The sequence below is a fragment of the Pseudorhodoferax aquiterrae genome, from assembly GCF_014652235.1.
In the GTDB taxonomy this organism is placed as follows: Bacteria; Pseudomonadota; Gammaproteobacteria; order Burkholderiales; family Burkholderiaceae_C; genus Pseudorhodoferax; species Pseudorhodoferax aquiterrae.
Map to the genome: position 1 here is coordinate 1 of NZ_BMYK01000032.1, position 53,693 is coordinate 53,693.

57 protein-coding genes (1 of these 57 running past the window's edge) are annotated in these 53,693 nt (G+C 71.0%); 11 read left to right on the forward strand and 46 right to left on the reverse strand.

Annotation, left to right across the window (positions count from 1 at the left end):
- Positions 1–49: 49 nt before the first annotated feature.
- From IE209_RS28910 to IE209_RS28945, 8 genes are all read right to left on the reverse strand, one after another.
- Positions 50–427, reverse strand: a complete 378-nt coding sequence (locus tag IE209_RS28910; RefSeq protein WP_189690346.1) for a hypothetical protein — start codon at positions 425–427, stop codon at positions 50–52.
- An 18-nt stretch (positions 428–445) separates the two neighbouring features.
- Positions 446–763 (reverse strand): CcdB family protein, encoded by a 318-nt coding sequence (locus IE209_RS28915; protein WP_189690347.1) that lies wholly within the window; start codon positions 761–763, stop codon positions 446–448.
- Between the two features lie 2 nt (positions 764–765).
- Positions 766–1,044, reverse strand: coding sequence for a type II toxin-antitoxin system prevent-host-death family antitoxin (locus IE209_RS28920; RefSeq protein WP_189690348.1), 279 nt, complete (start codon positions 1,042–1,044; stop codon positions 766–768).
- Positions 1,045–1,095: 51 nt separating this feature from the next.
- On the reverse strand, positions 1,096–1,737 hold the full coding sequence (locus IE209_RS28925; protein ID WP_229883113.1) for an ABC-type transport auxiliary lipoprotein family protein: 642 nt from the start codon (positions 1,735–1,737) through the stop codon (positions 1,096–1,098).
- Positions 1,737–2,741: an MlaD family protein gene (locus tag IE209_RS28930; protein WP_189690350.1), complete on the reverse strand. Its 1,005-nt coding sequence runs from the start codon at positions 2,739–2,741 to the stop codon at positions 1,737–1,739. The genes IE209_RS28925 and IE209_RS28930 overlap by 1 nt, the downstream gene beginning before the upstream one ends.
- Position 2,742: 1 nt before the next feature.
- Positions 2,743–3,552 carry an ABC transporter ATP-binding protein gene (locus IE209_RS28935; protein ID WP_189690351.1) on the reverse strand — a complete coding sequence of 270 codons (810 nt, stop codon included), beginning with the start codon at positions 3,550–3,552 and terminating at the stop codon, positions 2,743–2,745.
- The gene (locus IE209_RS28940) at positions 3,549–4,676 is read right to left on the reverse strand and encodes an MlaE family ABC transporter permease (protein ID WP_189690352.1); all 1,128 of its coding nucleotides are present in this window, start codon (positions 4,674–4,676) and stop codon (positions 3,549–3,551) included. Before IE209_RS28940 ends, IE209_RS28935 begins: the two co-directional genes overlap by 4 nt.
- Before the next feature lie 92 nt (positions 4,677–4,768).
- Complete coding sequence (locus IE209_RS28945) at positions 4,769–5,941, reverse strand: GNAT family N-acetyltransferase (RefSeq protein ID WP_189690353.1); 1,173 nt, start codon at positions 5,939–5,941, stop codon at positions 4,769–4,771.
- 155 nt (positions 5,942–6,096) lie between these two features.
- Here IE209_RS28945 and IE209_RS34065 point away from each other — a divergent pair, with 155 nt between their 5' ends.
- Both IE209_RS34065 and IE209_RS34070 read left to right on the forward strand, forming a co-directional pair.
- Positions 6,097–7,338, forward strand: coding sequence for a cyclic nucleotide-binding and patatin-like phospholipase domain-containing protein (locus IE209_RS34065; RefSeq protein ID WP_229883114.1), 1,242 nt, complete (start codon positions 6,097–6,099; stop codon positions 7,336–7,338).
- A complete protein-coding gene (locus tag IE209_RS34070) occupies positions 7,335–8,093 on the forward strand; it encodes a patatin-like phospholipase family protein (protein WP_229883115.1) in 759 nt (252 codons plus the stop codon). The genes IE209_RS34065 and IE209_RS34070 overlap by 4 nt, the downstream gene beginning before the upstream one ends.
- Here the strand turns inward: IE209_RS34070 and IE209_RS28955 are convergent.
- From IE209_RS28955 to IE209_RS28980, 6 genes are all read right to left on the reverse strand, one after another.
- Complete coding sequence (locus IE209_RS28955; RefSeq protein ID WP_189690354.1) at positions 7,995–8,624, reverse strand: LysE family translocator; 630 nt, start codon at positions 8,622–8,624, stop codon at positions 7,995–7,997. The two genes, IE209_RS34070 and IE209_RS28955, sit on opposite strands and share 99 nt — an antisense overlap.
- A gap of 12 nt (positions 8,625–8,636) precedes the next feature.
- Complete coding sequence (locus IE209_RS28960; RefSeq protein WP_189690355.1) at positions 8,637–8,999, reverse strand: YfeK family protein; 363 nt, start codon at positions 8,997–8,999, stop codon at positions 8,637–8,639.
- Position 9,000: 1 nt separating this feature from the next.
- Positions 9,001–9,507: a GNAT family N-acetyltransferase gene (locus IE209_RS28965; RefSeq protein WP_189690356.1), complete on the reverse strand. Its 507-nt coding sequence runs from the start codon at positions 9,505–9,507 to the stop codon at positions 9,001–9,003.
- On the reverse strand, positions 9,504–9,959 hold the full coding sequence (locus tag IE209_RS28970; protein WP_189690357.1) for a metallophosphoesterase family protein: 456 nt from the start codon (positions 9,957–9,959) through the stop codon (positions 9,504–9,506). Before IE209_RS28970 ends, IE209_RS28965 begins: the two co-directional genes overlap by 4 nt.
- A gap of 59 nt (positions 9,960–10,018) precedes the next feature.
- A complete protein-coding gene (locus IE209_RS28975) occupies positions 10,019–10,645 on the reverse strand; it encodes a LysE family translocator (RefSeq protein WP_189690358.1) in 627 nt (208 codons plus the stop codon).
- 348 nt (positions 10,646–10,993) lie between these two features.
- The gene (locus IE209_RS28980) at positions 10,994–11,431 is read right to left on the reverse strand and encodes a YciI family protein (protein WP_189690359.1); all 438 of its coding nucleotides are present in this window, start codon (positions 11,429–11,431) and stop codon (positions 10,994–10,996) included.
- A 146-nt stretch (positions 11,432–11,577) separates the two neighbouring features.
- Here IE209_RS28980 and IE209_RS28985 point away from each other — a divergent pair, with 146 nt between their 5' ends.
- Positions 11,578–12,327: a flagellar hook protein gene (locus IE209_RS28985; RefSeq protein WP_189690360.1), complete on the forward strand. Its 750-nt coding sequence runs from the start codon at positions 11,578–11,580 to the stop codon at positions 12,325–12,327.
- 3 nt (positions 12,328–12,330) lie between these two features.
- Here IE209_RS28985 and IE209_RS28990 read toward each other — a convergent pair whose 3' ends face one another.
- The 7 genes from IE209_RS28990 to IE209_RS29020 form a co-directional block, all read right to left on the reverse strand.
- Complete coding sequence (locus tag IE209_RS28990; protein WP_189690361.1) at positions 12,331–12,999, reverse strand: DUF799 domain-containing protein; 669 nt, start codon at positions 12,997–12,999, stop codon at positions 12,331–12,333.
- A complete protein-coding gene (locus IE209_RS28995; protein ID WP_189690362.1) occupies positions 12,996–13,379 on the reverse strand; it encodes a DUF4810 domain-containing protein in 384 nt (127 codons plus the stop codon). The genes IE209_RS28990 and IE209_RS28995 overlap by 4 nt, the downstream gene beginning before the upstream one ends.
- Entirely contained in the window at positions 13,376–14,050 is a 675-nt protein-coding gene (locus IE209_RS29000; RefSeq protein ID WP_145552629.1) for a CsgG/HfaB family protein, read from the reverse strand. Before IE209_RS29000 ends, IE209_RS28995 begins: the two co-directional genes overlap by 4 nt.
- A 134-nt stretch (positions 14,051–14,184) precedes the next feature.
- Positions 14,185–14,808 carry a hypothetical protein gene (locus IE209_RS29005; protein ID WP_189690363.1) on the reverse strand — a complete coding sequence of 208 codons (624 nt, stop codon included), beginning with the start codon at positions 14,806–14,808 and terminating at the stop codon, positions 14,185–14,187.
- The gene (locus IE209_RS29010) at positions 14,805–15,758 is read right to left on the reverse strand and encodes an MlaD family protein (protein WP_189690364.1); all 954 of its coding nucleotides are present in this window, start codon (positions 15,756–15,758) and stop codon (positions 14,805–14,807) included. The genes IE209_RS29005 and IE209_RS29010 overlap by 4 nt, the downstream gene beginning before the upstream one ends.
- Before the next feature lie 2 nt (positions 15,759–15,760).
- The gene (locus IE209_RS29015) at positions 15,761–16,561 is read right to left on the reverse strand and encodes an ABC transporter permease (RefSeq protein ID WP_229883116.1); all 801 of its coding nucleotides are present in this window, start codon (positions 16,559–16,561) and stop codon (positions 15,761–15,763) included.
- Between the two features lie 70 nt (positions 16,562–16,631).
- Positions 16,632–17,516 (reverse strand): LysR substrate-binding domain-containing protein, encoded by an 885-nt coding sequence (locus IE209_RS29020; RefSeq protein WP_189690365.1) that lies wholly within the window; start codon positions 17,514–17,516, stop codon positions 16,632–16,634.
- A gap of 74 nt (positions 17,517–17,590) precedes the next feature.
- Between IE209_RS29020 and IE209_RS29025 the strand changes: the two genes are divergently transcribed.
- The 3 genes from IE209_RS29025 to IE209_RS29035 are packed head-to-tail and all read left to right on the forward strand — an operon-like array spanning position 17,591 to position 19,517.
- Entirely contained in the window at positions 17,591–18,214 is a 624-nt protein-coding gene (locus IE209_RS29025) for a pyridoxamine 5'-phosphate oxidase family protein (RefSeq protein WP_189690366.1), read from the forward strand.
- A gap of 32 nt (positions 18,215–18,246) precedes the next feature.
- Complete coding sequence (locus tag IE209_RS29030) at positions 18,247–18,834, forward strand: IMPACT family protein (protein WP_189690367.1); 588 nt, start codon at positions 18,247–18,249, stop codon at positions 18,832–18,834.
- A 59-nt stretch (positions 18,835–18,893) separates the two neighbouring features.
- Entirely contained in the window at positions 18,894–19,517 is a 624-nt protein-coding gene (locus IE209_RS29035) for a Crp/Fnr family transcriptional regulator (protein WP_189690368.1), read from the forward strand.
- Positions 19,518–19,520: 3 nt separating this feature from the next.
- Here IE209_RS29035 and IE209_RS29040 read toward each other — a convergent pair whose 3' ends face one another.
- From IE209_RS29040 to IE209_RS29075, 8 genes are all read right to left on the reverse strand, one after another.
- Complete coding sequence (locus IE209_RS29040; protein ID WP_189690369.1) at positions 19,521–21,659, reverse strand: TonB-dependent siderophore receptor; 2,139 nt, start codon at positions 21,657–21,659, stop codon at positions 19,521–19,523.
- 31 nt (positions 21,660–21,690) lie between these two features.
- The gene (locus tag IE209_RS29045) at positions 21,691–23,796 is read right to left on the reverse strand and encodes a TonB-dependent siderophore receptor (RefSeq protein ID WP_189690370.1); all 2,106 of its coding nucleotides are present in this window, start codon (positions 23,794–23,796) and stop codon (positions 21,691–21,693) included.
- 17 nt (positions 23,797–23,813) lie between these two features.
- Entirely contained in the window at positions 23,814–25,919 is a 2,106-nt protein-coding gene (locus tag IE209_RS29050) for a TonB-dependent siderophore receptor (RefSeq protein ID WP_189690371.1), read from the reverse strand.
- An 80-nt stretch (positions 25,920–25,999) separates the two neighbouring features.
- Entirely contained in the window at positions 26,000–26,185 is a 186-nt protein-coding gene (locus IE209_RS29055) for a hypothetical protein (protein WP_189690372.1), read from the reverse strand.
- On the reverse strand, positions 26,185–27,318 hold the full coding sequence (locus tag IE209_RS29060) for a PepSY-associated TM helix domain-containing protein (RefSeq protein WP_189690373.1): 1,134 nt from the start codon (positions 27,316–27,318) through the stop codon (positions 26,185–26,187). The genes IE209_RS29055 and IE209_RS29060 overlap by 1 nt, the downstream gene beginning before the upstream one ends.
- A 12-nt stretch (positions 27,319–27,330) precedes the next feature.
- A complete protein-coding gene (locus IE209_RS29065) occupies positions 27,331–29,553 on the reverse strand; it encodes a TonB-dependent receptor (RefSeq protein ID WP_189690374.1) in 2,223 nt (740 codons plus the stop codon).
- An 87-nt stretch (positions 29,554–29,640) separates the two neighbouring features.
- Positions 29,641–31,692, reverse strand: coding sequence for a TonB-dependent siderophore receptor (locus IE209_RS29070; RefSeq protein ID WP_189690375.1), 2,052 nt, complete (start codon positions 31,690–31,692; stop codon positions 29,641–29,643).
- A 162-nt stretch (positions 31,693–31,854) separates the two neighbouring features.
- The gene (locus IE209_RS29075; RefSeq protein ID WP_189690376.1) at positions 31,855–32,274 is read right to left on the reverse strand and encodes a universal stress protein; all 420 of its coding nucleotides are present in this window, start codon (positions 32,272–32,274) and stop codon (positions 31,855–31,857) included.
- A 118-nt stretch (positions 32,275–32,392) separates the two neighbouring features.
- Between IE209_RS29075 and IE209_RS29080 the strand changes: the two genes are divergently transcribed.
- Together IE209_RS29080 and IE209_RS29085 are read left to right on the forward strand one after the other, a co-directional pair.
- Positions 32,393–32,965: a DNA-3-methyladenine glycosylase I gene (locus IE209_RS29080; protein WP_189690377.1), complete on the forward strand. Its 573-nt coding sequence runs from the start codon at positions 32,393–32,395 to the stop codon at positions 32,963–32,965.
- 173 nt (positions 32,966–33,138) lie between these two features.
- Positions 33,139–33,390 carry a DUF3072 domain-containing protein gene (locus tag IE209_RS29085; RefSeq protein WP_189690378.1) on the forward strand — a complete coding sequence of 84 codons (252 nt, stop codon included), beginning with the start codon at positions 33,139–33,141 and terminating at the stop codon, positions 33,388–33,390.
- A gap of 46 nt (positions 33,391–33,436) precedes the next feature.
- Here the strand turns inward: IE209_RS29085 and IE209_RS29090 are convergent, their stop codons facing one another.
- The 9 genes from IE209_RS29090 to IE209_RS29130 form a co-directional block, all read right to left on the reverse strand.
- Positions 33,437–33,745 carry a UBP-type zinc finger domain-containing protein gene (locus IE209_RS29090; RefSeq protein WP_189690379.1) on the reverse strand — a complete coding sequence of 103 codons (309 nt, stop codon included), beginning with the start codon at positions 33,743–33,745 and terminating at the stop codon, positions 33,437–33,439.
- 131 nt (positions 33,746–33,876) lie between these two features.
- The gene (locus IE209_RS29095) at positions 33,877–35,187 is read right to left on the reverse strand and encodes an MSMEG_0569 family flavin-dependent oxidoreductase (RefSeq protein WP_189690380.1); all 1,311 of its coding nucleotides are present in this window, start codon (positions 35,185–35,187) and stop codon (positions 33,877–33,879) included.
- Positions 35,188–35,207: 20 nt separating this feature from the next.
- Entirely contained in the window at positions 35,208–35,498 is a 291-nt protein-coding gene (locus IE209_RS29100) for an MSMEG_0570 family nitrogen starvation response protein (RefSeq protein ID WP_189690381.1), read from the reverse strand.
- 14 nt (positions 35,499–35,512) lie between these two features.
- The gene (locus tag IE209_RS29105) at positions 35,513–36,679 is read right to left on the reverse strand and encodes an MSMEG_0565 family glycosyltransferase (protein WP_189690382.1); all 1,167 of its coding nucleotides are present in this window, start codon (positions 36,677–36,679) and stop codon (positions 35,513–35,515) included.
- 704 nt (positions 36,680–37,383) lie between these two features.
- Positions 37,384–38,394 (reverse strand): sll0787 family AIR synthase-like protein, encoded by a 1,011-nt coding sequence (locus IE209_RS29110; RefSeq protein ID WP_189690399.1) that lies wholly within the window; start codon positions 38,392–38,394, stop codon positions 37,384–37,386.
- An 83-nt stretch (positions 38,395–38,477) separates the two neighbouring features.
- Entirely contained in the window at positions 38,478–39,047 is a 570-nt protein-coding gene (locus IE209_RS29115; protein WP_189690383.1) for an MSMEG_0567/Sll0786 family nitrogen starvation N-acetyltransferase, read from the reverse strand.
- Between the two features lie 11 nt (positions 39,048–39,058).
- Entirely contained in the window at positions 39,059–40,141 is a 1,083-nt protein-coding gene (locus IE209_RS29120; RefSeq protein WP_189690400.1) for an MSMEG_0568 family radical SAM protein, read from the reverse strand.
- Between the two features lie 73 nt (positions 40,142–40,214).
- Positions 40,215–41,225, reverse strand: a complete 1,011-nt coding sequence (locus IE209_RS29125) for a Nit6803 family nitrilase (RefSeq protein ID WP_189690384.1) — start codon at positions 41,223–41,225, stop codon at positions 40,215–40,217.
- A gap of 161 nt (positions 41,226–41,386) precedes the next feature.
- Positions 41,387–41,869 (reverse strand): MSMEG_0572/Sll0783 family nitrogen starvation response protein, encoded by a 483-nt coding sequence (locus tag IE209_RS29130; protein WP_189690385.1) that lies wholly within the window; start codon positions 41,867–41,869, stop codon positions 41,387–41,389.
- A 280-nt stretch (positions 41,870–42,149) separates the two neighbouring features.
- Between IE209_RS29130 and IE209_RS29135 the strand changes: the two genes are divergently transcribed.
- Positions 42,150–43,514, forward strand: a complete 1,365-nt coding sequence (locus tag IE209_RS29135; protein ID WP_189690386.1) for an aminotransferase-like domain-containing protein — start codon at positions 42,150–42,152, stop codon at positions 43,512–43,514.
- A gap of 54 nt (positions 43,515–43,568) precedes the next feature.
- Here the strand turns inward: IE209_RS29135 and IE209_RS29140 are convergent, their stop codons facing one another.
- The 8 genes from IE209_RS29140 to IE209_RS29175 form a co-directional block, all read right to left on the reverse strand.
- Entirely contained in the window at positions 43,569–44,609 is a 1,041-nt protein-coding gene (locus IE209_RS29140) for a PDDEXK nuclease domain-containing protein (RefSeq protein ID WP_229883117.1), read from the reverse strand.
- Between the two features lie 369 nt (positions 44,610–44,978).
- Positions 44,979–46,001 (reverse strand): Bug family tripartite tricarboxylate transporter substrate binding protein, encoded by a 1,023-nt coding sequence (locus IE209_RS29145; RefSeq protein ID WP_189690387.1) that lies wholly within the window; start codon positions 45,999–46,001, stop codon positions 44,979–44,981.
- 49 nt (positions 46,002–46,050) lie between these two features.
- Complete coding sequence (locus IE209_RS29150; RefSeq protein ID WP_229883118.1) at positions 46,051–46,704, reverse strand: HAD-IA family hydrolase; 654 nt, start codon at positions 46,702–46,704, stop codon at positions 46,051–46,053.
- A 123-nt stretch (positions 46,705–46,827) separates the two neighbouring features.
- Positions 46,828–47,643 carry an SDR family NAD(P)-dependent oxidoreductase gene (locus IE209_RS29155; RefSeq protein WP_189690388.1) on the reverse strand — a complete coding sequence of 272 codons (816 nt, stop codon included), beginning with the start codon at positions 47,641–47,643 and terminating at the stop codon, positions 46,828–46,830.
- A gap of 2 nt (positions 47,644–47,645) precedes the next feature.
- The gene (locus IE209_RS29160; protein ID WP_189690389.1) at positions 47,646–48,620 is read right to left on the reverse strand and encodes a Bug family tripartite tricarboxylate transporter substrate binding protein; all 975 of its coding nucleotides are present in this window, start codon (positions 48,618–48,620) and stop codon (positions 47,646–47,648) included.
- Positions 48,621–48,624: 4 nt separating this feature from the next.
- Positions 48,625–49,602: a Bug family tripartite tricarboxylate transporter substrate binding protein gene (locus IE209_RS29165; protein ID WP_189690390.1), complete on the reverse strand. Its 978-nt coding sequence runs from the start codon at positions 49,600–49,602 to the stop codon at positions 48,625–48,627.
- Positions 49,603–49,684: 82 nt separating this feature from the next.
- Complete coding sequence (iolB, locus tag IE209_RS29170; protein ID WP_189690391.1) at positions 49,685–50,485, reverse strand: 5-deoxy-glucuronate isomerase; 801 nt, start codon at positions 50,483–50,485, stop codon at positions 49,685–49,687.
- On the reverse strand, positions 50,482–52,434 hold the full coding sequence (locus IE209_RS29175; RefSeq protein ID WP_189690392.1) for a bifunctional 5-dehydro-2-deoxygluconokinase/5-dehydro-2-deoxyphosphogluconate aldolase: 1,953 nt from the start codon (positions 52,432–52,434) through the stop codon (positions 50,482–50,484). The genes iolB and IE209_RS29175 overlap by 4 nt, the downstream gene beginning before the upstream one ends.
- A gap of 64 nt (positions 52,435–52,498) precedes the next feature.
- Between IE209_RS29175 and IE209_RS29180 the strand changes: the two genes are divergently transcribed.
- Both IE209_RS29180 and IE209_RS29185 read left to right on the forward strand, forming a co-directional pair.
- Entirely contained in the window at positions 52,499–53,371 is an 873-nt protein-coding gene (locus IE209_RS29180) for a MurR/RpiR family transcriptional regulator (RefSeq protein ID WP_229883119.1), read from the forward strand.
- Between the two features lie 52 nt (positions 53,372–53,423).
- A protein-coding gene (locus tag IE209_RS29185; protein ID WP_189690393.1) for an SLOG cluster 4 domain-containing protein crosses the window boundary here: on the forward strand, positions 53,424–53,693 show its beginning. Its footprint extends 273 nt past the window's final position; the window shows 270 of its 543 coding nt (coding positions 1–270); the start codon lies at positions 53,424–53,426; the stop codon falls past the right edge of the window.

Genomic DNA, 53,693 nt, shown 5'->3' on the forward strand with positions numbered 1-53,693 from the left:
ACGCGCCTCGGCACGAGGCTGCCGACCCCTTCTTCACGAAAGATCCGGGCTAGCGCTTGGAGGGCGGCTTGGTCACGGCTTTCGGGGGCGGCTGGTCTCCCTCGCGCACCTTGACGCAGGACAGCGTGCCCACGCCGCTCGGGTACTGCACGTTGCAGCCCTCGTTGCCGTTGCAGACGGTGTTCGACGGCACGCTCACCGGCACGTAGAAGTAGCAGGCCACTCCGTCCGCGCCGTCCACCAGCTTGACCACCTTGGTGCCGGGGAACGGACCCTGCCATTCGCCGACGATGGACATGGGCGGCGAGGCGGCGGGTGCCGATGCGGCCGAGGCCACGGGGACGGGAACCGGCGCCTGCGCCAGGGCGGGCAAGCCAGCCCACACCATGGCCAGTGCCAACAGGATTCGCTGGTGGCGAAGCAGCATGCCCTGATGCATCGCCATTCAGAAGCCGCTGACAACCGCGTCCATCGCGCCCACGATCTCCGAAGCGAGGTGGGACACGTTGGCGACGGAATCGTTCAGCATCCGCGCCGCGAGCGGTGCCGCCAGATGCGGCATCAACGACAGGGGCTCACCATCGATTTCGATGGTCGGGCACAGGCTGACGGGCAGGCGGGCCTGACCGACGCCGACCCGCGACAGCGGCATGACCAGCCGTGTGTTCAGCGCATCGATCAAAGGACTCTGCACGTCGACCAGGTAGGGCACGCTGTGCCGCGATGCGGCGTGCGGATTGGCATAGACGTCGAACTGCGCCATCGTCAGTCCTGGGGCCAGGCCACCAATCCTTCGCACCACAGGCCGTTGGCCTCGTTGTGCCGGTTCTGCTCGTCGATCCACTGTTTGTACTGCGACCGGAAGGCGCGGCGCTTGGCCTCCATCGAGGTCGTCTGCTCCAGTGCCTGGAGCTCGGCGTAGCGCGCAGCAGACACCAGCACAGCGGCCACGCGCCCGTTCTTCAACACTTCGACCGGCTCGCGCTCGGCATGGCCGAGGTAGTAGCCGAAGCGGTTCTTGCCTTCCGTTGCAGTGATCCTCATCGCGCACCTCCAAGAATGGCTATTTTAGCCATTCGTCGTCGCACGACGGCCTCACCGCCCCACCGTCTCCAGCCACTGCGACAGCTCGGCCGCGGCCGCGTCCGTGGCCTCGGCCAGCGCGCGCACGCCGCCGGCCGCATCGGCCGTGGGCGCGGGACGTTGCACGACCACCTGGCGCTGGGCCAGCACCTGTTCGCCGGCCGGCAGGTTGTCGACCACGGTCGCGCGCAGGCGCACCAGGCCGGCGCTCTGCGCCGGCGCCGTGAACAGCTGGCTGAACTCCAGCAGCTCCACGCGCAGCACCAGCGGCTGGCGGCCGTCGTTGCGCAGCATGGCCGCGCCCTCGCCCGCGCTCACGACCGTGCGGCGCTGGCCCAGCTGCTCGCGCAGGCGCTGGCGCACCAGCTGCGCGGGCGGCATGCTCCAGCGCGCCTGGGCGTAAGGGCGCAGCTGCTGGGCGTCGGCGTAGCCCAGGCGGTACAGCACGGCCGTGCCGGCCTCCAGCGGGCCGCTGGCCTCGACTTCGTCCAGGGCCAAGGGCGCCAGCGGGGCGCGGCGGTCCATCGGCACGTCGGCCACGGGGCCGGGGCCGAAGTCGTACTGCGCCGGGCGCGTGGGCTTGTCGGGCAGGGCCGAACAGCCGGCCAGCAGCGCCGCCAGCAGCAGCGGAGAAAGGAATGCGGTGCGGCCCATCATCTGGCTCCTGCGGCAGCGGGTGGCGCGAAGCCCGGCTCGCCGGGCCCGGGTGGAACATTGCCGCTGCCGAAGATCAGCGACTGCGGGTTGTCGTTGATGCCGTTGACGGTGCGGCTCAACTGGCGCGCGGCGCGCGAAGCGTCCTCGCTCACGCGGTTCACGCGCGGCAGCGTGGCCGCGCCGAAGGTCTCGGCCACGCGCGAGAGCGCGGCCGTGCCTTCGGCCAGGCGGTCCAGCGGGCCGTCCTTCTGGTTCAGGCGGTCGGCGGTCTTGTCAATGTTGGTGGACATGCGCGCGACGTCGTCGGCCGCGGTGCGCACCGATTGCAGGCTGCGCGTGAGCTCCTGCATCAGGGCGGGCACGTTGGCCAGGGCCGGGTCCACGCGCTGGCGCAGCGTGCCGTCCAGCTGGGCGATGAGCTGGTTCACGTTCTGCGCAGCCACGCCGATGCGCTCGGTGGCCTGCGCCGTGTTGTCCAGCACCGCGCCGAGCTTTTTCTGGTTCTGTTCGCCCAGCACCTGGTTGATGCTGTCCAGCGCCTGCTGCACCTTGGCCAGCAGCTCCGGCGCCTGATCGGTCAGTTCGCCCAGGCGCGAGTTCTTGAGCGGCAGGCGCGGCACGCCGCTGGCACCGGCCGGCAGCGGTTGTGCGGCCTCGCCGGAATCGTCCAGCTGCACGAAGGCCAGGCCGGTGATGCCCTGGTAGCTCAGCGTGGCGAAGGTGCTGGGCGACAGCGGCGTGGTGTCGTCCACCGTCAGGCGGATCACGATGTTGCCGGGAACGTCGGGGTCGAAGCCGATAAAGGTGACCTTGCCCACGGCCACGCCCTTGTAGCGCACCGGCGCCTGCGGCTGCAGGCCGGTCACGGTGTCGCTGGTGGACAGCTCGTAGGTGTGGCTGCTGCCGCTCTCGCGGCCGAGCCAGACCGCGAGCGCGATGAGCAGGGCGGAGACCACCAGCACGAAGATGCCGGCGGCCATGGCATGGGCTTTGTTTTCCATCTCAATCCTTTTCGGTGGACACCGGCGCGGGCACGATGCGCTCGATCGGCGTCATGGCGCGGCGGCCGCGTTCGCCCTGGAAGAAGTCGCGCACGAAGGGGTGGTCGTAGGCGGCCACCTCCTGCGGCGTGCCGTGCACGAGCACGCGCTTTTCGGCCAGCACCAGCACGCGGCTGGACAGCGCGAACAAGGTGTCCAGGTCGTGCGTGACCATCACCACGGTCAGGTTCAGCTCGCGGTGCAGCGAGCGAAGCAGCTCGACGAATTCGTCCGAGCCATGCGGGTCCAGCCCGGCCGTGGGCTCGTCCAGCAGCAGCAGCGGCGGGTCCATGGCCAGCGCACGCGCCAGCGCCACGCGCTTGACCATGCCGCCCGAGAGGTCGGCCGGCATCTTGCCGGCGTGCTGTGGTCCCAGGCCCACCATCTGCAGCTTGACCAGCGCGGTGTCGTAGACGAGATCGTCGGGCAGGCGGCGCAGCTCGCGCAGCGGAAACGCGATGTTGTCCAGCACGCTGAAGGCCGAAAACAGCGCGCCCTGCTGGAACAGCATGCCCACGCGGCTGGCGGCGCCGCGCCGGCCCAGCTGCGCGGCCGGCTCGCCCAGCACCGTGACTTCGCCGCGGTAGGGTTTCTCCAGCCCCAGCATCTGGCGCAAGAGCACGGTCTTGCCGGTGCCCGAGCCGCCGACCAGCGAGACCACCTCGCCGGCGCGGATCGACAGTTCCAGGTCCTTGTGGATCACCACCTGGTCGCGGCCCTGGCCGAACGCGGTCCACAGGCCCTGGATGGAGACGACGTCCTCGGAACTCATATGCCGACGCTGCGGAAAGCCACCGCGAACAGCGCGTCGACCAGGATCACGGCCGTGATGGCCGAGACCACCGAGGCCGTCGTGCCCTGGCCCAGGCTCTCGGTGTTGGGCTTGACGCGCAGGCCGTAGTGGCAGCCGATCAGCGCGATCAGGATGCCGAACACGGCCGACTTGCTGACCGCCAGGGACAGGTTGGCCGCGCTCACGGCATCGGGCAACGCGCGCACGAAGTAGGCCGGCGTGATGCCCAGCGCGAGATCGGCCGCGAGCATGCCGCCGGCCATGCCGGCCAGCGTGGTCCAGGTGGCGATCAGAGGCATGGCGATGGCCAGCGCGATGGCGCGCGGCAGCACCAGCCGGAACCCGTGCGCGATGCCCATCACGCGCATGGCGTCCAGTTCCTCGGTCACGCGCATCACGCCGATCTGCGCCGTGATGGCCGAGCCCGAGCGCCCGGCCACGAGGATGGCGGCGAGCATGGGCCCGAGCTCGCGCACCAGCGAGACGCCCAGGATGTTGACGATGAAGGATTCGGCGCCGAACTGGCGCAGCTGCAGCGCCGTGAGGTAGGCCAGCACCACGCCGATCAGCGCACCGACCAGCGCGGTGATGGGCAGCGCCATGGCGCCCATCTGGTACAGGTGGCCGGAGATGTCGCGCCAGGGGCCGTACTGCGGCCGGCGCGCGAAGCGCAGCGCGTCCAGCGCCAACTGGCCGATCAGGCGCACACCGCTCTTGAGCTGGCCCAGCCCCTGCAGCACGCTGGCGCCCAGTGTGTCGATGGTCTGCGCGAAGCCGCCGTCCGGCTCCACCTTGCGCGTGCAGCTGAATTCGGCCACGCGCTCGAGCATGCTGCGCTGCTCGGGCAGCAGCGCCAGCCGGGCCGGCCATTCGCGGCCCCAGTGGTTCCAGAGCAGCTGCGCGCCCAGGTGGTCGAGCCGCTCGATCTGCTGCAGGTCCCAGCCGGCCGTGGCGGGCAGCGCGGCCAGGGCCTGGCGCACGCGCGCCAGCTGGTTGCCGCCCGCCAGGTCCGACGCCGTCCAGCGGCCCGTCAACACGGCCTGGCGGTCGTCGCCCGGCCCGGAGGCAGCGATGTGCGGTGATGACGGGGAAGCAGCGTCCATGCAGGCAGGATGGGCGGTGTACGGCAGGTGCGGCGAGGCCGGCATCGTACCAAGCCGCTTCGCGCCCGCCGTAGGACCGCGGCCATAGCCGTCTACAGGCTTTTGCGGTACTGGATGAAGCCGGCGTTCTGCGCCACGCGGTCGTACAGCAGCCGCCCGGCCGCATTGCTCTCGTGGGTGAGCCACCAGACGCGGCTGGCGCCCTGGGCGGCCGCGTGTGCGTAGACGGCCTCGATCAGCGCGCGGCCCACGCCGCGCCCGCGCGCGGCCGGCACCGTGAAGAGATCCTGCAGGTAGCAGTAGGGGCCCTCGGTCCAGGTCGAGCGGTGCAAGATGCAGTGCACGATGCCCAGCAGCTCGCCCGCGGCATCGAAGGCGCCGATGGCGTGCATGGGCTCGGCCGGGTCGAGCAGGCGTTGCCAGGTGCGTGCGTCCTGCGCCTCGCCCAGGTCCACCTTGTAGAACTGCTGGTAGCCGCGCCACAGCGGCAGCCAGGCGGCCTGGTCGGCGGCCACCAGCGGGCGCAGCTGCACGTCGGCGCGGGCCGCGCCGCTGTGCGCCTCGCGCAGCGCGGCCAGGCCCTGGCGCTGCTGGCCATCCGCGTCGAAGTTGTCCGGGGCCAGCCAGGCCTCGAAGGCCGCGCGCACCGCCGGCCAGTCGCCGTCGATGATGGCGAACCAGGCGGTGTCGCGGTTGCGGCCCTTGGTCACGATGGCCTGGCGGAACACGCCCTCGAACGTGAAGCCCAGGCGCTGCGCGGTGCGGCGCGAGGGCGCGTTCAGGCTGTCGCACTTCCATTCGTAGCGGCGGTAGCCAAGTTCGTCGAACACATGGCGCATGAGCAGGTACTGCGCCTCGGTGGACACCGGCGTGCGCTGCAGGTGCGGCGAGAACATCACGTGGCCGACCTCGACCACGCCGTTGGCCGGATCGATGCGCATGAGCGCGAGCGTGCCCACGGCGCGACCGCTGGCCGCATCGATGACGGCGAAGTGCAGCGGATCCTCGCTGGCCGCCATGGCCTCGGCGTGGCGCCGCCAGGCCGCCGCGTCGGCGAAGGGTTCGCTGGCCATGTAGGTCCAGGCGCGACCGTCGGGCGCGTCGGTGTAGGCGGCGTGCAGGTCGGCCGCGTGGCGCTGCGGGTCCAGCGGTTCGAGCCGGCACAGGCGGCCGGCGAGGGTCACGCGCTGCGGGCGCGGGCGCGGCGTCCAGTCCGGCACGGCGGCGCCGATGGGTTGGTCGAAGGCATTCACGCGCTGGGTCATGGTGGGTGGTTCCGGTCAAGCAGACAGCGGCCGAAGCTACCTGCACACCGGCCCGCTGCAAAGAGCCAATCCTGCCATGCGCGGGGGGACCAAGCCGCCCCGCCCCCACGCCTACAATTTGCAACCGCCCCGCCCTGTCCCCTTCCTCCAGGCCCATGGACTCCTCGACGGCACGCCAGCGCTTTCACGACGAACTGCTCGCCCGGCACCTGTCGACCATCTTCGGAGAGGTCGAGCCGACCGCCCTGGCGCACCTGCGCCGCCACCTGCGCTGGATCGAGATCGCCGGCGGCGAAACGCTCATGCACCAGGGCGAACAGGGCGACTCCATGTACCTCATCGTCAGCGGCCGGCTGCGCGCCTACGTGCGTGGGGCCGACGGCAGCGAGCGCATGGTCGGCGAGATGGCGCGCGGCCAGACCGTGGGCGAGATGAGCCTGTACACCGGCGAGCCGCGCGCGGCCACCGTGGTGGCGGTGCGCGATTCGGTGCTGGTGCGGCTGGGCAAGTCCGAGTTCGTGCCGCTGCTGGAAAGCAGCGCCCAGGTGTCGATCGCGCTGACGCGCCAGATCGTGCAGCGCCTGAAGGGCGAACACCGCCAGCAGGCGCACGAGCGCCCGGTGGCGATCAGCCTCGTGCCCATCACCGACGGTGTGGACGCCGCAGCCTTCGCCGCCGAACTGGCGCGCCAGGTCGGCGAACGGCTGGCGCTGACCCAGGGCCAGGGCCGCGTGCGCATCGTCGATGCCGCGCAGGTGCACCAGGCCCTGGCCGATGCCGGCGTCTCGCTCGACGATGCCGATCCCGAGGCCCGGGCCGACGCCAGCCGCCGCGTGGCCTTGCTGCTCGACGAGATCGAAGCCACCCACGACGCCGTGCTGCTGCTCGCCGACGCCAGCCCCACGGCCTGGACCCAGCGCTGCTGCCGCCACTGCGACGAGCTGCTGCTGCTCGCCGATGCCGGGCAGCCGGTGGCGCTGCACGCGGTCGAGCAGCAGTTCCTCATGCACCGCCCGCCACGCACCGAGGTGTCCGAACTGCTGGTGCTGCTGCACCCGGCCGAGCGCCGCGCGCCGCAGGGCACGGCGGCATGGCTCGCACGCCGGCCCCTGGCCGGCCACGTGCACCTGCGGCCGGCGCTGGCGCGCGACATGGCGCGCATGGCGCGGCTGCTCACGCGCACCGCGGTCGGCCTGGTGCTGGCCGGCGGTGGCGCGCGCGGCTTCGCCCACCTGGGCGTGTACCGCGTGCTGCGCGAGCACGGCGTGGAGATCGACTGGGTCGGCGGCACCAGCATCGGCGCCGTGATGGCGGCCTACGTGGCCTCCGACCAGGGCCTGGAGACGGTCATGGCCAACGCGCGCAGCGCCTTCGCCGTGAACCCCACGGGCGAATGAACCTGTTCCCGCTGCTCTCGCTGTTCAAGGGCGTGCGGCTGCGCGGCGTGCTGCGCAGCGCCGTGCAGTCGCTGGTGGGATTCGATGCCGACATCGAGGACCTCTGGAAGAACTACCACTGTGTGGCCACCAACTACTCGCGTGCCAGCGAGCAGCGCATCGCGCACGGCAACCTCGTGCAGGCGCTGCTGGCCAGCATCTCGATCCCGGGCGCGCTGCCGCCCGTGGTGCGCGACGGCGAGCTACTCTGCGACGGCGGCACCTTCAACAACTTCCCGGTCGACCAGATGCGGCGCATGCGCGGCGTGGGCTACGTGATCGGCGTGGACCTCAACATGCGCAGCCCGACCCAGGTGCCGCCCGGCGAGCTGCCCGGCAACATCAGCCTGTGGCGCGACCGGCTGCGCCCGCCGGCCCGCCGGCGCTACCGCCTGCCTTCGCTGCCGACCTACCTCATGACCGTGACGGGGCTGTACAGCATGTCGCGCCAGACCCAGGCCCAGCAGGGCTGCGACCTGTACTTCCACCCCTCGCTGGAACGCGTGGGCATGCTGCAGTGGAAGAGCATCGACCAGATCGTGGCGCGCGGCTACACGCACGGCAAGACGGTGGTCGCCAGCGTCGACGCGGCGCAGCGGCGCCTGCTCGGGCTGGGCTCAGCGCCGGTTGCCCAGGGCCAGGATGGACAGGCCGGACACGACGAAGGTCGCGCCGGCGCCGATGTTGAGCCAGGCCGTGGCGCGCGGCCGGCGTGACAGCCAGCCCGACAAGCGCGCGGCCGATGCGCCCAGCAGCGAGAAGATCACGGCCGTGAGCACCGCGAAGATCGCGCCATAGGTCAGCATCTGCAGCGGCACCGAACCGCGTTCCGCACTCACGAACTGCGGGAGGAAGGCCAGCACGAACAGGCCCGGCTTGGGGTTCAGCACATTGGACAGCAAGCCCGTGGAAAACACGCGCGGCAGGCTTTGCCGCGCCGCCGGCGTGAACGAGATGAGGTTGCGCGCGCGCAGCGCCTTGAAGCCCAGCCACAGCAGGTAGGCCGCACCGACGATCTTGATGGCCCAGAACGCCAGCGGCGAAGCCTGCAGGACCAGCGTGAGCCCCAGCGTGGCCGCCAGCGTGTGGACCATGATGCCGAGCCCGGCGCCGACCGAGGAGGCAATGGCCGCGGCGCGGCCCTGGCCCAGGCCACGGCTCAGCGCGAGGATGTTGTCGGGCCCGGGCGACAGCACCACGAGCAGCGTGGCGAGCAGGTAGGCGAACAGGATGTCGGTGGGGAACATGGAACGTCTCCTTCAGGGTTTCTTGCGCCGCAGCTCCTGCAGCCGCTGCTGCAGCCAGGCGCGGCTGTCGACCGGCCCGGCGCCCGCGCAGCGCACGCGGTAGGGCTGGCCGCTCATGCTGCTTTCGGCGGCGGCCAGGCCGATGAAGTCGTCGGTGCTGCGGATGGCGTCGCGATTTTCCAGGTAGTCGCGCTTCTTCTGCAGGTGCGCCACGGCCTCGTCCGCCGCATGCCAGCGGCCATTGCGCTGGAACTCGCAGCCCGAGGCCTGCAGCCCCGCGAGCAGCGCGTCGATCTCGGCCTGCACAGGCGCGGGCGGCGGCGCGGCCTGGGCCAATGCACAACAGCACGAAAGGACAGCGACCACGCCACGCATTTCAGGACCTCGCCAAGGCGTATAGGCGCAGCGAACGGTCGCCGACCGGCACCATGCCCTGGAAGTGGAAACCCAGCGCGCCCAGCAGCTTGGTCGAGCGCAGGTTGGTCGGGGCCGTGATGGCCAGCAGCCGCGGCAGCTGCAACTCACGGAAGGCATGCCAGAGCACGGCCTGGGCGGCCTCGCGCGCATAGCCCAGGCCCTCGTGCTGCTGCAGCAGCGCAAAGCCGATGTCGGGCGCCGGCAGGGCCTCGCGCTGCACCAGGCCGCACAGGCCGAGCGCGGTGCCGTCGCCGCGGCGCTGCACCAGGTACATGCCGAAGCCATGCCTGGCATAGGGCGCGAGGATGTGGGCCGCGATGTGGGCCTGCGCCTCCTCGGGCGTGCGCACCCCGCGGTCGCCGATGTGGGCCAGCCAGCTCGGCTCGTTGAGCAGCTGCAGGTAGAAGGGCGCGTCGTCCAGCGTCAGGCGGCGCAGCGTGAGGCGCGGGGTCTCGGCGACGTTCATGCGATGTCCTGGATGCGCGCCCTCACGTCGCCGCCATCCACCAGCAACTCGGCGACCGCGATCGGCAGCGTGAAGCGGCGCGGCCCGCAGCTGCCCGGGTTCACGTAGAGCACGCCGTCCTCGCGCGCGATGCGCGGCTTGTGCGAATGGCCCGTGACGACCACCTGCACGCCGGCGGCCGGATCCAGCCGCAGCTGGGCCAGGTCGTGCAGAACGCACAGGCGCAGGCCACCGATGTCGGCCACGCAGGTCTCGGGCAGGCGTTCGGCCCAGGCGCCGAAGTCGTTGTTGCCGCGCACGGCCGTCAGCGGCGCGATCGCGGCCAGCTGGTCGAGGATGGCGGGGTCGCAGATGTCGCCCGCATGCACGATGTGGTCGCTGCCGCGCAGGAAGGCCAGCGCCTCGGGGCGCAGCAGGCCATGGGTGTCGGAGAGCAGGCCGATGCGGAACATCGGCGCAGTATGCAGGAAGGCCGCCAGCGCGCCATCGGCGCATGCCCTGGCTGGCAGCCTCAGACCGGCCGGCGCGCCAGCAGCGCCCAGACGCCCGCGGCCGACAGCAGCGCGCCACCGCCCAGGTGGAAGCGCCGCTGCGCGCGCGGCGAGGCCAGCAGCCGGCGCGCCGCGCCCGCGAACACCGCGTAGAGCGTGGCGTTCAGCGTGGCCAGCGCCACGAAGGTCGCGCCCAGCACCCACAGCTGCGGCGCCACGGCAGCCTGCGCGTCGAGGAACTGCGGCAGGAAGGCCACGAAGAACACGATGCCCTTGGGGTTCAGCGCCGTCACCAGGTAGGTGTTGGCGAACAGCCGCCAGCGCGATTGCGGTGCGGCGGGCGCCGCCATCTCCGTGGCGGACACGCCGGCCCGCAGCAACTTCAGGCCCAGGTACAGCAGGTACAGCCCGCCGGCCAGCTTGACGGCCGTGAACCAGAACGCCGAGGCGGCCAGCAGCGTTCCCAGGCCCAGCAGCGAGACCACCAGCGCCGTCGAGTCGCCGAGCGCGACGGCCGCCACGAGCGGGACATTGGCGCGCCTGCCGTGCGCGACCGAATAGCTGATGACGGTCAGGATGGTCGGGCCCGGGATGACGAGCAGCACCGCGGACGCGCCGACGAAGGCGAGCCAGAGTTGGAGGGACATGGTGGCAGTGGCGGGGGGAGCGGGGGCCCGAGCTTATGCGCAGTCCGCCTGCGGCGCCACTCTTTGCCTTCCGCGCCGCTAGGAGCGTGGGCGGCAGAAATCCGGCCCCGCGTGCGGCCTGCAAGGGGGCGCAGGCGAGGCGCCGGACGAAGCGCAGGCTGGCCGCCTGCGCGAGGACGGCAACGACGCATGCGCCCCCTTGCAGGCCGCACCCTTCGGGCCGGGGCGATTGGCAGCGCCATCCTTCGTTGCCGGCTCGTTGTGTGGCAGGCCACACGGCCTCACCGGCGCCTCGGCTGGCACCGCCACTCGCCCCGGCGCGGGGCCGGATTTCTGCCGCCCACGCTCCTAGGCTGCGGACTGCTGCTGCGCGGCCACCTGCTCGCGCAGCCGCTCTTCCTGCGCCCGCAGCTCGGGCGTGAACGCCTCGCCGAAGTCCTCGGCATCGAACACCTGGCGGATCTCGAGCTCGGACTCGCCGGGCATGGGGTTGGGGCAGCGCTTGGCCCAATCGATCGCCTCCTGCAGCGAGGCGCACTGCCAGAGCCAGAAGCCGGCGATGAGCTCCTTGGTCTCGGCGAACGGGCCGTCGACCACCGTGCGCGCCGGCCCCGAGAAACGCACGCGCGCGCCGCGCGCACTCGGGTGCAGGCCCTCGCCGGCCTGCATCACGCCGGCCTGGACGAGTTCCTCGTTGTAGCGGCCCATCGCGGCCAGCAGCTCCGTGCTGGGCATGACGCCTGCTTCGCAGTCGGCCGTGGCCTTGACGATAACCATGAATCGCATGTCGCTCTCCTTGTAGAGGGTGGAACAAAGTGTCTGGTACGCGCACGACGCGCGAGCCCGGCCGTTTTCGACATGGGTCGAACAGGCCGGCATTCGCCGGCCATTTCCGGCCTTGGCGCGGCGGGGGCCTGACTATGCTTGCCGCCATGCGCACCGGCACCATCTCCGTCGACAGCGTGCTCGCCCAGGCCCAGGCCAAGCTGGCCAGCAGCACGCAGCAGCCCACCTCCACCGACAAGGGTGCCGACACCGAGGCGCTCGGCAAGATCTCGCCGGTGCTGGCGCAGGTGCAGGAGCGCATTGCAGCGCAGGCGCAGACCGTGACGGCCTCGCTCTCGGCGCTGGGCAGCTTCAAGTCCGGCCTGGTCGACCTGGGCACGGCGGCCAAGGGGCTGGGCGCCCTGTCGGCCGCGAGCCCACCCGAGGCGATCCAGGCAGCGCTGACCAAGCTGGTGACGGCCTACAACGCCACGCTGAAGGCCGGCGCGGCCGTGGGCGGCGACGCCGGTGTCGGCCGCACCGAGCGGGCCATGGACAAGGCCCTCGCCGCACTCGACACGCCGCGCGGCAACCTGGCGAAGCTGGGCATCGCCCGCCAGGCCGACGGCACATTGGCGCTGGACGGCGGCGCGCTGGGCAAGGCCGTCGCCGGCGGTGCAGCCGGCGTGGTGCAGGCCCTGGCGACCCTGGGCGACGGCCTTGCCGGCGCCAGCACCCAGGCGCTGGCCGACGAGGGCCGCTTGAGCGACTACCTGGCCCGCCTGGACAAACGCGCGCAGGCGCTGAAGGACCAGCAGGCCGCCGTGCTGAGCACGGCGAACAAGCTCTCTGCCGTCAGCAGCGCCAGCAGCAGCCTGAGCGCCATGGCGCTGGCGGCCTACCGCAACGCCGGCTGAGCATCAGCGCGCGTTGCCGGGCACCTGCCCGTACAGCGGCGAGCGCGGACCCGGCAGCACGCCGTCCAGCCTGGGCGCGCCCAGCAGGCGCTGGCCTGCGATGCCGGCGTAGTTGTAGGCCGCGTCGGTGCTGGTGTTGACGATCTGGTGCACGATGGCCGTGACCAGCATGCCGATGAGCCCGCCCTGCGACTGCTGTTGCTCGGCCGACGAGGCCGTGGCCTTGCCGGCCCACAGCTGCGCGCCTGTGCGCAGGTCGACGATGCGGGCTTCGGCCGTCACGCGCGTGTCGCTGGCCACCAGCTGGTAGCTCGTGCCGTACTGCGTGATCCGGATGTAGACCGCGGCATCGGCGCCGAAGAACTCGCGCAGCTTGGCCGGCGCGATGGCCTGGGCGTCCTGCGCGGTCTGCACGCCATTCTGGTGGAAGGTCTCGTCCACGAGCGCCACCGGCAGCACGTAGTAGCCGGCCTCGGCCAGCGGCAGCGTGGTGTGCGACCACAGGGCCGCCGTAGCCTTGACCTCGGGCGAATCGTTGAGCGGCGGCAGCACCAGCAGCGTGGCCGGCTTGGCCTGCTGGAAAGCGCTGTAGTCGTAGGGCGCGCGCTGCGTGGCGCAACCGCTCAGCAGCAGCGCGGCCGCGGCGGCCAGGGTGGCCAGACGGAGCTTCATGACGGATTGGCGGAAACGGGCTGGGCGGCGGCACCGCCATCCAGCCGCTTGAGCAGCTGGTCCATGTAGGGCGCGGACTCGGGGAAGGCCAGCTTCTCGGCCTGCCAGCTCGCGCGGGCCTGCTCGGCCGCGCCGACGGACAGCTGCAGCATGCCCAGATGCGCACGGAAGCCCGGCGGCAGCGCGGCGCCTGCGGCGCGCGCCTTCTCGGCATGGGCCTGCATGGCCTGGATCTGCGCATTCGGGTCGGCGCCCGAGCGCTGCAGCACCTCGTACTGCTGGCGCGGGAAGCCCTCCCAGGAGTACAGCGGCTTGTTCGGCGCAGCACAGGCCGACAGCAGCAATGCGCCGGCCAGCGGCGCGAGCGTGGCGAGGTTCACTTGCGCTCCTGGCCCCAGCGGCCGGCGTCGCGACCGGCCACCAGCGCATCCACGGCCTCGCGCATGGCCAGGTCGAGCACCTTGCCGTTCAGCGTGGCGTCGTAGCCGGCGGTGCCGCCGAAGCCCAGCACCTCGCGGTTGGACAGTGCGTACTCGCCGGCGCCGCCGGCCGAGAACACCACCTCGGAGGTCAGCGTGTTGACCACGTTGAGCGTGATCTTGGCGTAGGCCACCTGCTCCTTGCCACGGCCCAGGATGCCGAACAGCTGCCGGTCGCCCACGTCCTTGCGGCCGAACTCGGTGATGTCGCCCGTCACCACATAGGAGGCGCCGCGCAGCTGCTGCGCCTGGCCCTGCAGCTTGGCTTCCTGGGCGGCCTCGGCCATGTTGTCGCGGTCCAGTACCGAGAAGCGCTGCGACTGCTGCAGATGCGCGATGAGCACGGTCTTGGCCTGGCTGCCCAGGCGGTCCACGCCGTCGGAGAACACGCCGCGCATGAAGCTGGAGCGGTTGTCGAACTTGCCGACCGCGATCGGCAGGCGTGGGCCGTTGTAGGGCGTGGCGGCGGAGGCCACCTGGGCCACCTGCACGGTGCGCGAACTTTCGGTGGCACAGCCCACCAAGGCCAGCGTGGCCACAGCAGCCATCGAAACGGCCAGACGTCGTTGCATGGAAAAGCTCCGGTTCAAGAAGACAGACCCCAGCCGCGGAACGGCGGGGCAGGAAATTGTAGACAGGGCAATCTTGTCGAGCGCTTGAATGCAATGTGTCGCCGGACAGGCGGCGTCCCGGGGCCGCCGGACGCTCAATCGACCAACGCGATACGGCGCCGGATGCGTTGCGCCGCCTCGGCATCGCCTGCCGACTCGGCCCCGCGCAACTGGGCGCCGAGCCAGGCCAGCAGTGGCCGGCGCCAGCCCTGGCCCGAAGCGGCCTGCACGGCCGCCGCGACGTCGGCCGGAGCGGCATGGCCCTGGCGCAGCAGCACCGCCGTGCCGACCAGCCGCGCCAATGGATCCTGCGGCTCGGCCCCGAGCGAACCGCCCATGGCCACCGCGCGGTGCTGCGCCGGCAGCAGGTCGATCTGCGCTGGCAGGACCGTGCCGTACAGGAAAGCCGCGTAGGCCTGCTCCGCCGGCGCGGCATCCGCCGCCAGCGCACCGTAGGCCGGGCAGCCGTCCAGGTCCAGGCTGGCCACGCGCGCGGCACAGAGGACGATCTCGGCCCGGGCCAGCAGCGCCGGCTGGCCGGTGCGCGCGATCTCGCTGCGGGCGCGCGCCATCTCGGCCTCGGCCACGCGCGTCTCGCCGTTCAAGGTGGCAGCCACGGCGGCCTGCAGCGCGCCATGGGCGTTGGCTTGCCAGTCGGGCACGGGCGGGCGCGACGCGCAACCCGCCAGCAGCAGCACGGCCAGCAGCGCGCCTCTCATGGCAGCTTGATCTCCGTGTCGCGCGCGAACGGCCATTTGCGGTTGACCTCGCCCAGCAGCGCGTCGACCCGGCGCAGGCTGCGCTCGACTTCGGCGCGCAACGGCGCCAGGTCGGCCGTGGCCGCACGCGCGTTGGCGCCCACGGCCTGGGCCTCGACCAGCACCGCGTCGAGCTGCCGCAGGCTCGCGCGTGCATCGGTCAGCAAGGCATTGACCTGGCGCAGCATGGCCTGCGCGTCGTCCACCACCCCCATCTGGCCGAACAGGCGCCGGTCGGCGTTGCCCACCAGTTGGTCGGTGCGGCCCAGCAGCGCATTGGCGCGGTCCAGCGTGGCGAGCAGCTTTTTCGCGTTGTCTTCACCGCCCAGCGCGGCGCCCAACACGCCGTAGCGGCCGTTCAGCCCGTCGCTGAGCCGGCGCAGGTTGGCCAGGCCGGCGTCGACGTGGCCGCCCTCCTGCGTCATGCGTTCCAGGTTGCCGACCAGCGCCTGCATGGTGGCCACCAGGCGCGGGATCTCGGCGCTCACGTCGCCGCGCAGCACGGGCCGCTCGGCCCCCGGCGGCAGCGGTGGATCGGTCAGCACGCCGGTGAAGGCGCGCAGCCGCGCCTCGCCCACCAGGCCGCGCTCCAGCGTGTAGATGCTGGTGCTGCGCAGCCAGCCCACGTCCTTGGACGCCACAGCCACGACGATGCGCACCTTGGCATCCTCGGCCAGCTCGATGCGGCGCACGCGACCCACCGGGAAGCCGGCGAAGGTCAGGTCCATGCCCACGCTCACGCCCTCGGAGTCGTCCGCCAGCAAGCGCAGCTCCTGCGTCTCCTCGAACACGCCGCGCGCATAAAGCAGGTAGGCCACGGCACCGCACAGCAGCACCAGCACCAGGGCCAGCAGCACGCCGGCCTTGAAGCCCACGTGGCGCGGCGGCGGAGCCTCTTGCAAACCGTCCATGGCTACAGGAATTTGAGCGCCAGCGCAGCGGCCTGCAGCAGCACCAGCACTGCGAGCACGCGCCGCGTGCCGCTGCGCACCGCGAAGCCGCCGGCACGGCGCTGCGTGCGTGGCTCCTGCAGCGCGCTGGCCAACGGCACCACGGCCACGGCGAGTGCGAACAGGCTGGTCTTGAGCGCCAGCGCCAGGCTGACGGCCGGGTCGAACACGCGGCCCACCATGCGCGTGTAGGCCTCCAGGCCCCAGGGCGAGAAGCCGTAGGCCACCGTGTACGCCAGCACCAGGGCCAGCACGCCGCTGACGACTGCCAGCGCCAGCACCGCGAAGCCCAGCGCCAGCACGGCGGGCACCAGCTCCAGCCGCCAGCGCCGCGCGGCGATGGACGATGGCTCCAGACCGCCGGCCGCATCCGCCGCCGGCAGCAGGTCGCCGGCCAGCGCCACGCGCAGCAGCACGAACAGCGCAGCGCCCAGCGGCACCAGTTCGAGCACCAGCACGCGCACCACCATCTCCAGCGCGAACTGCGACAGCCCGTAGCTCTGCGCCGTCACCACCAGCGTGCGGATCAGCGCCAGGCTGATCAGCGCGCTCAGCAGCGCGAACCAGGGCAGGGTCAGCCAGGTCGTGGCGTGCAGCAGCCGCGCGGTGGCAGCGCGGCTGCGCGCGTCATGGCTGGACGGCGACAGCGCATAGACCGCCGCCACGGCGCCGAACAGCAGCACCGCCCACCACTGCGCAAGCGTGCGCCGCACGCGGCCGCCCGAGGGCGTCGGCGCTGGCGGAAACGGAAGGCTGGCGGGCATCGGACGATGATAGCGAGCGGGCATGCCCGGCCTGGGCGGCGTCCGTGCGCGGCCTGGATGCCGCGCCGCGCTATGCGCCCGCCCCGTCTTCCAGCCATGCCAGGAAGGCCTGTGCGGCCGGCCCGGCATCGGGCGCCTGGCCGATGTAGTAGCGCTCCAGCGGCAAGCACAGTGCCGGCAGCGGCGCCTGCAGCCGGCCGCTGGCCAGGTCCTGCACCACGGTGCTGGCCGGCGCCAGTGCCAGGCCCAAGCCGTCCAGCGCGGCCTGCAGCACGAAATGCAGGTGGTCGAAGTGCAGCCAGCCGGCCGGCCGCAGCCGCGCCAGGCCGGCCAGGCGGCGCCAGCGCGCCCAGTCTTCGCCACGCGAATGCGATGCCAGCAGCACATGGGCGGCCAGGGCCTGCGGCGTGGCCACCGGCCGCTCGCGCAGCAGGGCCGGCGCGCCGACGACCAGGGCCTCGTCCTCGAGAAAGGGCTGCAGCCGCAAGCCTGGCGGCCAGCCGTCCAGGCCGCGTCGGATCGCCAGGTCGAACGGCTCGGCGCCGACCGCGCCCGGCGTCTGCGTGCTGGTGACGACCTGGGGCACGATGTCCGGGTGCAGCGCCACAAAGCCGGGCAGCCGAGGGATCAGCCAGCGCACTGCGAACGAGGGGCGCACGTTCACGCGCACGGACTGCGCCGGCGCCGGCCCGCGCGTGCCTTGCGCGGCCAGCGCGATCTGCGCCAGCGCAGGTTCCACCTCGGCATGGAAGCGCTGGCCGGCCGGCGTCAGCAGCAGCTGGCGGATCCGGCGCTCGAACAGCGGCGTGCCCAGGAAATCCTCCAGCGCGCGCACCTGCCGACTCACGGCGCCGTGCGTGACATGCAGCTCGGCTGCCGCGCGCGTGAAGCTCAGGTGCCGCGCTGCCACAGCGAAGACGCGTACGGCGTTGAGCGGCGGCATGCGGGAGGCCATGCGTGACATCTTCTCACGCATGGCGGGCCGCGATCTCGTTTGCCGCCGTGCCTGTTGCCGGCCACCATGGCGCCATGGACACCACCCCCGACCCCCTGCACACCGCCGCACAGCTGCAGGCCCTGCTGGGCCCGACGAGCCCGGCCGCCCTGCACAAGGAAATCGACCACGTGCATCCGCTGTACCGCCGCTGGATCGAGGCCGCGCCGTTCGCGGTGCTGGCCACCAGCGGCCCCGGCGGACTGGACGCATCGCCGCGCGGCGACGCCCCCGGCTTCGCCGTGGTCGAGGACGCCAAGACCCTGCTGCTGCCCGAGCGCCGGGGCAACCAGCGCGCGGACAGCCTGCGCAACATCCTGACCGATCCGCGCGTCGCCTTGCTGTTCCTGGTGCCCGGCCTGGGCGAGACGCTGCGCGTGAGCGGCAGCGCCCGCATCCGCACGGCGCCGGACCTGCTGACGCGCTTCGCCGTGCAGGGCAAGCGGCCGTTCTGCGTGCTGGAGATCGCGGTGCAGTCGGTCTACTTCCAATGCGCGCGCGCGATCCAGCGCAGCGGACTGTGGCAAACGGCACCGCCCCGCGCGCAGCTGGATCTGCCCACGCCCGGCGCCATCCTGTCGGCGCTCACGCAGGGCGGCTTCGACGGCGCGGGCTACGACCGCGAACTGCCGGCCCGCCAGCGCGCCACGCTGTACTGAAACCGCCAGGCCGCGCTGGGTAAGCTCGGCCCATGCCGCAGTCGATCGCCCGCACCGTCCAGCACGAACTCGTCATCAAGAAGAGCCGCTTCCTCGGCCAGGTCCAGCCCGTGGCCGACCGCGCCGAGGCGCTGCGCGTGGTGGCCGCCTTGCGCGCCGAACACCCGGGCGCAGCCCATGTGTGCTGGGCGCTGCTGGCCGGTGGCGACTCGGCCGCGGTGGACGACGGCGAGCCCGGCGGCACCGCCGGCCGGCCCATGCTGCACGTGCTGCGCCAGCAGGACCTGGACGGCGTGCTGGCCACGGTGGTGCGCTACTTCGGCGGCGTGAAGCTGGGCGCCGGTGGTCTCGTGCACGCCTACACCGATGCCGTGGCACAGGCCCTGCTGCTGGCCGACAAGGTGGCGCTGGTGCGCTGGCAGCCGCTGGCCTGCCTGCTGCCCTATGCGCTGGAAGGCGGCGTGCGCCGCGCGCTCGAGGCGGCCGGTGTGCGCGGCCTGGCCGTGGAGCACGGGCCGCTGGTGCAGATGCGTTTCGAGGTGGCCGACCACGCCGCAGCCGCATTGCGCGACCGGCTGAACCAGCTGGGCCAGGGCCGCATCGGCTGGCCCGCGGCCTGAATACGCAATCCTTGCGCTAGCGCAAATCCGGCCCGGCCGGGCTGGTCCACAGTTGCGCCATGCCCCTGCCTGCCGCCCTCCTGCTCGACGCCACGCCCCGCCATGCGCCGGCCGGCGCGCTGCTGGCCGCGCGCCAGGCCGTGCCGCAGGCCGCCCTGTACCTGCAGGAGGGCCGCGTCGTGGCGGGCCTGCTGCAACGCGGCAGCCTGCGCCGCCGGCTGGTGCAGTTCGAGGCGCCCTGCTGGCTCGATGCGGCCTGCGCGTTGCTGAACCGGCCCTCGCCCTGCGACTGGGTCGCGGAGACGCCGGTCACGCTGCGCACGGTGCCCGCCACCGTGCTGCGCCAATGGCACACCACGCTGCCCGAGGCGGCCGCCCGCATGCTGGTCGACATGGCGCTGGCGCAGCGCCGCCAGGCCGAGGCCGCGCTGGCCCTGCTGGTGCAGGACGCCGAGGCCCGCTGCGCCCAGTGGCTGCTGCAGCACGCCAGCCGGGCCGACGACGGCCGCGTGCGCATCGCGCTGCAGCAGCGCAAGCGCACCATCGCCGCGCAGTTGGGCATGGCGCCGGAGACCTTCTCGCGCGTGCTGCGCCAGCTGCGCGAGCGCGGGCTGGTGCTGCAGAGCGGCGCACAGCTGCTGCTGCCGGACCCCGACGGCCTGCAGCAGATCGCCGCCGCCTGAAGCTCAGAACCGGTAGGTCGCGCTGGCCACCACGTTGCGGCGCGCGCCCCACCAGCAGTCGCCGCGCGACAGGCAGGTGCTCACATAGGTCTTGTCGGTGGCGTTGTTGACGTTGAGCGCGAAGCGCCAGGTGTCGGTGTCGTAGGCGAGCAGCAGGTCCAGCAGCGTGACGGAGGGCACGCGCGGGCCGGAACTGCCGCCCGACTGGTCGGTGAAGCTGCTCATGAAGCGCAGGCCTGCACCGGCCGAGAAGCCGCTGATGCCGGCGAGCGCGAAGCGCTGCTTGGCCCACACGGCGGCCTGGCGGCGCGGCATGCCGCCGAGCTTCTCGTCCGCATCGGTGTAGTTGAAGTGCGCGATGACATCCGTGTTCCTGGCCACGGTGGTCTTCATCTCCAGTTCCACGCCCTTGTTGCGCGTCTCGTCGAGCAGCACGCCGTAGCGCGGATCGGTTGTATCGCCGATCGTGCGGTTCTTCTCCTTGAGCCGGTAGACCGAGGCGGTGAAAGCCATGGGAACGCCTTCGGGCAGGTATTTCACGCCCGCCTCCACCTGCTCGCCGCGCAAGGGCTTGAGCAGCCCACCGGCCGCGGTCTGGCCGGCCTGCGGGGTGAACGACTCCGTGTAGCTCAGGTAGGGCGACCAGCCCGCGGGCAAGGCGTACATAAGGCCCAGGCGCTTGGTCGTCGCGGTCGTGGTTTCTTTGGCCCCGCCATCGGTGCTGGCCGTGGCGCGGTCGTGCCGCAGGCCGGCCACGAAAATCCAGCGGTCCAGCTTCATCTGGTCCTGCAGGTAGACGCCGATGTTGCGCTGCGTGGTGCCGGGCTGGTCCACGAGGTTGCCGCGGTCCGGCACATCCACGCCATAGACCGGCGCGTAGGCATCGATCACGCTGTACTGGTAAGCCCCCTGGCGCTTGTGCTCGCGCTGGCGCGAATAGTCCAAGCCGGTCAGCAGGGTGTGCTGCACCGCGCCGGTCTGCAACCGGCCTTCGGCGTGCGTGTCCACGCCGGTCATGCGGGTGCGCGTGATGGTGCGGCTGTAGATGCGCTCGATGAGCCGCTGGTTGACCGGGTCCACACTCCAGCCGCCCGGCGGCACGTCGGCGCCATTGCCGAAGAAGTTGGCGTAGAAGTAGTCCGAGTCGTTCTCGTTGCGCGACGTGCGCAGGTTCTGGCGCAGCGTCCACTGGTCGTTGAAGCGGTGCTCGAACTGCCAGCCGAAGGACTTGCGGTCACTGTCGTAGCCGTCGCCCGGCTCGCCGATGAAGCGGCTGGTGGGCAGCTGGCCGTTCGGGTTGGACAGCAGCGTGCCGGCCCAGGGGAAGAACTGCGAGGTGCTGCCCGTTTTGTCCTTCTGCCAGAAGCCCTGCAGGATCAGCGAGGTGGCGCCATCGGGCCGCCAGGCCAGCGAAGGCGCGACCAGCGTGCGGTCGTCGGGCACATGGTCGACCTGGGTGTCGGCCTGGCGGTGCAGCGCGACCAGCCGGTAGGACCATTGCTCGGACAGCGGCCCCGTCAGGTCGGCCTGTACCTGCTTGCGGCCCCAGCTGCCGAACTGCACGCCGACTTCGCGCTGCACTTCCTGCAGCGGCCGCTTGCTGACCATGTTGACCACGCCGGCCGCCGTGCCGGCGCCGAACAGCATGCCAGCCGGGCCGCGCAGCACCTCGATGCGCTCCATCGTGTAGGGGTCGGGCCGCGTGGTGCTGGTGTACCAGCCGGCCGAGTTCTGCTGCAGCCCGTCCAGGTAGATGCTGGGCTCGGTGCCGCGGATCATCACCGAGTCGGCGCGCGAATCCAGGCCATAGCCGTCCGAGCGCACGCCGGCCGCGTAGGTCAATGCGTCCTGCAGGTTGGTGGCGCCCTGGTCGACCAGTTGGTCGCGCGTGATGACGGTGACGGACTGCGGCGTCTCGGCCAGCGGCGTGTCGGTCTTGGTCGCCGTGGCGGCGCGCTTGGCGCGGTAGCCGACGACGGGCGAGGTGGCGGTCTCGCGTTCGGCGTTGGCGTTCACGCGGATCTCGCCGAGCGTGCCGGCGCTGGGTTCGGCTTGCTGCGCGAAGGCTGGCAGGGCATGGACGAAGGCCAGCGCGGCCAAGGTGGCCGCGCGGCGCGCGAAAGGAGCTTGTGCGATGGACATGGTGTTCAAGGCTTCAGGTTGGAAAGGGGGCTCACCAGCTGTAGCGCGCCGTCAACGTGGCATTGCGCTCGTCGCCGTAGAAGCAGGCATAGGTGCAGTCGGCCAGGTGGTTCTTGTCGCCCAGGTTCTTCACGTTCAACGCGAAGCGCCAGGGGCCGGTCTCGTAGCGCAGGGCGGCATCGAGCAGCGTGAAGGCCGGCACGTTGAGCCCCGCGACCGTGGTGGCCTGCGCACCGACGCGCCGCACGCCCAGGCCAGCGGACAGACCCGGCAGCAGCACGAAACGGTGGTCGACCCAGACCGAGGCCGTGTTGCGCGGCACCGAGGTCGGGCGGGTGCCCAGGCTGGTGGTGTTGCTCCGCGTCACGCGCGCATCGATCGCGCCGAGCGCGGCCGTCACATCCCATTGCCGGTTCAGGCTGGCGCGCGCCTCCAGCTCGAAGCCCCGGGAGCGGACCTCGCCGGTCTGGATCGAGAAACCCGGATGCGCCAGGTCGGCCGTCGTGACGTTGGTCTGCGTCAGCTCATAGACCGCCGCCGTGACCAGCAGCCTGGTGCCGGGCGGTTCGTACTTGAGGCCCAGTTCGTGCTGCATGCCCTCGCTCGGCCTGAACGCGCGGCCCCGGTGGTCCATGCCGGAGACCGGCTGGAAGGAGCGCGTATAGCTGTAGTACGGCGCCAGGCCGTTGTCGAAGCGGTACAGCAGGCCGGCGCGTGGCGTGAAGGCGTGCGATCTGTCGTCGCTCGCCGAGCGGGCGCCGAGCGCCGACACGCTGCTGCCCTCGTTGTGCGCCTTGTCGTAGCGTGCGCCCAGCAACGCCACCCATCCCGTGCCGAGCTTGATCTGGTCCTGCAGGTACAGGCCCAGCTGGCGCGCCGCAGCGGTGGCGCGCGACCCTGTGGCAGCCAGGTTCACGCCGCTGCCGTAGACCGGGTTGTACAGGTCCAGCGCGGCCACGGTACCGGTGCGCTGCGCGCGCTTGAAATCGCGGTCGCTGAAGTCCAGGCCCGCCAGCAGCAGATGGTCCAGCGGACCGGTGCGCAGGCGGCCCTGCAGCTGGTTGTCCAGGCTCCAACCCTTGTCGGTGTCGTAGCGCACCGTCGCGTCGCGCCTCACCGTGCGCAAGCCGGTCGCGGCATCGGCACGGCTGGCGATCGAGGCGTAGGCGTTGTCGGCCGTGTAGTCGAACACCAGCAGGTTCTGCTTGAGTGTCCAGTCCTCGTTCAGCCGGTGCTCCAACAGCCAGCCGGCGGTCTTGCCCTCGGTGTCGAAGTGGTCGAAGCCCGGCTCGCCCACGAACAGATCCCGCGCGATGCGGCCGTTGGGGTTGGGCAGCAGCGTGCCGTCGTAGGGCTTGCCGTAGTCGTAGTTGCTCTTGCCCTTGTTGTAGCCGGCCAGAAGGGTCAGATCGGTGTCGGGCGTGAGCTTCCAGGCCAGCGCCGCGTTGAGCAGCCGGCGGTCGTCGGCGATCCCGGACACCATGGCGTCGGCATTGCGCGCCAGCGCCGTGATGCGGTAGCCCACGCGCCCGTCCTCCGTCAGCGGGCCGGCCAGGTCCACCGCGGCCTGGCGCCGGTTCCAGCTGCCGGCCTGCAGCTCGACCTCGCGCAGCGGCGTGGCCGTGGGCCGCTTGCTCACGAGGTTGATGATGCCGCCCGGCGCGGCCTGGCCGTACAGGATCGAGGCCGGGCCCTTGAGCAGCTCAACGCGCTCGAAGCCGTAGAGCTCCATCGCGCCGGACAGCGAGTTGATCGGGAACTTGCTGCCGTTCAGGTACAGCGGCGCCTGGCCCGTCACGTTGAAGCCGCGCACCGTGAAGCTGGTCGAGATGCGGCGCTGCGAACCGCCCGACAGCGGCGTGATGCCGGCCGAGTAGCCGAAGGCCTGGTCCAGCGAGTCGGCCGCCTGAGCCTCGATCTGGTCCCGCGTGACCACCGTGATGGACTGCGGCGTCTCGACCAGGGCCGTGTCGGTCTTGGTGCCGGTGGCACTGCGCCTGGCCACGAAGCCCCTGGCCGGGCCGCTGGCGGTCTCGCCCTCGGCGGTGACCTTGACTTCGGGCAGGCTGGCGCCGGTGTGGGCCCAGGCCGGCACGCTGGCCGCCGTGGCGAAGAGCAGCACGGATGCGGTTTTCATGTTCCCCCCTTGCGGTTTCAGTAGCGCAGCTTCAGCGCCAGCACCGCACTGCGCGGGCTGCCGTAGAAGTTCTGCCTGGCAAGGCCGGAGACCTTCTCGTAGTAGGTCTTGTCGAACAGGTTGTCGACGCTGAGGCCCAGTTCGACGTGGTCGTTGAAGGCGTAGCCCAGCTGCAGGTTGGCCAGCGCGTAGTTGCCGGAGACCAGGCGCAGGCTGCCGGCCTGGGCGTAGAAGCTGCTGCGCCACGAGATGCCGCCGCCCACGCTGAAGCCGCGCAGCGCGCCTTCGCGGAAGGCGTAGTGGCTGGACAGGTTGACCACGTGCTTGGGCGTGGCCGGCGCGAAGGCCAGGCCCAGTTGCGTGGTCGGTGCCTTCAGGTACTCGGTCTTGGTGTAGGCGTAGCCGGCCAGAACATCCCATCCCGGCGCCAGCTGCCCACTGGCCTCCAGCTCCAGGCCCTCGCTGCGGACTTCGCCGCCTGGAATGTAGGCAGTGCTGGCCGTGGGATCGCTCATTGCGCGGTTCATATCGTCGATGCGGAACAGCGCGGCCTGGGTCTGCAGCCGCTTGTTGAGAAACTCGCCCTTCAGTCCGAGCTCGATCTGCTTGGCACTGCGCGCGGGCAGCACCTGGCCGGACCTGTCGCGCTGGCTCTGCACGACGAAGCTCTCGGCATAGCTGGTGTAGGCCGTCCATTGCGGCGTGAGATCGAACAGCGCGGCCAGGTTGGGCGTGAACTGGCGGCCCGGCCTGCTCGGCGGCGTCACGGTGCCGTTGTAGTTCTCGACCTCGACCTCGGCCCAGCTCCAGCGGCCGCCGGCCAGCAGCCGCAGCCGCTCGGTCACGCCGAACTGCGCCTGGCCGTACAAGGCGGTCTCGGTGCGCTTGGTGTTGCCCGTGAAGCCCGGCAAGCTGAGTTGCGGGTAGGCCATGTCGATGTAGCCCGGCGCGAAGATGTTGCCCGTCGACGGCGGGCCGTAGACGTAGTTGCCTTCTCCGCTCTCGCGCTGGTTGTGGTTCAGGCCCAGCAGCAGCCGGTGCGCGCGGCCGGCCAGCGTGAACGGCGTCGCCAGGTACAGGTCGGCGCTGCGGTCCTGGAGTTCGCCCTTCAGGTCCACCGTCTCGAAGGCGAAGTTGCCGTTGGCGGCCACCGCGCCATTCGCGCGGCCCGAGCGGTAGAAGTTCTCGCGCCGCACGTCGCGCAGCGCGGCCTTGACCATGCCGCCGTTGTCCAGCCGGTGCTCCAGCTCGGCGAACAGATCGCGCGTGTCCAGGTCCTGCCGGTTGGCGCGCGTTCCGACCACGGTGCTGCGCGGCACGTCCAGCAGCTGGCCGGTGGCGTAGGCCGGCAGGCCCTGGTCGACCATGGAGCGCACGCGCTGGCGCGTGGCACCGACCGACAGCGTGGTCGAGGGCGCGAGGTCCAGCTCCAGCGTGCCGTAGGCCGCGTGCTTGTTGGAGAACAGCAGGTCGACGAAGCTGTCGCGACGGTCCTCCACGACCACCACGCGGCCACGCAGCGTACCGGCGGCGTTGAGCGGGCCGGTCAGGTCGGCCTCCACCCGGCGCAGGCCGAAGGATCCGAGTTGCGCGCCTGCGCCGATCCGCAGCGTTCCGAGCGCCCGCTTGCGCACGAGGTTGACCGCGCCGCCCGGCTCGCCGGCGCCCTGCAGCAAGCCGGCCGGTCCGCGCAGCACCTCGACCCGGTCGTACAGCGCCAGGTCCAGCGCGGTCGCGTAGTTGGGGCCTTGCGCGATGGGCAGGCCGTCGAGCAGCACGGCGCCGATGTCGAAACCGCGTGCCTGGATGGTGTTGTAGTTGCCCGCGCCGTCCAGCCGCGTGATGTTGACGCCCACGGTGGACTTGAGCGCGTCTTCCAGCTTGGTGAAGTTGCGGTCGTCCAGCTGCTGGCGCGTGATCACGCTGATGGACTGCGGCGTCTCGCGCGGCGACAGGCCGGTCTTGCCGATGTCCAGCGTGCGTGTGACGTACGTGCCTTCGGTGGTGCTGCCCGAGTCGGTGACGCGCACCTCGGGCAGCGCCTGGGCGGCGGCGTGGCCACAGCAGGCCAGCCAGGCCAGTGCAGCGGTGGCGGCCCATGGGCCGGCGGTGTCTCGCGACATGAAAAGCTCCCTCCAGAAGTCGGTTCGGAGCAAGACACGTGGCGGCGGCTGCGGGCTTGCGTTGGCGATGAATGAAAAAACTAGGGTCGGCGGTCCTTCGGCGGCCCCCACCAATGCCAGGCGGCCAGCAGCAACGGCAGGCCCAGGCCCGCCCAGGCCCACCAGTCGCCCCAGCCGTCGGACAGCAGCGCGGTGACCAGGCCCGTGCCGCTGGCCAACCCGACCACGAGCGGCCAGCCCCAAAGGCGCCAGAACGCGCGGCGCATCAGGCGCGGGCCCTGGCGGCGGCCGTGCCGGCCTGGCGCGCCGGCGCGCGCTTGCGCCACCACAGCACGAGACCGGTCACGAGCACGACGATGGTCGCGACATCCAGCAGCGCCCACAGGATCTGCATGGGCAGGCCGCCGTAGTCGCCGAAGTGCAGCGGCTGCGAGACCAGCAGCGTCTTGAGGTACCAGGGCAGCTCGCGGCTGTCGGTCACCTGGCTCGTCGCGGCATCGACCAGCACGGGCTTGAGCAGCTTGGCCGTGACGTGCTCGCCGCCGCGCAGGAACACGCCGTAGTGGTGCGGGCTTGCGAAGCTGGTGCCTGGAAAGGCCACGAAGGCCACCTTCATGCCGCGCTCGTGCGCGAGCGCCGCGGCCACCGCGCCCTGCAGCGACCCGGGCGAAGCCAGCGGCGGCTTGTCCTTGTACGGCGCGAGCATGGCCGCGACTTCGGTGGACTGGTAGTACTTGACCAGCAGGTCGGCCCAGGCGTTGATGACGCCCGTGGCGCCGACCACCGTGAACCAGACCAGCGTGACGATGCCCACGAGGTTGTGCAGGTCCAGCCACTTGGCGCGCGCGCTGCGTTCGCGGCGGATCTCGCCGAAACGCAGCTTGCGCATGAAGGGCGCGTACAGCACCGCGCCCGAGACCAGCGAGGCCAGCAGCAGCACGCCCATGAGCCCGAGGAACAGCATGCCGGGCAGGCCCATGAACAGGTCGATGTGCAGCGAACGCATGATGTACATGAAGCCGCTGTCGAGCGCGGGCTCGCCCAGCGGCTGGCCCGTGCGCGCGTCGACGGCCACCTGCTTGAAGCCGGCCTTGGCGTCGGGCGTGGGCGCCAGCGTCACGTACCAGACGCGGTCGTCGTCCTCCTCCTGCGAGGCGAACATGCCCTGCAGCGTGGGATGGCGCGCGATGGCCGTGCGCAGCACGGCGTCCAGGTCGGCACGCGGCGTGTCGGACGGCATCTCGGCCGCTTCGATCTCGGTGCCCAGCAGGTGGCCGATCTCGTGGTGGAAGATCAGCGGCAGGCCGGTGATGCACAGCAGCAGCATGAACACCGTGCAGACCAGGCTGGACCACTTGTGGGTCCAGGTCCAGGTGCGGATGGCGCGGGTGCTGAGCATGGTCGGCGCCGATCAGAAGTCGACCGAGGCGCTCAGCACGAAGCTGCGCGGACCACCGACCACGAGATAGCCGGAGTCGGTCAAGGAGCCTGACGAGCGACCGACCGATGCCCAATACTTCCGGTCGAACAGATTGTCCACACGTGCGCGCAGCGTGACGGCACGCCCCTGCAGTTCGAACAGGTAGCGGACACCGACGTCGAGCCGGGTCCAGCCCGGCACGCGCAGCGTGTTGGCCATGTCGGCGTAGCTGGCGCCGGTGTAGACCAGGCGTCCGTCCAGCGCCAGGCCGGTCACGCCGGCGACGGCCCATTCGGCACCGAAGCTGGCCTGCGTGCGCGGCACGCCGATCACACGCTTGCCCTCGGTCGTGGCCGAGCCGGTGGACGTCTGCTTCGCATCCAGCCAGGTCAGGCCACCCAGGATCTTCAGGCCCCGCATGGCTTCGCCGTGGGCCGACAGCTCGACGCCACGGTGTTCGTCCTCGCCCGAGGCCCGGTAGACCTGGTCGGTGCCGGTGACGGCTCGCGGCTTGCTCGTCGTGAACAGTGCCACGCCGCCGCCGATGCGGCCGCCGTCGAACTTCAGGCCGATCTCCTTCTGCTTGGAGACATAGGCCGGCAGCACGGTGCCGACGTTGACGATGGCCGCGCCGTTGGCCGTGGCCGGTGCCGTCTGGCCCGTCGTCAGCGACTCGATGTAGTTACCGTAGACCGACAGCTGCGGTGCGGCTTTGAACACGATGCCCAGTGCCGGCGAGTTGCGCGACTGGTCTGCACGCCCGGTCACCACACCGGTTCCGCCGTAGGCATAGGTGATGGTTTCCAGCTTCTGGTGCCGCAAGCCCAGCGTGAGCAGCAGCTTGTCGTCCAGCATCGACAGTGTGTCGCCGATCGCGAAGCTGGTCAGCTTGACCTCGCCCTGCAGCTGGGGCGAGGCCACGGTGCCGCCGCGGCTCGCCGTGGCGCTGAAGGCCGGCAGCTCATACGCCACCGGGTTGTACAAGCCGGTCGCCCGGGTGTTGCGGGAATCGAATGCGTAGGCGTTGTCCTTCTCCAGCGCGAAGTGTGAGGCCGACACCACCCACTCGTGCCCCACGGCGCCGGTCTTGAGCTTGCCGCGCACGCCCAGCTCGCCCGTGTCCACGCGGTCCTGGCGGCCGTTGTCGAAACGGTAGACCGTGCCGGCGCCCGTGCTGGCGTTGGTGACGGTCAGGTTGGCGAGCGAGTTGCTCTCCTTGCTGCGGCGCAGGCCGTACGCGCCCCAGGCCGTGATGCTGTCGCCGAGGTCGACTTCGCCGCGCAGCGTGCCGAAGAGGTCGCGCTCGTTGGAGAACGACCAGGGCTGGGCAAAGTTGCGGTGACCGTCCGGCGCCGAAGGCACGACCGTGACACCGCTCAAGGTCACGTTGGGCCGGGTCTGCTGCAGCTTGTTGTCCTGCCAGCCGATGTCGCCGGACAGGCGCACGTTGCGGCTGCGCCAGTCCACCCCAAGGGCCGCCAGGCTCAGTTGCGCATCCTCGCCATCGACCGCGGTGCCGCCATCGCGCCGGGCCGCGTTGAAGCGCACGCCCGTGGCATTGTCCGGGCCAAAGCGGCGCGCCAGATCGACCGCGCCCTGCGCCTGGCCGCCGCTGCCTACACCCAGCGTGACGCGCGACAGCGGCTCGTTGGGCGCGCGCTTGGGCAGCAGGTTGATCGCACCGCCGACACCGCCACCGCCCGGGTTGGCGCCGATCAGGAAGGCCGAGGCACCGCGCAGCACCTCCACGCGCTCGAACAGTTCGGTCGCGATGTACTGGCGTGGCAGCAGGCTGTACAGGCCGTTGTAGGCCGTGTCGTCCGAAGCCAGGAGGAAGCCGCGGATGAAGTAGGCCTCCTGGAAGTTGCCGAAGCCGCGCGTCACGCGCACGGAGGGATCGTTCTGCAGCACCTCGCCCACGCTCCTGGCCTGGCGGTCCTGGATCAGCTCGTTGGTGTAGGCCGTGATCGAGAACGGCGTCTCCATGTTGTCGCGCGTGCCCAGGATGCCGGCACGCCCGCCCCGCGCCACCTGGCCGCCCGCGAAGGCCGGCGACAGGCCTTCGGCCGAGGCATCGGCACTGGCGTTGACCGTGACGACGCCGAGCGACTTGCCGCTGTCGGCCGCCTGGGCCCACACCACTTGCGACAGGCACAGGGCCAGCGGCGTGAGCGCGGCGCAGCGCAGGACGGAGGAAAGCGGGAAAGAACGCATGACGCAGAAATCGGAAGCGGAGAGTTTCAGGATCGGCACTGGCCTGGACCGCGACGCAGCGCAGACCAGCAGGTTCGCGGCCAGAGGTCAGCGGCGGTACTGCAGCTGCAGGTCCACCGTGCGGGCGCCACCGTAGTAGCAATAGAAGTCGCAGGCGCTGACATAGGTCTTGTCCGTCAGGTTGCGCACATTCAGCTGCAGCGCCCACTGGCGGTCGATGTCGTAGCGCGCCATCAGGTCGAGCAGCGTGAAGGCGGCGATCTTGCGGCCCGCGTAGTAGGTTTCGTCGACCGTGGAGCCGTTGTAGCGCGCACCCACGGCCACTGTGAGGGCGCTGTCCGCCACGGGCAGGCTGAAGCGCTGGCTGATCCACAGGCTGGCCTGGTTGCGCGGAATCAGCGGAGTGCGCACGCTCTGCGTGACGCTCACGTCCTGCTTGGAGTCGTTGTGCGTGTAGGAGGCCTTGATGGCCGTGTCGCGCGCGAGCTTGAAGTCGCCCTGCCACTCGATGCCGTGGTTGGTGCGCTTGCCGATCTGGCGCTGCACGTTGGAGGCATCGGCCGCCAGCGCGTTCTTCTCTTCGAGCTCGAAGTAGGCCAGCGTCATCGTGCCGCCGTTGAGCCAGGACGGCTCCAGCTTCAGGCCGACCTCGGCCTGCCGGCCTTCGTAGGGCTTGTAGGGGTTGCTCTCGGCGTTCAGGCCCAGCACCGGCTTGAACGACTCCGAGTAGCTGAGGTAGGGCGCGATGCCCAGCGAGGTGATGTACATCGCACCCGCGTTGATGCTGTTGTGGCTCACGTCGTAGCCACCCTCCATGCTGCTCTTGGCCCGGTCATGCCGGATGCCGGCGTTGAAGTTCCAGTTGCTGCCCACTTGCAGCTGCGTGGACGCGTAGGCACCGAACTGGCGCAGCGGCTGCTCGTAGGGCGTGGCGCTCAGGCTGATCGGCGCACCGTAGACCGGGTTGAACATGTCGATGTTGGGCACCGGACCGAAGCCGTTGTTCCGGCCTTCGGTGTCGGACTTCAGGTAGTCCAGGCCGACGACCGGCGTGAACTTGAGGTCGCCCCAGCGCACCGTGCCGCTCACGCGGTTGTCCAGGTAGTGGTTGCGGGTGTTGCCCTGGGTGAACGAGTAGCCGCGCAGCGCCTGCCGATCGTTGTCGGACGACCAGGCGAACACGTTCTGCTGGTCGAGGTTGAGGCGCGTGTACTTGTAGTTCTGCGTGAACGCCCAGTCGTCGGACAGTTCATGGCGCAGCAGCCAGCCGGCCGTCACCTGGCTGCGCTTCAAGTGGTCGAAGTCGGGCTCGCCCAGGTTGGTGCGGCGGTCGATGCGGCCGTAAGGCGTGTCGATCAGGCTGCCGTAGCCGGGCATGAAGCCGTTGGTGGGCGTGCCGCTCTCGCGCTGCAGGCTGGCGAGCAGCGTCAGCGTGGTGCGCTTGCTGAACTCCGCGGTGAGGCTGGGCGCGAAGTAGTAGCTGTCCATGTCCGTGCCGCGCTGCATGCCGTCTTCCTTGCGCGCCTGCGCGACGAGGCGGTAGTAAACGGAGCCGTCGGCGTTGGCGACGCCGTTGAAGTCCACGCCAAGGCCCAGCTTGCCGCGGTTGCCCAGCTCGGTGTTGATGGCCAGGGCCTCCACCTTCTTGGGCCGTTTGCTCACGAGATTGACAACGCCGCCACTGCTGGCCGCGCCGAACACCATCGAGTTGGCGCCCTTGACCACCTCCACGCTCTCCAAGCCGAAGATCTCGGGCTTGGCGACGAAAAAGCCGTTGGGCGTGGTGGGCGCGCCATCGACCGAAACCGAGGCCTCGAAACCGCGGATCCTGAACCACTCGACCTTGTTGTCCGCGCCGAAGGGCTCGCCCACGACGCCGGCCTGGTACTGCAGCGCCTGGTCGAGCTTGCGGCTGCCCATGGCGTCGATGTCCTCGCGCGAAACCACGGCGCTGGAGTTCGGAGCGTAGAAGTCCAGGCTCTGCAGCTGGTCCACCGAGCCGATCACGTTGACGGTGGACAGCGACTTCTCGCCGCCGGCAGGCGCGGCCTGCGCCCACACCAGCTGCGACAGGCACAGGGCCAGGGGCGTCAACGCGCAGCCGGCAAGGGCGCGCAGGGAAGAGGAAGGGACAGGCATGGCGAGCTCACCCAAGGAGGGGTTTGGTGGGCTGGCTCGGCACATGGCGTCATGCGGACGCATGCCTGGCTGGCGAAGGACGGCGAGTTTACGCTGCGCCCTGCCAGGAATGGACCGAATCGTTGCGCATCCACAACGATCCGGTGGATGGCGGGAACCGTTTCAGCGCAGCAGCAGCACCGGCACCTTGCACTGGCTGACCACCTTGGTGGCCACCGAGCCCATGATCAGGTTGCCAAGCGCGCCATGGCCGTGGCTGCCCAGGGCCAGCAGGTCGTAGCCGCCCTTCTCGGCGGCCTGCGCGATCTCGTGCGCGGGGTGGCCCATCTTGAACTCGAACTGGGCGCCGACGCCCTTTTGCGCGAAGAAGGTGCGCACGGGCTCGAGCACCTTGTCGGCCTCTTCCTGGTAGTAGCCCTTGACCACGTCGGAGCTCACGTAGGAGGCGGCGCGCTTGGGCAGTTCCGGCACCACCGTCAACACGGTGTAGGTGTTGCCGGCAGCGAACAGCTGGTGCTGGGCGAGATAGGCGAGCATGCGCTGGGTCTGCTCGCTGCCGTCGACGGCGATCAGGATCTTCATGGGTCGATCTCCTGGTGGTTTTGATGAATCCAGTATCTGCCCAAGCCCCGGCGCTGGCCTTGATCTCCCTCAAGCCAGCAGGCAAAAGCGCGGGCGCCGTCGGCACAATGCCGCTGCCATGAACACCTCCACCGCCCTGCCCCGCTGCACCTGGTGCGGCACCGACGCGCTGTACCAGCACTACCACGACACCGAATGGGGCGTGCCCCAGCGCGACCCGCGCATGCTCTGGGAGATGCTGATGCTCGAGGGCTTCCAGGCCGGGCTGTCGTGGATCACCATCCTGCGCAAGCGCGAGGGCTTCCGCCGCGCGTTCGACGGCTTCGATCCCGTCCGGGTCGCCCGCTACGACGAGGCGAAGATCCAGGCCCTGGTGGCCGACCCCGGCATCGTGCGCGCACGCGCCAAGATCGTGGCCACGATCGCGGGCGCGCAGATCTACAACCGCATGGCGGCCGCCGGCGAGGACTTCGCGGACTACTGCTGGGCCTTCACCGACGGCCAGGTGCTGCACGGCGACGGCGTGCACTTCGCCACCTCCACGGAACTGTCCGAGCGCATCTCCAAGGACCTCAAGGCGCGCGGCTTCAAGTTCGTCGGCCCGACCATCGTCTACGCCTGGATGCAGGCGATCGGCATGGTCAACGACCACGCCGTGCACTGCTTCCGGCGCGCGCAGCTGGCGCGCTGAGCGCGGCCGCGCGTGTCAGCGCATCGGCCTTGGCGTGGAACACGCCGAAGTGCCCGGCTCCGCCCCGTAGGCCAGGGCTTCGGCACGCCGCTGGCCTGCGTGCGCGCCATCGACCTACAACCGAAAAAAGGCGGGGCATCTACTGTGCATGCATACAGACACAAGGCGCAGCAATGACCGACAAGCAGACACAGTCCATGGCGGAAGACAGCAACATGGAAAAGGACCCCTCGACCTGGGTGACGGGCGACGAGGCGATGACGGGCGCCCAGCGCTCCTACCTGAAGACGCTCAGCGAAGAAGCCAAGGAGCCCTTCGACGCATCCCTCACGAAGGCGCAGGCGTCGGTCCGCATCGATGCGCTGCAGCAGCTGACCGGACGCGCGCCGCCGGACCACAAGCCGCCGACCGACCGCAACGAGTAGTCTGGCAGGGCCGGGTGCGGCGCTCAACCGAGTGCCGGCACCCCCGTCACACGTAGCGGGGAATCGGCCCGTTCTGCGGCGTGGTGTCCGCGCCCAGGTCCACCATCACCTTGTCGACGAAGCACCAACCCCAGCCCTCCGGCGGGTCGTAGCCTTCGATGATGGGGTGGCCGGTGGCATGGAAGTGCGCACGTGCGTGGCGGTGCGGCGAATCGTCGCAGCAGCCCACATGGCCGCAGTGCCGGCACAGGCGCAGGTGCACCCATTCGCTGCCGATCTTCAGGCATTCCTCGCAGCCCAGCGCGCTGGGATGCACGCGCAGGATGCCGGCGGTGTGGGAACAGACAGGTCGCATGTCATGGCCTCGGGCTAGAAACTCGTGGACGAATGCCATGGCCGCGGCGCCTCGCCCACGGCGAAGGGCCTACGGATGCTGGCTGCCAGATGGTATGGCAGGCGTTGCAGCGGCCAGTGCCCAGCCCTCGCTCAGGCCAGCGCGGCCTGCAATTGCACGTGCGCGGGCCTGGCCCGCAGCGGCTCGCCGGCGCCCAGGGACGCGTGCCGCTGCGCGATGCGCTCGGCCAGGTACTCCGCATCGCGTGCCACCCCGCTGAAGCGCCCCGATCCCCAGGTGTGCAGCCAGGGCAGGCCCAGGAAGTACAGGCCCGGCACCGCCGTCACGCCCCGGGTGTGCACCGGGTGGCCGCGGCCGTTGAACACGGGCGCGTCGAGCCAGCCGAAGTCGGGCGCGAAGCCGATGCACCAGACCACGGACGTGATGCCCGAGGCCGCCAGCGACAGCGTGGCGCGCTCGGCCGCCGGCTGCCAGACCGGCACGTACGGAGCACCGGCGGGGGCGTCGATCCCGCGCTCGGCGATGTACTTGTCGATCGATGCGTTGATGCCGTTGTAGGTGGCGTCGGCCCGGTCCAGCACCTCGGCCAGCCGCGGGGCGAAGCGCAGCGTGTCGCCATCGGCTTGCAGCCCCTCGAGCACGCCGAACAGGTCCATGCCTTCCAGCGCGAAGCGGCGCAGGTCGATGTCGCGCCCGCCGTCGCGGCCGGTCACGTAGTGGTTGGTGTTGTCGCGCACGCCTTCGCGCAGCGGGTGCTGGGTCACGGGCATGTCGTAGTAGCCCATGTCGGCCAGCCAGTCCACCACGTCGCGGCCGCGGTAAAAGCGCGCGCAACGCGGCGCATCGCCCACGGCCAGCACGACCTGGCGCCCGGCCAGGTGCAGGTCTTCGGCGATCTGCGCGCCGCTCTGGCCGGAGCCGACCACCAGCACCTTGCCGGGCGGCAGCTGGTCGGCGTTGCGGTAGTCGGCCGAGTGGATCTGGCGGATGGACGGCGGCAGCCGCTCGGCCAGGCGCGGCACGATGGGGGTGTGGTAGCCGCCCGAGGCCACCACCACCTGCCCGGCGAAGCACTCGCCCGCGCTGCTGCGCACCACGAAGCCGCCCGGCGCGGGCCGGATCTGCTGCACCGCCACGCCTTCGCGCAGCGGCGCGTCGACGGACTTCCTGAAGGCCGCCAGGTACTGGACGATCTGTTCCTTCTTCATGAAGCCGTGCGGGTCGTCGCCCGCATAGGGGTGGCCCGGCAGCGCGCACTGCCAGTTGGGCGTGACCAGGCAGAAGTTGTCCCAGCGCTGCGTGCTCCAGCTGTGCAGGGCGCGGTGCTTTTCGAACACCACATGGTCCAGGCCCTGGGCCTGCAGGTAGTGGCTCAGCGACAGGCCGGCCTGGCCGCCGCCGACGATGACGACCTCGTGCTGGGGGATGGTGGAAGTGGACATGGCGGTTCTCCGGTAGGCGGTCAAGCGGGGTGGAAGGACAGGACGCGCACCTGCGCGCCAGCGTGGTCGGCGAAGGCCGCGGCGCGGGCCTCGGTGTCGGCCAGCTGGTCGAGCGCGGCCGAGCAGGCGAAGCCGTACTTCGCCTGCACACGCGCGCTCGCGATGGCCGTGGCCTCGCGTGCGCGGCGCAGGAAGTCGGCCAGCGCGTAGTCCTGGCCGGGGGTGAAGAAGTCCTCGATGACCAGGGACGGCGAGTAGGCGAGGCTCTCGCTGGCGTCGGGCCAGCGCAGGCGGTAGTGCATGGCGGGCATGGCTTGCTTTCTGTTCAGGCAGGGATGGGTTGCAGCACACGCTGGTACCAGGCTTCGTGCAGTGCGGCGCTGCGGGCCCAGCTGTGGGCCAGGCACACCGGCGGCGGCACGGGCAGCCGCGGCAGGGCCAGTGCCTCGGCCAGGCCGGCGGCGATGGAAGGCACGGACGCGGGATCGCACCAGGCCACGGCCGGCGTGCCGTCCAGCGTCTCGGTGAACGGCGCCCGGCGCGAGACCAGCACCGGCGTGCCGCAGGCCAGGGCCTCGAGCGCGGCCAGGCCGAAGCCTTCGACCAGCGAGGGCATGGCCAGCAGGTCGGCGCGGCGCATCAGCGCGGGCAGCAGCGCGTCGGCCAACGGGCCGGTGCGCAGCACGGGCTGCTGCGGGCCTTCGGCCAGGCCCGTCTCGGCCAGCGCGGCCTGCCAGTCGCGCCGCGCGGCGCCGTGGTCCAGCATGCTCGCGCCGCCGGCCATGACCAGGCGGGCGTCATGCCAGGCCGGGTCGTGGGTGCGGCGCTGCGCGAAGGCCTGCAGCAGCCGCACCGTGTTCTTGCGCGCCTCCACGCCGCCGACCAGCAGCACCACGGGGCCGGTGGCTGCGGGCAGGCCCAGGGCCTGCACGGCCGCGGCATCGCCGGGCTCCGGCCGGAGCCGGTAGCGCGCGAGGTCCACGCCGTTGAACATGCGCTCGGCCGGCCGGCCGAGCGTCTCGCGGAAATGCCGGCACCAGCCGTCGCTGACGCAGGCCACGCCATCGGCGGCGCGCCAGGCGCGCTCCTGCCAGCGGTTGAGCAGCGGCTGGCTGAAGTCGTCCAGGTGGTGCACGGTGCGCAGCCAGGGCGGCAGCCGGTAGCCGGCCTCGCGCAGCAGCGCGAGCGCGTTGCCCGACAGGCTGTCCTGCGCATGCAGCAGATCGAAGCCGCCGCGCGCGAGCAGTGGCGGCAGGGCCTCGACCAGGGCATCGATGCGCTGCGCGACCTGGGCCACGAGGTCGCCTTGCAAGACCGGCAGCGCGACGGTCTCCACGGGGAAGCCGACTTCGCGGAACAGCCGCTCGCCGGGCTCGGCCGAGGCGATCACCGTGATGGCGTGGCCGCGGCGGCGCAGGGCCTCGGCCAGTTCCAGCGTGTGGACCACGCCGCCGCGCGGGCGGACGGAATGGGTCAGCAGCGCGATCTTCATGGCTGTTCACCCGCGGCCGAGCGCAGCGACGGCCCGGATCGGCTCCCGCTTCCCAGGGCCCCTGTGCCCACGCCGAGGAGCACAGTGGCCTGGGCGGCGCGGGGAACCTCGCGCTTCAACATCTGACTCATTGCACTTGTTCGAGCTGAGTGAGCGCAGCGAACGGTGCGAGTTGTGCAATGCGCCCAGGCCGCGAGCACCGCAGGTTGCCCGGAGCGCCAGCGCAGGGACGTGGGCACCGGGGTCGCCCTTTCTTTGGTTACTTTCTTTCGGCGAAACGAAAGAAAGTGACTGCACTGCCGGGGGCATATCCCGGCCTCTGGTGCCCGCAAATGACACTACGGTGGATCGAGGGAAGGAGGTGGGGGCTTCACCCCCACACCCCGACTTACTTTCTCTTGCTTCGCCAAGAGAAAGTAAGCAAAGAGAAGGCGACCCCGGTGCCCCTGTCCCTGCCCTGGCGCTCCGGGCAACCTGCGGTGCTCGCGCCATGGGCTGCATTGCGCAACTCGCTGCGTTCACTGCGTTCACTTCGCTCGGACAAGCGCAATGGGTCAGATGACGAAGCGCGAGGTTCCCCGCGCAGCCCATGGCGCTGTGCTCCTCGGCAGGGGCACAGGGGGAAGTCCCACACGGGCCATCGCTGCGCTCGGCCTGGGGCTCGGGCCATCGCGTTGCTCGGCCTGCGGCGGCGATCCTGAGATTCATGGCGCCCTCCGGCTCTCGAGCTGCGGGGCGATGAAGGGCTGCTGCGCAAGATCCCAGAGCGGCACGCGCGCATCGCCGAGCTGCAAGGCCAGCACGCTGCCGCGGTGCACGGTGCCCACGTCGGCGCAGGCGATGCCGCGCGCGGCGAAGCGGGCGATGGTTTCGTCGGCCTCGGCCGGCCGCACGCTGAGCACGTAGCCGAAGCTCGGAAAGGCCGCGAGCCAGCGCAGGCGCTGCGCCGCGCCATCGGGATCGGACCAGTCCGGCACGCCGGCCGGGCGCGGCAGACGGGCCAGGTCGATGGTGGCGCCCATGCCCGAGCACTCCAGCAGCATCAGCGCCGTGCCCAGCACGCCGGCCATGCTGATGTCCTTGCCCGCATCGACCAGGCCGGCCTCGGCCAGCGCGGGCAGCACGGCCATGTCGCCGCGCAGGCGCTCGGCCGGCGCGACGGTCGACGCATTCCAGAACGGCGCCTCGCCCTGCCACTGGCCGCGCAGGTCCACGGCCACGAGCACCCTGTCGCCGGCCTGGGCCGCGAAGCTGCTGATGAGCCGCTGCGCGCGGCCCAGTACAGCCACGGCCAACTGGCTGCTGGCCGCACGCAGGTTGGTGTGACCGCCGACCAAGGGCACGCCGTAGCGCTCGGACGCCGCGCGCATGCCGGCCAGCACCTCGCGGCCCTGCTCCGCGTTGCCGGCCCACAGCGCATCGACCACGGCCAGCGCACGGCCACCCATGGCCGCGATGTCCGAGAGGTTGACCATCACCGCGCTGTAGCCCGCGAACCAGGGCTGCTGTTCGACGAAGTCCTGCACCAGGCCTTCGATGGCCAGCAGCAGGTGGCCGCCGCCTCCCGCAGGGTCGGGCAGCACGGCGCAGTCGTCGCCGTTCGGCACGACCGTAGCGGAGGCCGTCGGCGCCAGCTGCGGCAGCACGGCGGCGATGTCGCGCTTATGCGCGAACCCGCGGCTGGTCCGCAGCGCCTCGGCCAGCTGCTCCAGCATGGTCGCCTCGAAGACCGCGTGAACAAGAGAACCTGCGGCCTGGCGGCCTGCGGCGCGCGCCTCTTCGGGCGGCCGGGCGAGGCTCATGACGGCCTCCGCGGCGAGACCACGAAGCCCGCATACGGCGAGCCGCAGGGCGGGTAGTGCGCGAGGCCGGCCCGCATCAGCGCGTGCATGCGGCCGTGCAGCACCATCTCGTCCAGCACCTGCCAGTGCAGTCGCTCGAACAGCGGCACGTTCTGCGCCTGCACATGGGCCAGGAACTCGCGGCAGCCCAGCGCGTGGGCGCTGCTGACGGCCAGCCGGATCAGCTCGGTGCCCAGCGCGCTGCTCTGGCGGAACGCGCGCCGCACGGCCAGGCGCGAGCCCCACCACAGGCCGGGCGAGGCTTCGTGGATGCGCACGGTGCCGACCATCTGGTCGGCCTCGCCGGCCAGGACCGACAGCGCGACCAGGGTGTGCAGGCTGGGGTCGGCGTCGATGGCATCGCGGTCGTCGCCGTCGAACAGGCCTTGCTCCGCGCAGAACACCTGGCGGCGCAGCGCAGCGGCCTCGCGCAGCATCCAGCCATCGCTGGCCCATTGCACGCGGAAGGCCTGGGGCCGGTAGTCGGTGGCGAGGTCGCACCAGGGGATGGCGGAGGCGGTCAGCATCGTTCTCTCCTTCAGGCGGCCAGGGGCGCTTCGTAGCGCGACAGCGTGGAGCAGGCCGCGCAGCGCCCGCAGCCGGCCTTGATGTCGGCCGCGCGCACGCCGGCATCGGCCACCATCGCGCCCAGCGGCTCCAGCACGCTGCGCATGAAGGCCGGTGTGGGCGCGGCGTGGTCCTCCAGCGGCGTGCCGCTGATCGGCACGAAGGGCACGACGAAGGGGTAGACGCCCAGGTCCAGCAGGCGCCGGCTGGTGGCCAGCAGGGTCTCGGCGCTGTCGCCCAGGCCGGCCAGCAGGTATGTGCTGACCTGGCCGCGGCCGAACACGGCGACGGCCGCGGCGAAGGCGTCCCAGTAGCGCGCCATGGGCACCTCGGCCTTGCCGGGCAGGATCTGGCGGCGCAAGTCTTCGCCCACCACTTCGAGGTGCATGCCCAGCGTGTCGACGCCGGCGTCCTTGAGGCGCTGGAACCAGGCGTCGGTGTCGGGCGGCTCGCACTGGGCCTGCAGCGGCAGGTCCACGGCGGCGCGGATGGCCTGCGCGCTCTCGCACAGGATCTGCGCGCCGCGGTCGGGCGTGGGCGGCGTGCCCGTGGTCATGACCATGTGCTTGACGCCGTCGAGTTCCACGGCGGCCTGGGCCACCTCGGCCAGCTGCGCCGGCGTCTTGCGCGCGATGGTGCGGCCGGCTGCGAGCGACTGGCCGATCGCGCAGAACCTGCAGGCCTTGCGCCGGCTCTCGTAGCGGATGCAGGTCTGCAGCACGGTGGTGGCCAGCACGTCGGCGCCATGCAAGGTGGCGATCTGCTGGTAGGGGATGCCCTCGGCCGTCTGCAGGCCGTAGAAGCGCGGCGCGCGCGGGAACGCGATGCTGGCGATCGGAATGCTGCCCCGCCGCAGGACGCTGCGGCCGTCCGGCCCCGGCGCCTCGGCCACGAAGGGCGAGCTGAAGGCCGTGGCCGTGTGCACGGGCACCATGAGCGTGAGCCCATCCACGGTCACGGCCTTGTGGTCGGACGGACCGGCACCGCCGCGCCGGCTGGCCGCGCCCGCGCCGGGATCGACCAGCCGCAGGCCCTGGCTCTGCAGCTCGGTCATGAGGCGGCGCGTGTCTTCGGCAGAGGCGGCGACGGGTTCGAGGACGGCGGTGGTCATGGACGGGGCTCCAGGGTCAGGCGACGCGGCGCAGCGGCGCGTCGGTTTCAGGCAGGGGAAGGTCGGTTTCGTCGCTCAGCGCCTCGCCATCCGGCAAGGGCATGGTGGTGCGCGCCGCGTCGCGGCGGATCGCCAGGCGCAGCAGCTCGGGCCGCGCGTAATGGCCCACCGAATCCATCATGCGTTTGCGCTTGGCGATCAGCGCGAAGTCCAGGTCGGCGACGACCAGGCCCTCGCCCTCGGTCAGCGGTTCAGCCAGGTACTTGCCTTCGGGCGACACGATGGCCGTGTGGCAGCCGCCGCGCAGCGCGCTCTGCAGCTTCTCGTCGGGCGTGACGGACCGGATCTGCGCATCGTGCAGCCAGCCCGTCGCGTTGACGACGAAGCAGCCCGACTCCAGCGCGTGGTGGCGGATGCTCACGCCCATCTGCTCCGCGAAGATCGGTCCGACCAGCGAACCCGGGAACTGCGCGCAGTGGATCTCTTCGTGGTCGGCCATCAGCGCGTAGCGCGCCAGCGGGTTGTAGTGCTCCCAGCAGGCCAGCGCACCGACGCGGCCGGCGCGCGTGTCCACGGCCGTGAGGCCGGCACCGTCGCCCTGGCCCCAGACCATGCGCTCGTGGTAGGTCGGCGTGATCTTGCGGCGCTTGAGCAGCAGGCGGCCGTCGGCGTCGAACACCAGCTGCGTGTTGTACAGGCTGCCGTGGTCGCGCTCGTTGACGCCCAGCACCACCACCATGCCATGCTCGCGCGCGGCGGCGGCCACGGCGTCGGTCAACGGGCCGGGCACCGTGGGCGCGCGCTGCATCAGCAGCAGGTGGTCCGCGCCCTGCAGCACGGGCGGCTGCACGAACGAGAAGTAAGGGTAATAGGGCACGAAGGTCTCGGGAAAGACGATCAGCTCCACGCCCTGCCTCGCCGCGTCGCGCAGGGTTTCCAGCACGCGCGCCAGCGTGCCGTCGGCACTCGTGAGGTCGGGCGCGATCTGCGCCGCGGCCGCGCGGACGGTGCGATGCGAGGAGCTCATGCACCGTCTCCTTCGCGCAGCGGCGTGTCGCATGCGGGGGTGCAAGAGGCCGCGGAGCCGGCCATGCCAGCGCAGCCGCGGAACCGGCTCTGCCGGGCCGCCGGGTGCGCCCCCTGGGGGGGATGCGCGCCCACGCAGTGGGTGCGAAACGGGGGGAGCATTTACAGCGTCCAGGTGTCGATGATGACGGCGCCGGCCTTTTTATGGAGCAGCACGATGTCCAGCACGTCCAGCGGGTTGATCGGCCGCACGCCCTCGATCAGCGAGCCCTCGCCGTGGCCGTACAGTGCCTGCAGCGCGAAGCGGCAGGCATAAACCTTGCCACCCTCGGCGATGAACTTGGTGATCTGGTTGTTGAAGTTCTGGTGGCCCGGGAAGGCTTCGTCGCCGATCTTCGGGAAGCCGCGCTTGACACCCAGCGTGACGCCGGGGCCGTACAGCAGCACCGAGGTCTCGTAGCCCTTGCGCTGCAGCCGCGTGGCCTGCAGCAGGTTGACGAAGCCGATGGAGCCTTCGAAGGCCACGGTGTGGAAGGTGACCAGGGCCTTCTCGCCCGGGTCGGCCTTCACGTCCTCGAAGACCTTCTCTTCGTAGTCGACCAGGAAGTCGCCGTTGCGGTGGGCGGGGTGCGTGACTTGGGGCATGGTGGTCCTCGTGCGGTGTGGTGGATGCCGGCGGGATGGCCGGCTGCCTGCCTCTTTGCGAAGGACGTACCAGGCGGCCGGCACACCATGCGATCAAGGCCCGATCAAAGCAGCGTCAGGCCCTCGGCGCGCCCCGTGGCGGCCCGCGCAGGCCGCGCGCCCCATGCACCAGCACAACGCGCTGGCCATGCAATCAATGCACCCGATCAATGGCCGGCGTGCACCAAGCTGCGCCGGGCGTGGCCATGCCATCGGCCGGTTCGCGGGGCACACTCGGGCCATGCCCTTCTCCCACTGGGTCCACCGCCTCAAGTCCAGCCCGCTGCCGGCCTACCAGCTGATCCCCGACCTGATCGCCGAGGACCTGCAGCAGGGCCGCCTGGCGCCACGCGAGCGCCTGCCGCCGCTGCGCGAGCTGGCCACCGCGCTGCAGCTGAACTACACGACCGTGGTGCGCGGCTTCGCGCAGGCGCGCGAGCGCGGGTTGATCGCTTCGCGGCCCGGCATGGGCTCCTTCGTGCGCGGCTCCTTCATCGGCTTGCCGCTGCGCGCCGGCACCGGCGCCGAGATGACCATGAACATGCCGCCCGAGATCGAGGACCACCCCGCCATGCAGGCGCTGCTGGACGGCGCCAACACAGGCCTGGCCGCCGTGCCGCTGCACGACCTCATGCGCTACCAGGACTTCGGCGGCACGCCGCGCGACCGCGCGCTCGGCGCGCAGTGGCTGTCGCAGTGGGTCGAGGCCGATGCCGCGCGCGTGCTGGTGGCGCCCGGCATCCACGCCGTGCTGCTGGCCCTGGTCTCGCTGCTGGTCAAGCCGGGCCAGAGCCTGTGCGTGGAAGCGCTGACCTACCCCGGCATCAAGGCCATCGCCGCGCAGCTGGGAACGCGCCTGCACCCGCTGGCCATGGACGAGCATGGCCTCCTCCCCGACGACTTCGAGGCCGCCTGCAAGAGCACGCCGATCGGCGCGCTGCACCTGTGCCCCAACCTGCACAACCCGACCACGGCCACCTTGCCGATCAAACGACGCGAACAGATCGCCGACATCGCACTGCGCTATAGCATTCCCATCATCGAGGACGACGCCTACGGCATGCTGCCGGCGGCCATCCCGCCCTCCCTGGCCGAGTACGCGGGCGACCTCGTCTACTACGTGAGCGGCATGTCCAAGTGGCTGGGCGCCGGCCTGCGCCTGGCCTATGTGCAGGCGCCCTCGGCCGCAGCGCACCTGCGCCTGGCCGGCGCCTTGCGGGCCACGACCGTGATGGCCTCGCCGCTGGTCAACGCCATCGTCGCGCAGTGGATGGAGAACGGCCAGGCCGAGGCCGTGCTGCAGGCCGTGCGCGCCGAATGCGCCTGGCGCAGCGCGCAGATGCGCCAGCTGCTGGGGCCGCACGGCGTGCGCACGCAGCCGCACGGCTTCCACGGCTGGCTGCCCGTGCCCGCCTCGGACAGCGAGAGCAGCCCGGCCACGCGCATCGCGGCCGAACTGCGCGCGCTGGGCATCGCCGCCGTGGACGGCACGGCCTTCTCCACCGACCGGCAACCGCCCGAGGCGCTGCGCCTGTGCCTGGGCGGCGGGCTCACGCGCGACGACTGCGGACGCGCGCTGCAGGCGGTGCGCGATGCGCTGGCATGAGATGGCATGGCGCCAAAAAACCGAGACAACAATCGCCCGACAGGCAACCTCAGATCACCGATGGGTGCCATCCATCCACTCCTGCAACTTCGCCTTCAACTCCTCCTTGCTCGGCAAATACAAGCTGTACTCCCGCGCGTGAATGTTGGCGTCGATGGGCAGGGTGATTTCCACCAAAGCCTCGTTCTTCTTCTTGCACAGCACGATGCCGACGGTGGCGTTCTCGGCCTCGGTTTTCACGTGGCGGTCGAAGTAGTTCACATACATCTGCATTTGGCCGAGGTCCTGGTGGGTCAGCTTGCCCAGCTTCAGATCGATCAGCACATAGCAGCGCAACAAACGGTTGTAGAAAACCAGATCGACAAAGAAGTGGTCGCCATCGAAGCTGAAACGCTTCTGCCGCGCCTCAAACAGAAAGCCCTTGCCAAGCTCCAGCAGGAACTGGCCGATCTGGTTGATGACAGCGGTTTCCAGGTCGGACTCAGAGTAACCAGCCTGTTCCGACAGGCCCAGAAATTCAAGCACCAAGGGCTCTTTGAGCATGTCTTCTGGCCGTTCCACGACATGGCCTTGTTGCGCCAGCTGGAGCAAACCGTCCTTGTCACGGCTCAGGGCCAGGCGTTCGAACAGGCCGCTGTCGAACTGCCGACGCAGGTGCTTCAGACTCCACCCCTGCTGGCTGGCTTCGATCTCGTAGAAACTGCGCTCGTCCGGGTTGTTGATGCCCAGCAAAAAGACGTAGTGCGTCCAGCTCAGGCTGAAGGGGACGGAAGCTTGTGATTTCCCAGTTTGAAACTGGGCAATTCCCATGGCGGAATCGGCAGAGCCGGATTGCCCAGTTTGCAACTGGGCGATGTCGGCGCGGCTGGCGTAGGCCAGGTAGAAACGCCGCATGTACTCGAGGTTGCTCTTGGCAAAGCCGCGTCCGAAAGCCTGCGTCAGGCGCTCGGCCAAGCCCTTGAGCAAGGCCTGGCCGTAGGCGGCGCGCCCTTGCCCACCTTGTTCGTGCTCGACGATGTGGCGGCCGATCTCGAAGCAGGTACGCACCTGGACAAGGTCAACGCCGCGTGCCACGGATTGACGAGCGGCAAGCACCAGCGCGTGGATACGGGCATAGAGCGGGTCACCGTCGACACCTAGCGTAGCCGCCGTGGCGCCCCCCCTTGACAGCACGCTTCCGCGTCATACCCAGCCCCTGACCGCCACAGCACCGCTGCGTTCTGCGTTCCGTTCACCGGGGCGGCCGGCATCCCTGGGCAGGATGTCGTCGATCTTCTGGAAGGTGTGCTCAAACACGGGCGCGCACGAGGAAAGGGCAGAAAGAACCGCAATTCTCGCCGCTCAGGCAGTCGTCATGGCTCCGCGCCACCGCGCAAGCGAGAAATGGGGCCGATGTTCGGAATGATGGGTCACGCCTGCTCGCACCACCCATTGCGCAAGCAGGCCCCACGCCTCGACGCCTCGCTACTCCGCCCGGATGTCGTTCGCCTTCACGATGTCGCGCCACAGGTCGAAGTAATAGCGCGTCATCTTGGCCAGTTGTTCGGGCGTGCCGCCGCCCACTTCGTCGCCACGCTCGGTGATGCCGCTGACGATCTTGGGGTCCTTGAGCGCCGCGTTCATGGCCTGGTTGGACTTGGCCACGATGTCGGCGGGCAGGCCGGGCGGGCCGTACAGGCCGATGAAGGAGATCACCTCGAAGTCCTTCACGCCGGCCTCGGCCGCGGTGGGAATGTCGGGGAAGGCCGGCACGCGCTGGGCGCCCGTCACGAGCAGCGGGCGCAGCTGGCCCGACTTGATGAAGGGGGCGATGACCGAGGCGGCGTCGAACATCGCGCTCACGCGACCGGCGATCAGGTCGGTCATGGCCGGACCGCTGCCCTTGTAGGGCACGTGGTTCATCTTGGGCTTGCCGATGCGGTCGCGGAACAGCTCCATGCTCGCGTGCGTGAGGCTGCCGGGGCCGGCGCTGGCGTAGTCGATGTCCTTGCCGGCCTTGTCCTGGGCCTTGACCCAGTCGATGAACTCCTTGACGTTCTTCGCCGGCACGGTGTTGGGCACGGCCAGGATCAGCGAGGAGGTCAGCAACAGCCCGATCGGCGTGAGCTTGAGCGGGTCGGCCATGGCCGTGTTGCGGTAGGTGTGCGGGTTCAGCGTGATGTTGCCGTTGCCCACCAGCAGCCGGTAGCCGTCGGGCGCCGACTTCATGACGTTGTCCGTGCCGATGTTGCCGCCGGCGCCGGCCTTGTTGTCGATGACCACGCCCTGGCCCAGCACGCTCTGCATGCCGGCCGTGACCATGCGGCCGGCGAAGTCGGTCTGGCCGCCGGGCGGGTAGCCCACGACCAGCGTGACGGGCTTGGTCGGCCAGGCGCCCTGCGCGAAGCTCAGCGGGCTGGCGATGGCGGCGGCGATTCCCGTGGCAGTGGCCAGGCCCTGCTGCAGGACGTGGCGGCGCGTTCTGGCCGCATCGTGGTGTTGACGCATGGTGTGTCTCCTCGTCGGGTGGATGGGATCGTCGTGTTCTTGTCGGTGCTCAGTGCGCGGCCAGACTGCCAGGCAGGGCCGAGAGGCCGGCGATGCGGTGCACCGACGCCGGCAGATCGGCCGGGTGCTCGCCCAGCGCGAACACGCGCATGCCGGCGGCGATGCCGGCCGCGATGCCCGAGGCGCTGTCCTCGACCACGGCGCACTCCTCGGGCGCGAAGCCGATCGCGCGCGCGGCATGCAGGAACAGGTCAGGCGCAGGCTTCCAGGCGCCGATGTCGTAGGCGCTGAAGATGCGGCCGGCGAACCAGGGCAGCAGCCCGGTGATGCCCAGCACGAGTTCGATCTTGTGGCGCGGCCCGTTGGAGGCCACGCAGAACGGCAGCTGCAGGCCGCGCACGAGTTCCAGCGCGCCTTCGATCGGTTGCAGGTGGGCCTTGAAGTAACCGGCCATGCGCGCACGCACGCGGTCTTCGAAGTCGGCCGGCAGCGGCTGGCTGCTGTGCGCGGCCACCAGCGCGATCTGGCGCGACATGGGCGCGCCGCGCTGCGCGTCCAGCACGGCGCGGGCCGTTTCAGGCAGTCCATACAGCGCGCCCTCGGCCAGCATGGCCTCCACGAGCCAGGGCTCGCTGTCGACCAGCGTGCCGTCGCAGTCGAAGATCAGGGCGCGGATCTTGGTCATCGCCTCAGCGCCGTCCATGGCGCAGCCATTTGCGGGCAGCGACCGACCCCAGCGGCCGCCGCGGAACTGGCTCTGCCAGGCCGCTGGCGGCGCCCCCTCGAGGGGGTTGGCGGAGCGCGCAGCGCGCAGACTGGGGGTGGGTCATGTTTGCGGGTTTTGCTTCAGGTCGTACAGGATAGCCGCGCTGGTCAATCCACCGTCGACCACGAGGTCGTGGCCGTTGACGAATCGCGCATCGTCGCTGGCCAGGAAAGCGATGGCGTCGGCCACCTCGTCGGACTGGCCGTAGCGGGCCATGGGCGTGGCCTGCACGATGGCCTGGCGGATCACGGGGCCGTGGAGCGTGGCGGTCTGCGCCGTCTCGATCGGCCCCGGCGAGACCGAGTTGACCGTGATGCCAAAGGGCGCCAGATCGATCGCGCAGGACTTGGCCAGCGCCAGCACTGCGCCCTTGGACGAACAGTAGGCCGCGCGGCCGGACCAGACCTGCTGGCCCGAGATCGAGGCGATCATCACGATGCGGCCCTGGCGCCGCTCCACCATGCGCCGGGCCATGGCCTGGGTCGTGAGGTAGGTGCCGGTGAGGTTGATGTCCAGCACGCGGCGCCAGGCCTCGATGGGCGTGTCCAGCACCGAGCCCTGGAAGCTCACGCCCGCGCTGTTGACCAGCACGTCGATGGCGCCATGCGCCTGCCAGGCCGCGGCCACGGCGGCCTCGACCTGGGCCGCGTCGGTCACGTCCAGCGCGTGGTGGCTCACATGGCCGGGGGGCTGGGCCAGTTCCTCGGCCACGCGGCGCAGCTCGTGCGCGTTGACGTCGGCCAGCGCCACGCGGGCGCCCTCGCGCAGCAGGCGGCGCGCGCTGGCCAGGCCCAGGCCGCTGGCGCCGCCCGTGATGAAAGCCGTCTTGCCGGCGAAGCGGCCCCAGGTCTCGTTGCCCATCTCTGCGTCCCCCATGTTCAGGCCGGCTTGATGCCCAGGCGCTGGATCAGTTCGCGGAATGTAGCGTTGTCGCGTGCGATCAGCGCCTTGAAGCCCGCCTCGTCCAGGTAGCCCTCGCCCATGTTCTGCTTGGCCATGGTCTCGCGCAGCGCCGGCTCGCGCAGCGTCCTGGCCATGGCCTCGCGCAGCACGGCCAGGGCCTCGGGCGGCGTGCCCTTGGGCGCGGCCAGGCCGCGCCAGCCGCCGACCACGAGGTCGATGCCGCGCTCCTTGAGCGTGGGCACGGGCTCCCAGCCGGCCGCGATGCGCCTGTCGGCCATCACCGCGAGCGGGCGGATCTTGCCGGCCTGCACGTAGGTGGCCACTTCCACGGGCGTCACGGCCACGGCGTCGATGTGGCCGCCCAGCAGGTCCAGCACGGCCGGGTTGGCACCGCGGAAGGGCACGTGGTTGAGCTGCACGCCGGCCTTGTCCTCCAGCGCCGCGGCGGCCAGGTGGCCCAGCGAGCCGGGACCGGCATTGCCCACGCGCAGCTCACCGGGCGCCTTGCGCGCGGCGGCCAGGAATTCCTCCAGCGTCCTGTACGGCGCCTCGGCGCGCACGGCGATGGTGGCCGGGTCGGCGTTCAGGCGCGCGATGGGCAGCACGTCGTCGGCGCTGAACTTCACCACGCCCAGGTGCGGGATCATGGTGATCTCCACCGTGACGATGGCCAGCTTGTAGCCGTCGGGCCGGGCGTTGATGAGCTCGGCCCAACCCACGCCGCCGCTGGCGCCGGCGCGGTTCACGACGATCAGGCTCTGGCCCAGGTGCGGGCGGGCGGCCTCGGCCAGCGCGCGCGCCAGCACGTCGGTGCCACCGCCGGCCGCAAAGGGCACGATCAGTTCGATGGGCTTGTTCGGATAGGCCTGGGCGGCGGCGTTGCCCAGCACGGGCAGCGCGCCCAGGGCGGCCACGCGGGCCAGGGCTTGTCGGCGGGTGGTCATGGGCATGGGGTCAGTCCAATCTGATGTTGGCGGCCTTGATCACGCCGCTCCAGAGTTTCTGTTCGCTGGCCACGAAGCTGCCCAATTGGGCCGGCGTCATGGGCATGGGCTGGATGCCGATCTCCTCGAGCTTGGCGCGCGTCTCGGGATTGGCCAGCGCCGCGCCCAGGTCCTTGTTCATGCGCTCGACCACGGGCGCGGGCAGCTTGGCCGGGCCGACCAGCACCTGCCAGGCGTAGGCCTCGAAGCCCGGCACGCCGGCCTCGGCCATGGTGGGCACGTCGGGCAGGATGGCCAGGCGCTCGGGCGTGGCGATGGCCAGCACGCGCACCTTGCCGGCCTTGATCATGGACAGGCTGGGCGGCAGGTCCACGAACATGCTGTGGACCTGGCCGGCCATGAGGTCCTGCAGCGCCGGGGCCGAGCCCTTGTAGGCCACGTGCAGGATGTCGGCCTGCGTCTTCTGCTTGAACAGCTCCAGCGCCACGTGCAGCGGCGAGCCCGGGCCCGACGAGGCCGAGGACACGGCGCCCGGCGTCTTCTTCGCCAGCGCCAGGAACTCCTGCACGTTCTTCGCCGGGAAGCTCGGGTGCACGGCCAGCACCAGCGGCATCTTGCCGAGGCCGCCGATCCAGCTGAAATCCTTCTGCGCGTCGTAGCTGAGGCTGGCGTACATGGCCGGGTTGAAGGCCAGCGTGCCCGAATCCACCGTGCCCACGGTGTAGCCGTCCGGCGCCGAGCGCGCGATGAAGGTCGCGCCGATGATGCTGGCCGCGCCGGGCTTGTTGTCGGCGATCACAGGCTGGCCCAGGGTCTGGCCCATGCGCACGGCGAGCTGGCGCGCGATCACGTCGGTGGTGCCGCCCGGCGCGTAGGGCACGATCCATTTGACGGGCTGGTGCGGGAAGGCCGGCTGGGCCTGCGCCGCCGGCAGGCCGGCTGCGAAGGCCGTGGCGGCCAGCAGTTGAAGAAGCGTTCTTTTGTGCATGGTGTCTCCGGTGGTTGAGGGCGAGCGGGGGCCTGCCGCGGCAGGCCGGTTCTTGTTCTGTCGGGGTGGACCGCGGCGGCGCTCAGCGCGGCGCCAGCATCCATTCGTGCGCGGGGTCGTTGCGGAAGGCCCAGTGCCGGCGCGGGCCGGCCATGGTGTTCAGGTAGTACAGCGCGTAGCCGTGCGGCGCCACGCAGGGGTGGTAGCCGCGCGGCACCAGCACGGTGTCGCGGTGCTCCACGGCCATGGTCTGGTCCAGGCTGCGGTCGTCGGTGTAGACGCGCTGGAACGCGAAGCCCTGGGCCGGGTCGATCTGGTGGTAGTAGGTCTCTTCCAGCACGGTCTCGCCCTCGCCCGCCGTGTCGTGCTTGTGCGGCGGGTAGCTGGAGGCATGGCCGGGCGGCGTGATGACCTCGACCACGAGCAGGCTTTCGGCCTCTTCGGTCTGCGGCAGGATGTCGCAGACGTAGCGCGTGTTGCTGCCCTGGCCGCGCACACTGCGCGCCATCTGCGCCGGCGCGATCACGCGCGTGGCGAAGCGGCCCTCGGCCGGCGCGCTGCTCAGCGCGACCTCGGCCGGGCCCCGGGCCACGAGGCGCACGGACTGGCCCGGTGGCACGTAGACGGCGGCCGGGGCGCGGTCTTCGAACACCGTGGCGCGGTTGCCGATCGCGCTGAAGCGCTGGGCGCCGACCTGCACATCGACCGCCCCGGCCAGCACGGTGATGCAGCATTCGCGGGCACCGGTGTCGAAGGCTTCTGCGTCACCCGTAGAGAGGCGCAGCGCCTTGAAGCCCACATAGGTCCAGCCGGCCGAAGCGGGCGTCACATCGGCGATCACGCGGCCCGTCGCCTGGGCTTTGACCAAAAGATTCGTGCTCATGCGGCCTCCGCCATCGGACGGCTGGCGTGCCAGCCTGCAATCAATCGGCGGAAGTTGGCCGCCACCTGGGCCGTGAAGGCCGCGTCGTCGATCTCGCCCTGCAGCCAGGCCGCGGCGGGCGCGGTCCAGCAACTGCGGCCGACCATGAAGCCTTTGACGATGGGCGCCTGGGCGGCCTGGAAGCTCGCGACCAGTTGCTCGAGCGGTTGCGACAGGCCCAGGATCACGGCACCGCGGCACCAGGGGTCGCGTTCGCGCACCAGCGCGTCCAGCGCCTGCCACTGCGCGGCGGCCATGGGCGGCAGCTTCCACCACTCGGGCTTGAAGCCCAGGTCGTAGAAGCGGCGCACGGCGCGCACCACTGCCTCGCCCTGGTCGCCAGGGGCCAGCGTGTCGGCGGGCGGGATCACTTCGAGCAGCAGTTCGTGGCCGCTGGCGCGCGTGGCTTCCCAGACCTGCTGGAGCCACTCCTCCTGCTCGGCGCGCAGGCCCTCGGCGTCGTCGGGGTGGTAGAAGACCAGGCACTTGACCGTGTGCTCGCGCGGCCAGTGCGCGAGTTCCGAGGCCAGCGAGGCCGTGCCGTCGAAACGCAGCGGGCGCGAGCCCGGCTTCTCGATGGGCCGGCCGATCCACCAGCCGCGGCCGGCGGCGGCGTGCAGCGCGGCCTGGCCGATACGCCCGTCGATCAGCACGCCGATGCGGCCGCGGTTGCCCGCGTCCTGCTCGACCTGCGCCACCACGTCGTTGAGCAGCAGCTTGAGCGTGGACAGGCGCGCGGGCTCGGCGCCGGTCTGGCGCGCCAGGTCTTCGAGCTGCGCGCGGTGGTCGTAGGCCATCACGCAGACCTCGGGCCACTGCGGGCGCGCGGCGGACACGCGGTGCAGGTGCGAGAGCACGGGGTCCTTGTCGGGCCGCGGATGGCGGTGGCCCGAGAACCAGTGCGCCAGCTCGGCCTGCGTGGGCATGGCCGGCGCGCAGCCATGGCGCGAGACCACGATGGCACCGCAGGCGTTGGCGATGGCGGCCGATTCGGCCAGCGTCTTGCCGCGCAGCAGGCCGGCCAGCAGGCCCGAGGCGAAGGCATCGCCCGCGCCCAGCACGTTGAGCACCTCGACGCGCTCGCCCAGCACGGTGGGCGCATCGTCGATGGCGGACGGCACGGCGCCTTCGACCAGGCTGCAGCCCAGCGGGCCGCGCTTGACGACGAAGACGGCCTGCGTGTGCTCGCGCGCACGGCGCAGGCTGGCCATCAGGTCGCCCTCCACACCGCCCGCGATCATCCATTCCTCCTCGGTGCCGATGATGAGTTCGAACTGGCCGAGCTGGGCCTGCAAATGGGCTGAGACGCTGTCGCTGCCGACGTAGCGCGTCTCGCCGTCGCCCTTGGCCGTGAGGCCCCAGAGCACGGGCCGGTAGTCGATGTCGAGCGCGCGCACCAGGCCGTGGCGGCCCGCGATTTCCAGCGCACGCCGGCTCGCGGCCAGCGTGCCGGGCGTGGACAGATGCGTGCCCGTGACGACCAGGCAGCGGCAGCGCGCAAGGAAGTCCTCGGAGATGGCGGCCGCGTCGATCGCCATGTCGGCGCAGTTCTCGCGGGCGAACAGCAGCGGGAAGCTGTGCTGGTCGCGCAGGCCCAGCAGCACCATGCCCGTGAGGCGCTCGCGGTCGATCTGCACCTGGCTCACGTCGCAGCCTTCGCGGCGCAGCGTCTCCAGCAGGAAGCGGCCGTTCTGCTCGTCGCCGACGCGCGAGAGCATCGCCGAGCGCAGGCCCAGCCGCGCCGTGCCGAAGGCCATGTTGGCGGACGAGCCGCCCAGGTATTTGTTGAAGCTGTGGGCCTCTTCCAGCGCACAGCCGATCTGCTGCGCGTAGAGGTCCACAGCCATGCGGCCCAGGCAGGCCACGTCGAAGTCGCGCACATCGGCGCTGGGGAAGTGCAAACTCGGCATCGGAACCAGGGTCTCCGTTGGAATGGCGCCATGGTATCGTGATTAGAAATAAATTTCCAATACTTTGAAAAATAGAAATCCAGTTCCGACCGCCACGCAGGCGCCCTATGCCGATGCCGACGCCTTCCTCGCCGCCGTGCGTGCGGGCTACGAGCCCTTGTCGCGCCAGCTGAAGGCCATTGCGCGCCATGTGGAGGCGCAGCGCGACCGGCTCGCACTGGACGGCATCCAGGACACCGCGCGCCAGTGCGAGGTGCAGCCCTCGGCCGTGGTGCGCTTCGCCAAGCACTTCGGGCTGGCTGGCTATTCGGAGATGCAGGCGCTGTTCCGTGCCGGTGCCGCGCGCCAGCTCGCGCCCGAGGGCGGCTACCAGCAGCGCGTGCGCGCGCTGGCCGGCGCCGGCTCGCCCGCGCAGATCGCGCACGAGGTCATCGGCGGCAGCATCGCCAGCCTGCAGGCGCTGCAGCAGGCCCTGCCCGAAGGCGATTTCGACGCGGCCGTGGACCTCATGGCCCAGGCGCCCGCACTGTGGCTGGTGGCCTCGCGCCGCGCCTTCCCGGTCGGCGCCTACCTGGCCTATGCGCTGCAGCACACCGAGAAGCCCGTGCACTGGCTGCATGGCCTGGGCCACATGCAGGAGGGCCAGCTGCGCGCGCTGGCCGCGGGCGACGTGCTGGTGGCCGTGTCGTTTGCCCCCTATGCAAGCGAGACGCTCGACGTGGTCGAGGCCGCCGCGGCGCGCGGCGCCAAGCTGCTGGCCCTGACCGACAGCCGGCTCAGCCCGCTGGCCAAGCGCGCCGACGCCGTGCTGCTGGCGCAGGACGGCGCGACCTTCGGTTTTCGCTCGCTGACCAGCACACTGTGCCTGGCGCAGTCGCTGTTCCTGGGGCTGGCCTGGCGCATGGAGCTGGCCTACGGCACACGCTCGGGCGGCTGAGGCGCTAGGACCATCGCCGCACCCACCCGACAGACTTCACTGGAGAACCCCGATGGCATGGACACCCCACACCCTGCGCCGCCCACAGGTCTGCGTGCTGGGCAGCGCGGAGCCCGGCAGCGCGGCCTACGACCTGGCGGCCGCCGCCGGCCGCCTGCTGGCGCAGCTGGGCATCACGCTGGTCAGCGGCTGCGGCAGCCCGGCCACGCGCGTGGCGGCGCAAGAGGCCCTGGCCGCGGGCGGCCTGGTCGTCAGCATCGTGCCACCGAGCGAGATGCCGCCTCCCGACTGGCCGGCCACGGTGGTCATTCCCTGCGGCATG

What these genes read in the sequence shown, in the direction of transcription:
- IE209_RS28910 (WP_189690346.1), bottom strand. Translation starts at nt 427, where the DNA reads ATGCTGCTTCGCCACCAGCGAATCCTGTTGGCACTGGCCATGGTGTGG.
- IE209_RS28915 (WP_189690347.1), bottom strand. Translation starts at nt 763, where the DNA reads ATGGCGCAGTTCGACGTCTATGCCAATCCGCACGCCGCATCGCGGCAC.
- IE209_RS28920 (WP_189690348.1), bottom strand. Translation starts at nt 1,044, where the DNA reads ATGAGGATCACTGCAACGGAAGGCAAGAACCGCTTCGGCTACTACCTC.
- IE209_RS28925 (WP_229883113.1), bottom strand. Translation starts at nt 1,737, where the DNA reads ATGGGCCGCACCGCATTCCTTTCTCCGCTGCTGCTGGCGGCGCTGCTG.
- IE209_RS28930 (WP_189690350.1), bottom strand. Translation starts at nt 2,741, where the DNA reads ATGGAAAACAAAGCCCATGCCATGGCCGCCGGCATCTTCGTGCTGGTG.
- IE209_RS28935 (WP_189690351.1), bottom strand. Translation starts at nt 3,552, where the DNA reads ATGAGTTCCGAGGACGTCGTCTCCATCCAGGGCCTGTGGACCGCGTTC.
- IE209_RS28940 (WP_189690352.1), bottom strand. Translation starts at nt 4,676, where the DNA reads ATGGACGCTGCTTCCCCGTCATCACCGCACATCGCTGCCTCCGGGCCG.
- IE209_RS28945 (WP_189690353.1), bottom strand. Translation starts at nt 5,941, where the DNA reads ATGACCCAGCGCGTGAATGCCTTCGACCAACCCATCGGCGCCGCCGTG.
- IE209_RS34065 (WP_229883114.1), top strand. Translation starts at nt 6,097, where the DNA reads ATGGACTCCTCGACGGCACGCCAGCGCTTTCACGACGAACTGCTCGCC.
- IE209_RS34070 (WP_229883115.1), top strand. Translation starts at nt 7,335, where the DNA reads ATGAACCTGTTCCCGCTGCTCTCGCTGTTCAAGGGCGTGCGGCTGCGC.
- IE209_RS28955 (WP_189690354.1), bottom strand. Translation starts at nt 8,624, where the DNA reads ATGTTCCCCACCGACATCCTGTTCGCCTACCTGCTCGCCACGCTGCTC.
- IE209_RS28960 (WP_189690355.1), bottom strand. Translation starts at nt 8,999, where the DNA reads ATGCGTGGCGTGGTCGCTGTCCTTTCGTGCTGTTGTGCATTGGCCCAG.
- IE209_RS28965 (WP_189690356.1), bottom strand. Translation starts at nt 9,507, where the DNA reads ATGAACGTCGCCGAGACCCCGCGCCTCACGCTGCGCCGCCTGACGCTG.
- IE209_RS28970 (WP_189690357.1), bottom strand. Translation starts at nt 9,959, where the DNA reads ATGTTCCGCATCGGCCTGCTCTCCGACACCCATGGCCTGCTGCGCCCC.
- IE209_RS28975 (WP_189690358.1), bottom strand. Translation starts at nt 10,645, where the DNA reads ATGTCCCTCCAACTCTGGCTCGCCTTCGTCGGCGCGTCCGCGGTGCTG.
- IE209_RS28980 (WP_189690359.1), bottom strand. Translation starts at nt 11,431, where the DNA reads ATGCGATTCATGGTTATCGTCAAGGCCACGGCCGACTGCGAAGCAGGC.
- IE209_RS28985 (WP_189690360.1), top strand. Translation starts at nt 11,578, where the DNA reads ATGCGCACCGGCACCATCTCCGTCGACAGCGTGCTCGCCCAGGCCCAG.
- IE209_RS28990 (WP_189690361.1), bottom strand. Translation starts at nt 12,999, where the DNA reads ATGAAGCTCCGTCTGGCCACCCTGGCCGCCGCGGCCGCGCTGCTGCTG.
- IE209_RS29000 (WP_145552629.1), bottom strand. Translation starts at nt 14,050, where the DNA reads ATGCAACGACGTCTGGCCGTTTCGATGGCTGCTGTGGCCACGCTGGCC.
- IE209_RS29005 (WP_189690363.1), bottom strand. Translation starts at nt 14,808, where the DNA reads ATGAGAGGCGCGCTGCTGGCCGTGCTGCTGCTGGCGGGTTGCGCGTCG.
- IE209_RS29010 (WP_189690364.1), bottom strand. Translation starts at nt 15,758, where the DNA reads ATGGACGGTTTGCAAGAGGCTCCGCCGCCGCGCCACGTGGGCTTCAAG.
- IE209_RS29015 (WP_229883116.1), bottom strand. Translation starts at nt 16,561, where the DNA reads ATGCCCGCCAGCCTTCCGTTTCCGCCAGCGCCGACGCCCTCGGGCGGC.
- IE209_RS29020 (WP_189690365.1), bottom strand. Translation starts at nt 17,516, where the DNA reads ATGGCCTCCCGCATGCCGCCGCTCAACGCCGTACGCGTCTTCGCTGTG.
- IE209_RS29025 (WP_189690366.1), top strand. Translation starts at nt 17,591, where the DNA reads ATGGACACCACCCCCGACCCCCTGCACACCGCCGCACAGCTGCAGGCC.
- IE209_RS29030 (WP_189690367.1), top strand. Translation starts at nt 18,247, where the DNA reads ATGCCGCAGTCGATCGCCCGCACCGTCCAGCACGAACTCGTCATCAAG.
- IE209_RS29035 (WP_189690368.1), top strand. Translation starts at nt 18,894, where the DNA reads ATGCCCCTGCCTGCCGCCCTCCTGCTCGACGCCACGCCCCGCCATGCG.
- IE209_RS29040 (WP_189690369.1), bottom strand. Translation starts at nt 21,659, where the DNA reads ATGTCCATCGCACAAGCTCCTTTCGCGCGCCGCGCGGCCACCTTGGCC.
- IE209_RS29045 (WP_189690370.1), bottom strand. Translation starts at nt 23,796, where the DNA reads ATGAAAACCGCATCCGTGCTGCTCTTCGCCACGGCGGCCAGCGTGCCG.
- IE209_RS29050 (WP_189690371.1), bottom strand. Translation starts at nt 25,919, where the DNA reads ATGTCGCGAGACACCGCCGGCCCATGGGCCGCCACCGCTGCACTGGCC.
- IE209_RS29055 (WP_189690372.1), bottom strand. Translation starts at nt 26,185, where the DNA reads ATGCGCCGCGCGTTCTGGCGCCTTTGGGGCTGGCCGCTCGTGGTCGGG.
- IE209_RS29060 (WP_189690373.1), bottom strand. Translation starts at nt 27,318, where the DNA reads ATGCTCAGCACCCGCGCCATCCGCACCTGGACCTGGACCCACAAGTGG.
- IE209_RS29065 (WP_189690374.1), bottom strand. Translation starts at nt 29,553, where the DNA reads ATGCGTTCTTTCCCGCTTTCCTCCGTCCTGCGCTGCGCCGCGCTCACG.
- IE209_RS29070 (WP_189690375.1), bottom strand. Translation starts at nt 31,692, where the DNA reads ATGCCTGTCCCTTCCTCTTCCCTGCGCGCCCTTGCCGGCTGCGCGTTG.
- IE209_RS29075 (WP_189690376.1), bottom strand. Translation starts at nt 32,274, where the DNA reads ATGAAGATCCTGATCGCCGTCGACGGCAGCGAGCAGACCCAGCGCATG.
- IE209_RS29080 (WP_189690377.1), top strand. Translation starts at nt 32,393, where the DNA reads ATGAACACCTCCACCGCCCTGCCCCGCTGCACCTGGTGCGGCACCGAC.
- IE209_RS29085 (WP_189690378.1), top strand. Translation starts at nt 33,139, where the DNA reads ATGACCGACAAGCAGACACAGTCCATGGCGGAAGACAGCAACATGGAA.
- IE209_RS29090 (WP_189690379.1), bottom strand. Translation starts at nt 33,745, where the DNA reads ATGCGACCTGTCTGTTCCCACACCGCCGGCATCCTGCGCGTGCATCCC.
- IE209_RS29095 (WP_189690380.1), bottom strand. Translation starts at nt 35,187, where the DNA reads ATGTCCACTTCCACCATCCCCCAGCACGAGGTCGTCATCGTCGGCGGC.
- IE209_RS29100 (WP_189690381.1), bottom strand. Translation starts at nt 35,498, where the DNA reads ATGCCCGCCATGCACTACCGCCTGCGCTGGCCCGACGCCAGCGAGAGC.
- IE209_RS29105 (WP_189690382.1), bottom strand. Translation starts at nt 36,679, where the DNA reads ATGAAGATCGCGCTGCTGACCCATTCCGTCCGCCCGCGCGGCGGCGTG.
- IE209_RS29110 (WP_189690399.1), bottom strand. Translation starts at nt 38,394, where the DNA reads ATGCTGGAGCAGCTGGCCGAGGCGCTGCGGACCAGCCGCGGGTTCGCG.
- IE209_RS29115 (WP_189690383.1), bottom strand. Translation starts at nt 39,047, where the DNA reads ATGCTGACCGCCTCCGCCATCCCCTGGTGCGACCTCGCCACCGACTAC.
- IE209_RS29120 (WP_189690400.1), bottom strand. Translation starts at nt 40,141, where the DNA reads ATGACCGAGCTGCAGAGCCAGGGCCTGCGGCTGGTCGATCCCGGCGCG.
- IE209_RS29125 (WP_189690384.1), bottom strand. Translation starts at nt 41,225, where the DNA reads ATGAGCTCCTCGCATCGCACCGTCCGCGCGGCCGCGGCGCAGATCGCG.
- IE209_RS29130 (WP_189690385.1), bottom strand. Translation starts at nt 41,869, where the DNA reads ATGCCCCAAGTCACGCACCCCGCCCACCGCAACGGCGACTTCCTGGTC.
- IE209_RS29135 (WP_189690386.1), top strand. Translation starts at nt 42,150, where the DNA reads ATGCCCTTCTCCCACTGGGTCCACCGCCTCAAGTCCAGCCCGCTGCCG.
- IE209_RS29145 (WP_189690387.1), bottom strand. Translation starts at nt 46,001, where the DNA reads ATGCGTCAACACCACGATGCGGCCAGAACGCGCCGCCACGTCCTGCAG.
- IE209_RS29150 (WP_229883118.1), bottom strand. Translation starts at nt 46,704, where the DNA reads ATGGACGGCGCTGAGGCGATGACCAAGATCCGCGCCCTGATCTTCGAC.
- IE209_RS29155 (WP_189690388.1), bottom strand. Translation starts at nt 47,643, where the DNA reads ATGGGGGACGCAGAGATGGGCAACGAGACCTGGGGCCGCTTCGCCGGC.
- IE209_RS29160 (WP_189690389.1), bottom strand. Translation starts at nt 48,620, where the DNA reads ATGCCCATGACCACCCGCCGACAAGCCCTGGCCCGCGTGGCCGCCCTG.
- IE209_RS29165 (WP_189690390.1), bottom strand. Translation starts at nt 49,602, where the DNA reads ATGCACAAAAGAACGCTTCTTCAACTGCTGGCCGCCACGGCCTTCGCA.
- iolB (WP_189690391.1), bottom strand. Translation starts at nt 50,485, where the DNA reads ATGAGCACGAATCTTTTGGTCAAAGCCCAGGCGACGGGCCGCGTGATC.
- IE209_RS29175 (WP_189690392.1), bottom strand. Translation starts at nt 52,434, where the DNA reads ATGCCGAGTTTGCACTTCCCCAGCGCCGATGTGCGCGACTTCGACGTG.